This window comes from Collinsella sp. AF08-23, assembly GCF_003479805.1.
GTDB lineage: Bacteria > Actinomycetota > Coriobacteriia > Coriobacteriales > Coriobacteriaceae > Collinsella.
Window position 1 is genome coordinate 91,184 of sequence record NZ_QUHV01000003.1, and the last position, 56,672, is coordinate 147,855.

A 56,672-nucleotide genomic window follows, 5' to 3' on the forward strand; every position below is an offset into this window, starting at 1 on the left:
CGGCGATCTTTTGACAAAGCGGGCAGAATGTCGAAATTGACGCGTTTCAATCGCGTTTTTTTCGACATTCTGCCCGCAGTGCGTTGGGAGCGGGGTCGTGTCGCCGTACCGTCTCCTGGCACCCCCCGATTTTTCGGAGGGGGTGCATGCGCGTCTCTGCGTTGCTTGGCCTACTTGACGACGAATAGCTCCCACTGCAAGCCAGGGCCCGAGCGTTTTTTGAGCGTGACCTCGATGGGTTCGATGCTGTTCGCATGTTGAACGCGCAAGGGGAAGACGACTCGGGCTCGCGTGCCCGTTATGAGTTCGAGCGTGCGGGCGCGGGCATAGTCCTCTGCGAGAAGTGTGAAGACATCGGTGCCGTAGGGGAGCAACTCGCAAAGGTCCGCGATGCGTTCGCTGGGAAAATACACCTCGCTGGAGAGGTTGGTGGGGTAGCTTGCGAGGACCTCAGGCGAGGGCGCGGGATTTCTCGTCTCCGGAGTCGCCTCAAGCACTATCTCGGGCTCTGCTGGGGCGGCGACGCTTGATTGTGCGGAAGAGGAGGACGGCAGCTGCGTCGGAGCTTCGACGACATCGGGCAACGCCTCGAATTGCGCAGGGTCCTCGGCAGGTGCGGGAACGGTGCTTTCGGGCGTCTCAGTGCGCACCGGGGAAGGTGCGGGCGCGATGGGGTGTGACTGGATGGTCGTCTCGCGGTCAATCCCGTTGTAGGGGTCGTAGACCACGGTGAGCGATATCGCGGGCCTTGGGCCATCGGGGGACGTATCGTCGACACCCGGCGCTGCCGCCTCCCGGGCTGCTGGCTGTTCAGGCTCTGTGTCCGCATCGGGTGCGCTGGACGGCTCGATAGCGTCGGATGGCGCACCGGAGTCGGATGGCGCGCTCGAGCCGCTTGACGTGTCATGGAAAGACGGCGCGGTGCGTCCGGGAGCGGCAACGCTCTCCGGTGCTGAAGCGGGTTCAGGCTGAAGACCGGATGGCAGCTCGCCATCCGCCTGCGCCGATTCGCACTCGAGCTCCGGCTCCTGTGCGGGCACGGGCTTCGGTTCGGGCTCCGGGCGCTTTGCGCGTTTGGGGCGCACCGGCTTGAGCGTCTTGTCGGCCTTCTTGCGTTTCCACGGTTTGCCGGAAGATTCTCCCGCAGTCTTTTTGCCATCCGTCGCCTCAAATGCGGCGAGCGCCTCGTCCCATGTGGGCTGGGCAATGATGGTCGCGTAGATTCTGCCACCCTTGAAAATGGTCAACTTGACGAACACCTCAAGCGCTTCGAGTAAGTCGCGCGTCGAATCAAATCCCAAGTCATCAGCGGTCATCTGATCGGATGCGAGGGCCTCCTCCACGGCGGGGAGAAACGTCTGCCTCCCACACCCGAGTTCTTGGGACAGAAGGCGATACAGGTATATAAGGTTGTTCGCAGTTAGGTTTGCGGAGGATTTCGCTCGTGCCATGGTGGCCTCTTTCAATCGATTGCGCTCACCATGGTAGCATCATGCGCCGGCGTTCACCTCGGTGCCGTTATCGGTTGACTGCGTCCCTGCTCCATTTGAGCTATCAGATGAGGACCCGTCTGTGTTGCCGTCACTGGAGTCCGAGCTCGTTGAGCCACCGGAGTTTGTATTGGAGTTCGACGAATCGCCAGTGCCTGTGCTTCCCGTGCCCGACGTGGAGCCCGATCCCGATGTGGCATCGGTGCTGGACGTGGCGCTGCCATTTGTCGTGTCGTTGCCGTCTTGCGTTGCTTGCGGGGCTGACGTCGAAGGCGTCGTCGGGGCAACTTCATCCGCGGGATTTGTCGGCGGCTGATCGGTGGACGTTGAGGCACCGAACACGGATGGCGTCTTCGTGCCCAGGCCCTCTCCCGCGGTGGCGAGCATGACGGCGCCTGCGCTGATCACGACGGCCAGAACGGCAATGAGAATTGATGCAAAGGTCACCTTTCGCTTGGACGCGCTTCGCTCTGCGGCTGCCCTTGCCTGCAGCTTGGTAGGCGCGATGCGGATATGCGGGGTGCGGGTGTCTTCGTGCGCCGCTTCGGGGCTCATGTTCGTCGTTGACGAGGCGGCGCTGGTCCCGTAGGCGTCGAGCGTATCGAGGACGCGCTCTTGCGCTTGGTAGGCTCGCATCGCTTGTTTTGCCTTGAGCTTTCGCGCACTCGTGTCGAGTGCGTTGCGATAGAGCTGGGAGCACACGACGGTCACCACGGAACTCACGGCTGCGCCGATGACGGACCCCGCGATGCCGATTTTTGATGAGAGGAGCATGGAGGTCACGGCGGCCGCCGCCGCGGCGATGATTTGCGCGACAGAGATGCCGTCGAGGAGCCCCTTGCGCAGCGCGATGGGCTGCGTCGCCCCGATGTGCGTGTCGGGTGAGCCCAGGTACGCGCTATACGGACTGCGGGTGGTCTGTTCTGTATCGTTTGAAGTCATAGGGTACACCTCTCGTGATCGCTCACGAGATTCTCGTACCCATGCGCGCGCAATACCACCCCGTCGCGCAAAGCAACGCAAAGTCCTAACAGACGAGGAAACCCTGTGAAGGTTGTCGAATGTGACTAGCGGTTGGCCTTGAGCTTGGCAAACAGCGTGGGCGCCGTCCCGCGGACCCATTCGATGAACATGCCGGATAGCAGGCAGAGCGTCGCGCTGTTCATGCGATAGGGGATGAGCATGACACGCATCTTCGCACTACGGGGTCGAGCCGCCCTAAGGGAGGGGCGCACCGCCGGCGAGCTCAGCATCTCTTTGACCTTCGCGCGTTTTTGGGAGAACGACTTGGGGTTCTTTGGGGAGCATTCGTTGGCCACGCAGCCGACGAGACGCTCGATGTACCGACGGCTCACCATCTCGTCGGCGTTTGCGTCGTCCTCCATGTTCCAGTGGCGGTACAGCTCACGCATCCAGTCGTTTTCCGTCTCGCGCTTCTCGAACACGCCGTCGCGGTAACGGGCGGTTTCCGAGTCGGCGCGGCGACGGAAGAAGCGGTACAGGGGCTCGCTCGTCATGCTGACGCTCTGGACATCCCTGATGTAATCAAGCACAAAGGGGAAGTCGTCCCAAAAAACGTCGCGATAGCGGATGCCGAGCTCATTGAGGCGGCTGGCGAGGAACATCTTATTCCACGGTGGATAGAACATGTTGTTGTCGAACAGCGCGGGCGAGGCGCGATGGAAATCCTCCGCCGTTGCATAAGTCGCATCCGGAACCTGCTTGACCTCAACATAGGTATCGTCACCGGAGTCATCGCCATTGCCGTATCCCGTGGTAGTGACGATTTCGAAGCCGCAGACCGCGAGATCGCAGTGATCTCGCTCCATGATGGAGGCAAGGTGCTCGAGCATGGTGGGGGCGCACTCGTCGTCGGCGTCCACGAAAACGAGGTAGCGTCCGCGCGCCCGGTCGATCGCGAGGTTGCGCGCCGTAGGGGCCCCGCCGTTTGGGACATGGAGGGCGGTGAGGCGCGGGTCCTGCAGGGCCATGCGATCGAGAATCGCCCCCGTTTCGTCGTGCGATCCGTCGTCAACGACGATGACCTCAATGTCTGTGAGGGTCTGGTCCAGGACGGAGCGAACGGCCGCCTCGACGTACGCCTCGACGTTGTAGGCGGGAATGATGACAGATACCAGGGGATTCGCCTCGTTCGTGGCGATGGCGGGGGATGAATCGGCGGTCACGGATGCTCCTTAGGAGATGTGCTGGGTCTTGGCTGGATGACGATGGAGGCCGGCGCGCTCGCAGGCGAAGAACATGCCGTTCTCCCGCCAGGAATACAAGAGTTCGCGGATCATGGCCATGCGATACGTCATCGCTTTGCCAATGTCTCCGTTTTGATGTGTGGCATCGAGATAGCGTTGCTTTGCCGCTGGCGACACATCGTCGAGTGAGAGCGCGATGTCGAGGGGTATGGCGCCGAGCACGCACTCGAGGAGCTTGGTAACCTCGGGATCGCGCGCCTCGGGAGTATTCCACAGATGCGACGCGTAGCGAAAACCGATGCTCGCAAGTGAGGTGAGGACACCTTCGTCCGTCGCCCAGCGGCTCTGAGCGACCTCCTCCGCCATTTGCAGCCAGCGTGTGAGCGAGAGGGTGGGCGCCTTGGTGACGCTGCTCGACCCCGGCCGATCCTCGCGATAGCAATACCACGCATCGTCGGTGAACGCTATGCGGTCCGCCTGGCACATGGCTCGCATTACGAAGGGGTTGTCCACCCATCCCGCGCCCGGCGCCTCGATGAATCGCGTGCCCGTTGATGTGAGGAAGTCACGACGGTAGATCGCCGACCACACCGAAGGGTGCCAGCGGACAAGCAGGGGAGATTCTCCCAGGTTGGTGCAGCCCCGCCTCCAGGTGCGCACGCCGCGGTGACGCAGCAGGGAGCCCCATATGCGCTGCTGCGGGGTATCGGGCATCCAGACGCGCTTATAGGTTGATTTGACGATGTCGGGCATATCGCTCGCCTCGGCAATGGCGTAGAGCTCGCCGAAGAGGTCTCCGGCAAGGTAGTCGTCGGGCTCGACGATGCCGACGTACATGCCATCGGACTCATCGAAGCCCCTGTTGACTGCAGCGCCGTACCCGCCATTGGGCTTGGTCACGATGGAGACATCGGGCAGGTGCGGATCGCTTTCGGCGCGTTGCGCGAAGGCCTCGGCAATGGCGAGGCTCCCATCGGTGGAGCCATCGTTGACGATGACGACTTGCAGCTGCTTTCCGAGCGAAGAGCGTATGGAATCGAGGCACTGTGCGAGGTAGTGCTCCACGTTGTACACCGGCACCGCAACCGATACCAAGTGGCCTGTAGTGCCTTGTGCGCTGCTCACGAGGGTGTGCCGTCCTTTAACGCGTAGGGGCATGAACGCCTTATATCCTACCGCAAGGAGGCCGACTTCCCAAAGCGCGCGGTCGGCCTGCGCATGGACGCGGACGAAAAAGCCGCGGGTCGGAGAAAGCCCGGCCCGCGGCGAAGAGGGTGGAGGTTATGGGGTCTACGCGCGCGTGATGAACGCCTTGTAGCCCTTGTAGGCCTCGAAGATGTCGGCCTTGTTGGTGGCCTCCCACAGGGCGTGCATGGACAGGACGGCAACGCCGGAGTCGATGACGTCCATACCGTACTCGGCGAGGATGTAGGCGATCGTGCCGCCGCCGCCGGCACCGATGCGCCCGAGCTCGCAGGTCTGGTAGTCGACGCCCGCCTCGTCCATGATGTCGCGGATGAGGGCGAAGTACTCGGCGTCCGCATCGTTGGAGCCACCCTTGCCGCGGCTTCCGGTGTACTTGTTGAAGCACAGGCCGTGGCCCATGATGGCGGCGTTCTTCTTCTCGAAGCGGTCGGCGTAGAGGTGGTCGAAGCCCGCGGAGACGTCGGAGCTGAGCATGCGGGAGTTCGCGAGCGCGCGGCGCAGGGCCAACGGTCCGTCCTCGCCGGCGAGCGCCATGATCTCGGCGATGGCGTTCTCGAAGAAGCGGCTGGTCATACCGGAAGCGCCCACGCTCCCGATCTCCTCCTTGTCAACGAGCAGGGTGACGCTCGTGGTTTCGACCTGGGGCACGTCGAGCTGGGCAGCAAGGGACGTGTAGGCGCACACGCGGTCGTCCTGGCCGTGGCCGAGGATCATCGAACGGTCGAAGCCCATCTCGCGGGCGGGACCGGCGGGAACGACCTCGATCTCGGCGGAGAGGAAGTCCTCCTCGTCGATGTCGTACTTCTCCTTGATGATGTCGAGGAACATCTGCTTGACGGGCTCCTTGGCCTCCTCGTCGCCCTCGATCACCACGGGGCGGCCGCCCACGATGACATCGAGGTTCTCGTGGTCGACCGCCTTGCCCGCGGGCTTCTCCATCTGCTCGCTCGCGAGGTGGATGAGCAGGTCGGAGATACAGAACACGGGGTCGTCGGCGTCCTCGCCCACGGCGATCTCGACGGTCATGCCGTCCTTCTTGCAGATGACGCCGTGAAGCGCCAGCGGCGTGGCGACCCAGTGGTAGGCCTTGACGCCGCCGTAGTAGTGCGTGTCGAGGTAGGCCATGTCGCCGGCCTCGTACAGGGGGTTCTGCTTGAGGTCCAGGCGCGGGGAGTCGATGTGGGCACCGAGGATGTTCAAGCCCTGCTCCATGGGACGGGTGCCCAAGTTGACGAGCATGAGCGTTTTGTTGTGACTGACGGCGTAGACCTTGTCCCCAGCCTTGAGCTCGCGGCCCTCGGCGACGCAGGCGGCGAGGTCGACGTAACCTGCAGCCTCGGCGAGCTGGATGGAGGCGGTCACGCACTCGCGCTCGGTCTTGTTCTCGCTGATGAAGGCGCGGTACTTGCCGCAGAGGTCCTCGAGCTCGGCGAGGGCCGCATCATCATATTTCTTCCAAGCGTTCGGTCGCTCCATGAAGAGCTCCTTTCGATCGTCCAGATATATCCTCAGTTATGGTAGCACGGAGGGAACGGGCAAGCGGCGTTGCGCGCGTTCAGCGGTGCGCATTTGAAGCAGCGGTTGGCGGGTGCGTGATAAAGGCAAAAACACGGGCGGAACCGATTGGGTTCCGCCCGTGGGCTTACACGCTCTGCAGCGATGCATTGAAAGATGTGGGAACGTTGAAGTTCGTCGAGTCGTTCGCTAGATGCGGTTCATCTCGGAAAGCGTGTTGTTGTACCAGTTGAACCAATTGGGCGGGCAGTACTTCTTGGCACCCGCGACGCTGATCGTGTAGCCGTACCCACGGGCGAGGCCGGCGACATGCGCATCAATGGCCTCCTCCCAGCTGCCCCAGCTGGAGCTGCCCCAACCCCAAGCGTTGTAGGGAAGGAAGCAGTGACGCCCCTTGGAGCTTTCCGTGTTGGAGATGGCAGGGGAGAAGCGCGGGTCGACGCCATACTTCCACGCGGCGTTGGCAAACGTCGTTCCCTGGCCTTCGAGCGGCGATCCGGCAAGATACGCGTCGATGCGGGGGGCCCACTCTGCAATGAAGGACGCCTGATCGGTGTCCCAGCTCACGGCACCGTTGTCGGGGGTCGTGACATTTCCGGGAGTCGTGTTGGAACCGGCTTCGTTTTGAGCGGCCTCTGCGGCGGCCTGCTGGAGCGCGGCGAGCTCGGCGGCAGCCTCGGCGTCCGCCTTCGCCTGTGCAGCCTCGCGCAGGCTCTGCGCCTCGGAGAGGGCCTCTTCGGCGGACTGCTTCTCGGTCTCAGCTTGGGCCTTGGCAGTGCTCAGCTTGGTCTTCTCTGCCTCAAGCTCTGCCTGCATGTCGTTGAGCTCCTGCAGGGCCTCGATGTTGGCGTCCTTGACCTGATCCAGGTACTTCATGCCGGAGATGAATTCATCAAGGCTCTGCGTGTTGAGGACAAAACTCATCAGCGGATTGGAGCCCTTGCTGTGCTTGTACATCTCGCGCATGGCGCGACTCGCCTTCGCTTGGGCGTCGGGGAGTTTTTCCTCGAGCTCGGCGATACGCGCCTCGTTGTCGGTGATCTTCGCCTGCAGCTCTTCGAGGTTCTTGTTAGCCTCGTCGAAAGCTGCTGCGGTCTCTTCGACTTTCTTTTGGGTCTCGGTGAGCGTGGCTGCGGTTTCGGTGGTGATTGCTCTTGCCGGGACGGGGAGGAGCACGCTTGCGGCGAGCGCAGCCGTGATGCCGGCGCCGGTGATGAGGCGGCGGGTGCGGCTGGTGCGCCACGTGGCGTGCAGGCTAGGAGTTGCGTCCATGTGCTTCCTCGTCTTGTCTGCTTACCATTTGACAAAAAGCATAGTAGCACTAGGTTCGAGTTCAACTTGAACGTTAGAGAATGTTTAAGGTTCAAGTTGAAGGTTGAGGCTTCAGCTACCTGCGGCAATGATGAAATATGGAGCAACTTTGGAGTTTCAAGTTCACCTTTAAGGTGAGGGTTCACGCCAGGTTTTAGCCGCGTCCGCCGTCGAGGAACTTGCGGCGGCTGAAGTAGTTGTACCAGGTGACGAAGAAGGTCGAGATGAGCTTCATCGCCATGGTTCCCATGTTGAGCAGGCCGACGCCGATGAACATGTACAGGTCATTGAGGCCCAGGCCGATGGCTGAGAGGATCGCGAAGATCGTGAACTCACGCTTTCGGCTCATGTCCTCCTTGTGGGAGAACACGAATTTCATGGACAAGATGTAGTTCACCACGATCGAGATGGCGAACGAGAGGGTCGTCGCCAGGAGGTAGCCCATTTCCAAGATGTTGAGGAAGTAGCCGAGGAACAGGTACTCCACCGCTAGAGAGGCGAACCCCACGACGGCGAACTTCATGAATTGGCGGGTCTGCGGATGTGCGAAGGCTGCGCGCAAAACATCACTTCCTGAGAGCGACGGTTAAAGCACCATGAGTACGGTGAGCGCGGGAAACTATACGTCTTCGGTAAGCGGATTGTAAGGCTTTGCACAATAAGCATACGAATGCGCCCACCGATTGCATGGGTCGGTGGGCGATGTGGTTTGGTCGGTGGATGGCGTTATGGGGCGATTGGCCTTTCGGTACGGCTCAGGCAAACGGGACGGAGGGGGGACGTGATTTTAAGCTTGGGTACCGTCAAGGAAGATTTTGCGCGTGATGAAGTTGTACATCATGACAAGGGCTGTTGCGGCGATCTTTGCGAGGTTCGCCTCGAGCGCCAGGCCCTTGTTGAGAGCGACCACGATGCCGTCGTTGAGCAGCAGGCCCACGACGGACAAGACGACGAAGATGACGAACTCGCGGCGCCTGCTCATGCCCTCGCGATGCTCGAACACGAACTTCATGCTCGCGAGATAGTTGAAGATGAGCGAGATGACGAAGCCCGCGGTGTTGGCGATGAGGATGTCGAGTTGCAGGCCGTAATGCAGCAGGTTCATCACGCCGAAGTCGATCACGGTTGCGATAACGCCGACGACGCCGAATTTGGCGAGTTGCGTAAGAAGGGTTTTCATGCGGCTCCTGGCTTGGGGATGATGGGGTCCGCTCGGAGAGATGCGCCGGTGGGGTCGACGGTTACGCGCGGACCTTCACGACGATCTTGCGGACATGTGTGGGCTCGATGAGGGTGCAACCGGGTTTATGGGCGTCTTCGGGAGCAAAGATGGCCAGCTCTCCCGCGTGCAGCGCGATTGACGTGACGGGTTCCGGTGTTTTGAGCAGGCAGTAATCGTCCACCGCGTCATATGCCTGAACGGTCGCGAGACCGTCTGCGGTCGCGTACTGGAGCATCTCCTCGCCGCTTGCCATGTACTGGACATCATAGTAGTCGTGATGCGCCTCGAGCTCTTTCTCGGCTGCGGGGACCGTGTCGTATTCGAGCACGTTGGCGTACACCTCATCGCCGTCAATCCCGTTGCGGCCCAGGGGGAGGTCGCAGAGGTCGGGACGCGCGAGGAAGGCATATGCCTTGCGGAAACGTTCGGAAAGGTAATCGTTGTCGGTGATGGATGAGAGAGGCGTGACGAGCATGGTGGATCCTTTCGCAAGTTGACGATGGGACAATGGTGCATCGGGTAGGCTGCGGCACGGGGTAGACAAAGGGACCACTCCCGACGCGTGAGTCGAGCGACTTGGTTCACGGCCGCGGAGCGGTTCTACTGGGGGTCCGGGTACCTCCGGGTGTCCCTGGCGATTCCCTCTGGGCGGCTGTGGGGGGGGTATTACCGGCGCTTACCCTTAAAGAACAGCGGCAGCGGTCTCGGGCGCTTGCGTCCGCTCGTGGTTGCCTTGGCGATGAGCTCGTCGGGGATGGGGACGTCGGCTCGCGCGCTCTCGAGCGGGTTGACGTCGGCGGCAGCGACGGGGTCCATAACGGGGACTTCGGGCTTGACTTCCGCCTCGCGGTACCGGCGCATCATATCGGCCTGCAGCTGTTGTGCCGAGGGTGGCGTCCAGATGACGGCGTTGGCACCCGCCTGCACCGTCTCGCGAACCGACAGGGACGAGCGTCCGCCGGAGGCGATGAGGGGCAGGTTCGGGTACGCCTCGCGCAGCTCGCGCAAGACGGCGGGCGTGTCTTTGCCGGCGGCGACGTTCAGGATCTTCGCGCCCGCCTTGACCTTGGCGTGCGCGATGGCGTCACAGCGCACGACGGTGGCTATGACGGGGATGTCGATGATGGCGCAGATCTGCTCGATCATCTCGGGCGGTGCGGGGGAGTTGACCACCACGCCGGCCGCGCCCTGCATCTCGGAGACCGCGGCCAGCTGCACGGCGCGCTTGCCGGTGGTGGTGCCGCCGCCCACGCCCACGAACACGGGTGCCTCGGAGGCGGTGAGCAGCGCCTGCGTGATGGCCGGCTGCGCGGTGAAGGGGTACACCGCGAAGATGGCGTCGGCATTGGAGTTGCGGATGACCGCGACGTCCGTGGTATAGAGCAGTGATTTGATGCGACGCCCGAACAAGGTGAAGCCGCCGCACTCCTCGAGCTCGTCGGGCACGCGCAGCGGGGCCTTGCGCAGACGGCCCTCGATGGGGGAGGGCTCCATGGGCAGGAGGCCACCCGGTGTCACGGCAAGTTCGGGCTCGGAGAACTCGTCTGCCAACTCGACCTCGGAGAAGTCGATAGTCGCCTCGATGGTCTCGGGAACCTCGGCACTGACCGCGATGGGTCCATCGACGGCGTCCCCCGGCTCCAGATCCTCAGCGCGCTCTTCGCGTTCGATCGCGGGCACCGTGGGCATGACGGCATCGGGCCGGGGGTCCGGTGCGATACGGGGGGCGTCGGCGCCCGGTTTTGTTTCAGTCATGAGAGCTCCCTCAGGAGAGAAGGATATACGATGCACAATTGTACCCGCACGCGAGGGGCCAAAACGCCTCGACGTGCATACATCGCGTCTCCATTCCTTTGCGGATTCGGTTGTCTTGCGGGTGTTTCTCGCCAATCTGCTATGCTGAACCGAATGCGGTATCGTCAGCGTGACCGACGGCAAAATGGAAAGGAACGGTGCCCGACATGACTGTTCTCGATATCTTGGTGCCCGTTCTCATGGTCATCGGCGCCATCGCCGTCGTGGCGCTCGTCTACTTGGTTTTCACCATGCTCAAAGACCGTGGTGAACGCCGTCGCGACGACCAGCTCATGGACGAATTGCGCTCTAAGCGCTCCTGAGCGACACGGACGACTACGCCTCGCGGTTACCTGCGAGGCTTTTTTCGTATGACGGCGACGTAAAAGCCCTCGAACAGCCGGCTCGGCGCGATGGTCAGCGTTCCGGGCAGTGCGTTCGAGTGCGGAAGCACGGGCAAGGCGCAAGGCCCGTGCGTCGCCTGGTCGAGCACGATGGGGCGCGGCCCGTCCTGGGCATCCGAGGAGGGCTTCTCGAATAAGATGGGCACGACTTCGCAATCCCGATGACGTTTGAGGGCGCCGCGCACCTGTTCGTCGTTTTCCTCCGCGAGAATCGAGCATGTGGAGTAGACGAGCGTACCGTCGGGCTTGAGGATGGTGAGCGCACGGTCGAGGAGCGCCCGCTGGGATTTGACGACTTTGGCGAGCAGCTGGCGCGTCATGCGCTTCTCGGCGCGTTCATCGCCTGCCCGAAGCGTGCCCGTGCCCGTGCACGGGGCGTCGAGCAGGATTTGGTCGAAACTGAAGAACTCATCGAGGCGCCGCGCGTCCGTTCTCATGACGTTCACGTTCGCGGCTCCGAGTTTTTCGAGGTTGTGCACGAGCTTGTCGGCGCGTGGGCTGCTCATCTCACAGGCGGTGAGGTGCGCGGCGTTGCCCGTAAGTGCGGCGATCTGTGCGGTTTTACCGCCCGGCGCGGCGCACATGTCAAGGACGTCGGTGCCGGGACGAGGCCCCATCAGCAGCGGCGGCAGCATGGATGAGAGGCTCTGCAGGTACACATGCCCGTCTCGATAGATGTCGAGGTCCCAAATGTCGCGCTCGCGCACATCGTCCAAAACGAGCGCGTCGGCATACCAGGGCACTCGTCTGTATGTGAAGCCACTCGCCTCAAGCACGGTACAGACCTCGCCGATCGAGGACTTGAGCGTATTGGCGCGCAGTGTGACGGGGCGTTCGCGGGCCTCGTCGAAGCCCGTCAGAACGCGGGCGCGGGTCTGCTCATCGAGGAGGTCAATCAGTTCCATAGGGGTCTCCTGCCATACGGCGCGCATCGCGCGCGAACGGGGTGGTGGCAGACACCATCATACGTTGAGATGGACGGCTTTAGAAGATGAACCCGAGGGCGATAATCGCGGCGCAAAAGACAAAGGCCATGGCGTCGGCGGCTCGCAACGGGTACCGCTTGTAGGAGCTTTCGCGCGTGCGGAGGTAGAATCCGCGCTGCTCCGCCGCAAGGGCGGTCGCGTCGGTCTTGCCCACGGAGGTTACGAGCAGAGGAATGCAGACGGGAAGCATGAGCGACATTTTCTTGAAGGGGTTCCTGGTGTCGAATTCCACGCCGCGTGCCGTCTGCGCTTCCATGATGGCGTTCATCTCCTGCGTGAAGATGGGGACGAACCTAAGCGCGGTCGTGAAGGTGAACGCGTACTTGTAGGGGACGTGCAGCACCTCGACGCATGCGTTGGCGAGATCGGTGAGCTTGGTCACGGTGAGGACGAGCACGAGCGGCAGCGCGACGCCAACGAGGCGCAGGCATGCCCGCCCTCCGGTCGCGAGTCCCTCGGTCGTTGCGAAGAGTAGCACCTGATCGCCTCCGCGCACGAAGGCGAGTTGCAAGATGAGCATGAGCAGCGCGATGGGCGTAAGCACCTTGAGCAGGGACACCAGGCGGGTGATGACGCCGGCGTATGCGCCGAGGGCGAGGGTCAGCATGAGGAGGCCCACGAGCATCGCCCAGCTTTGGGAGAGGAACGTCGCGAGGATGATGGACGCGGCGAGGGCAAGTTTACTTACCGGGTTCATGCGATGCAGCAGGCTCGCGCCAGGGACGTAATCAATGACGTTAAGCACGGTGCTTCAACTCCTTTACGCGCGCGACGAGATCGGAGACCTCGGTGATGCCCGCGAACGATGGGTCGACGATGTCCGCGAGGCGTTCGGAGAGGTCGATTACCTGTGGCGGCGTGATGCTCGCCTGTTCGAGCAGGTCCGATTGGGTGAACAGGCGGTGTGTGGGCCCGCAGTCGAGGATGCGTCCCTGCGCCATGATGGCGATGCGCGTCGCGAAGTCGCTCACGACCTCCATGTCGTGGCAGATCATGATGACCGCTGCGCCCATATGGGCGCGCTTCCGAACCGTTTCCATGACCGTCATGCACTCGCGGTAATCGAGGCCGCTCGTGGGCTCATCGAGGATGATGAGTTCGGGATCGAGCACAACGACGCCGGCGAGGGCGACCATTTGTCGCTGCCCGCGCGATAGGGAGAAAGGCGCGGATTGGGCGGGGAGGCCGAACCGCTCGATCACGGCGTCCGCGCGCTCGCGCGCCGTGGTGGTGTCGACGCCGTGCAGCTCAAGGCCGAAGGAGACTTCTTCGAGCACGGTGTTGCGGCATAGCTGCCGATCGGGATTTTGGAAGAGCGTCGCCACATGGGTGGCAAGCGTGCTCACGGGGGTCGAACGTGTGTCGAGTCCGGCGATTCGGACGCTACCCGAGACGGGCTTGAGCAGGCCGTTCAGCAGCTTAGTGAGCGTCGTCTTGCCGGCCCCGTTTTGCCCCACGACCCCCAAGATCTCACCGGGGCGCACCGTGAGGTCGATGTCGTCGACGGAGGCGCAGCCCGCGCCATAGGAAAAGCTGACGCCCTCGAGCTCGACGATGGGGGCCGTTCCGCGTGATGCGCACGCACCCGTCTCCCGAGCGTCGTGAGGCGCGTACGATCGAGTGCGCATGTCGCTGGTGGGCGCGGTGCGTCCGTCCAGCGCCTGCATGACGAGTGCCTGCGCCTCGTCGACGGTAAGTGCGGGGCGCTCGACTTCGACGAGGCCGAGCGATGCGAGGCTGTTGGAGATGCGGGCGGTTCGCGGGCTGTCGACGCCGATCGCGCGCAGCTCGTCCGAGTGGCCGAACACGTCGTGCGGTGTGCCGTCGAGGGCGACGGAGCCGTTGTCGAGCACGATGATGCGATCGCAGTACTCCGCAAGCAGCGCGACCATCTGCTCGATGACGACCACGGTGACACCGGTGAGGCGCTGGGCCTCCCGCAGCACGTCGAAAACCGCTCGGGAGCTGATGGGGTCGAGGGCGGCGGTGGGCTCATCGAGGACGAGGACGCGCGGGGCGAGCGCCAGAATCGCGGCGATGGCGACCTTCTGTTTTTGCCCACCAGAAAGTGAGGCAATCTCTCGTTCACGCAGTTCGGCGATGCCAACCGCGCTCAGTGCGTCCGTGAGGCGCTGTTCGATCTGGTCGCGGGGCACGTCGAAGTTCTCGAGACCGAACAGGATCTCGTCCTCAACGACCGAGGCGACCATCTGGGCGTCGATGTCTTGGAGCACGGAGCCCACAATCGTCGCGATGTCGGTGAGGGACGCCTCGCAGGTATCGAGCCCGGCGACGCGAGTTTCCCCGTACAAACGCCCCGTATAGTGATGGGGGATTGCTCCGGACAGCACGCTCGCGAGCGTCGACTTGCCGGCGCCGGAGGGTCCGATGACGCCCACGAACCCGCCTTCTTCGATGGTAAGGTTCAGGTCTTTGAGCGCGAGTGATTCTGTTTGCCCGTAGGCGAACGACACCTCGCGTAACTCGATGATCGCGGCCATGAGATCCCTTCTGCGCGTGGGGAGGTGGGTGGATGGTCGATGCGGTGCGAAAACGACCGAAGGCCCGCCGCGAGGACGAGCCTTCGACATCATATCGCGAGTAGGACTAGTCGTTCAGGCCGAGTGCCTTCCTCACGGGGAGGCAGAGGGCTCCGACAAGGATGGCGTTGAACACCGCGGTGAGGGCGATGACGGGCATCATGACGGCGGCGAGCTCGGTGGCGAAGCCCATCATGGCCATCTTGATGACCATGAAGATGAAGCCGGAAAGGAAGGTGGTGACGAACGTGCCGACGGTGGGGATGATCGCCTTGGCACCGGTACTCATACCGGCGTTCACAATGAGGGCCATGACGACGGCGGCGACGCCCTCGGCGACGAAGTCAATGCCGGGGGAGGTGGTGGTGACCTGGATCACCGCGGCGGAGATGAGGCCGATGACGAGCGCCTGCAGGAGGTTCGGACGGACGATGAGGATTGTGAGGCAGAAGGCGGAGATGATGAATTCGGGGGCGATGGCGCCACCGGACACCGCGGATATGGCCTTGCCGACGGTGAAGTTGAGGATGAAGCCGGCGGCAAGCAAGACGGCGAGGAGCACAAGGCTCTTGATGTCGAGGCCGCCGCGGTCGACGGCGTTGACGGTGCGGGCGGAACCGGTGGGCTGAGTGTTCTGGGACATGATGTTCTCCTTGCTGAGTGAGATGGCGGTAATCGTCGATGAAGTGGATGTTCGAGTACTGAGGGTGCATGACACGAAGGGGCACGAAAAAGGCCCCCGGTCAAACCGGAGGCCCCGTATACCTTCTATGGCATAAGCGTGTGAGGACTCACCGTTGACCGGCCGAAGACGCGTCATGCCACCACCAGTTGTTGAGGGAGAGGGCGATGTTCTTCTTCATGGTGATGGCTCCTTTCGGTTCCTTGAGGTGCTGAGTATGGTTGGCACTATAGCACAGTGGAGTGCCAGCGCAACATGGAGAGCGGAACTGTTTCGTGTCCGTTACGGGCCGTTCGCCGGGGACCGCCGCGGGCCGATGACATCCGGCGCTCGGGCAGTCCTGCTCGCACGAAGGGCCCACTGGGCCCTTCGGCTTGTGCGGAACTCGCGGCGGACGTCATCGGCCCGCGGCGGTCCCCGGCGAACTCTTGCTACAACTTAGCGAAGTCGTCCACGATGAGATCGAGGCATTGGGGTAGCACGCGCGCGCCGAACACGCCCGTGTTGTTGTGGATGAGCTCGCCGTCGAACTCCATGCCGAGCGAGGGGGTGCAGGTGATGCGTGCCTCCTTTGCCTGGAAAAGCGTGAATTGCGGACGGCCGAGTCCCTTGCCGGTGGGGTCGAGCACGCCGGCGATCAGCGTGGGTAGCAGCTCGACGGTCTTGGCGGGCTGAATGACGGCGATGTCTATGAGGCCATCGTCCATGCGGCAGTCGGGGAATAGGTTGATCTCGTTTTGGATGAGGGCGGTGTTGCCGACCATACAGCCGATGCCGTCGAGCTCATCGACCTCACCGTCGTGCTCGATGGTGAAGTGGGCGACGGTGGGAGCGGGCGTGGCGAGGGCAGAGAGGAAGTAGGCGATCTCGCCCATCTCGGACTTGGTGGCGTCTGCCTTGTGCATGATATCGGCGTCGAATCCCGTGCCCGCGATGATGATGAAGCCGTGTCGCTGTACGCCGCCCTCGGCGTCCTCCCAGAACAGCTCGCCCATGTCCACGCGTTTGGTTCTGCCCGCACGGCAGGCCTGTGCGAGCGCCGCGGGCTCGGGTGCGTTGCCGATGTTGTTGAAGTAGAGGTTTGCGGTGCCCGAGGGGAAGATCAAGATGGGCACGTGCGTGTCGCGTAGATGGTCAAGCACGTTGGAGACGGTGCCATCGCCGCCCGATACGACCACGCGGTCGAACGAGCGGACATCCGCGGAAGCGTCTGCGGGCTCCATGCCGTCGCCGATGAAGCGCATCGTGACCTCGTCGCCGCCCTGCGCAAGCGCTCGTGCGAAGTCGAAGATCTCGTCCGATCGCGGGCCGGACGCGGGGTTGTGGATGATGAGGCAACGCATGGGAGTTCCCTGTTCTCACGAGTGCGGGTATAGTTAGAGAATGACGTAATCCTACCCGTGTCGCGTACGGGTAATCTCCAACTTGGGACGCAGATGTACATCTCCACATATGAGGAATTGGCCGCGTTTTGCGGACGCTCCCGCGGGTTCGCCGCGGTGGCGATCGATACCGAGTTCCTGCGTGAGCGCACGTACCACGCCAAGCTCTGCCTGGTGCAGGTCGCCACGCCCGAGGAATGCGCGGTCATCGACCCGCTCGCCATCGAGGACTTGGCCCCCCTCGCCGATCTCATGGTCGACGTCGATACGCTCAAGGTCTTCCATGCTTGCTCGCAAGACATGGAAGTGCTCAACCACGCGCTCGGCGTATGCCCGACGCCGATCTTCGACACACAGGTCGCCGCCGGGTTCCTCGGCGAGCGCGCGCAATGCTCGTACCACAATCTCGTGCATTCGTTTTGCGATGTCTCGCTTCCCAAAACCGAGTCGCTCACCGATTGGTCGCGCCGCCCGCTCACGCCCCAACAGGTCGAATACGCCATCGACGATGTGCGCTACCTCATCGACGCGTATCGCGTGATCGAGTCCAAGCTTCATTCGCTGGGCCGCACCGCATGGGTGCACGACGAGATCAGGCCCCTGGCGGATCCCGCGCATTACCGCAGCGACCCGCGTTCAGCCTTCAAGCGCGTCAAGCGCGTCAACTCCTGCACGCGCCGTCAACTGGCGGTTGCCCGCGAGCTCGCCGCGTGGCGCGAGCAGCGCGCCGAGACGCGGGACATTCCCCGCAAGTGGATTATGTCCGATGAGGTCCTTCTCGCCCTGTGCAAGCGCGCTCCCAAGACCGTCGAGGACTTCCGCGCCGTTCGCGGTACCGAGCAGCTCAGTGTACGCGATGTCGAGGTCGCCCTCGACGCGATTGGCCGGGGACGGCGCTGTCCTGTGGAGAACCTCCCGTCCATCGGTCGCACGCACCGCACGCCCGCGCCCGAGCTCGAGAGCGTCATCGACCTCATGTACGCGCTCATCCGCTTGGTTTCGGACCGCTCGGGCGTCGCGACCTCGCTCATCATCTCGCGTGACGGCCTGCTCGACTATATCGACCATCCGCAGCGCAGCCCCTTGCGCGAGGGGTGGCGCTTCGAGCTCGTGGGCACGCTCATCGATGACTTGCTGCGGGGCGATATCGGGCTCACCGTCAAGGACGGGGCGCTCGAGATTCTGTAAGACTCATGTGAAGGTGAGGGGAGCGGGCGTGATCAAGGCCGCGTTTTTCGATATCGATGGAACGCTCGTAGGGTTCAAGACGCATAGGGTCGCCGAGAGCACCTGGCGGGCGATTGAACGCATGCGCGAGCGGGGCATAAAGGTCATCATTGCGAGCGGACGTTCCATGTCCGAGATGCAAGATGAGCTCAAGGGCAGGTTCGATGCGTATGTGACCATGAACGGCCAGCTGTGCTTTGATGCCGAGGGAACGTATCGCGACGCGCACATCGATGATGGGGACGTGCGCGTGCTCGTCGAGCAGGCGCGCGAGGGCTTGTACGACCTGTATGTGATGCAGGGCGTCCGTTCATTCGTCAACCATCGCGGGCCGCTCGTTGAGGAGCTTGGGCGTCAGGTTGGCCTCGAGTACGAACTGGGGTCCCTTGACATGGCGTTCGAGTTGCCGGTGTATCAGTTCAACGTGTTCGGCGGTCCCGAGGTCGAGGATGTGTTCCTCTCGAAGACCGAGCACGTGGTGGCGACGCGTTGGAACAAGCTGTTCTGCGACGTCATCCCCGCCGAAGGCGGCAAGGACTACGGCGTGCGCGCCACGCTGGAACGTTACGATATTGCGCCGGAGGAGGCAGTGGCGTTCGGCGACGGCGAGAACGACCTGTCGATGTTCGACGTGGTGGGAACGAGCGTCGCGATGGGCAACGCCTGGGATATCGTGAAGGAGCGCGCGAGCCACATCACGACGGACGTCGATGACGATGGCATTTGGAACGCCTGCGCCGAGCTGAGGCTCGTCTAGGTCGATTGTGGGTGTAGATGCGCGGGTCGGAATATTGAACGTACTTCGATGTCTCGAGTCGCGCTCAGCTCGGCAAAAGGCCAGTTGATGGAAAAGAGCGGCAACTCAAGTCAGTTCAATTTTTCGCTTTACTCGGATACCGGGGCGGCGCAGTGCGGGCACAGGCCCTCGAACACCATGATGTGCGAGTCGATGGCGAACCCCGTTGCCTGCGACGCGGCCGCATCGAGGGAGGCGTCGTAGGCAAGAGGCGCGTCCGCGACGACACCGCAGGATCGACAGACGACATGACCGTGGCTGTCGCAGCGGCGGTCAAAGCGCATGGCGCCCGGAGCCTTCACGGTGGCGATGACGCCTGTCTCGGCAAGGAGATTGAGGTTGCGATAGACGGTGCCCCGACTCACGCGCTCATCGATGGTGCGAACATCGAGAAAGATGTCTTCGGCGGTGGGGTGATCGCACCGTGCGCGCACGGCGTCGAGAACCAATTGGCGCTGGCGCGTGTTGCGTCGCAGCGTCGGTCGTTGTGAGCGTGGCTGTGAGTCCATGGGGCCTCCCTTCCGTTACTAAACTCATAACATTTCAACAGAAGGAAGGTTGCAAGACAAGTGCTCGTGCCGGACGCTTTAAAATGATGGTGAAGTTGTGATACTTAATAGAGCACGTCAAAGGCATTGTTGTGGGGAATGGTAGGCAGCTCATTGGCGTCTTCGAGCCATATTCGATTGCCAAAACGCGCATAGTAGGCATGGATGCGCTCGAGATGGGCGACCAGGGCGCGCGGAGCTCCCTGGATTTCCATTTGCACGGTGCCGTCGGGCAGGTTCTTGACCCATCCCACTAGATGCCGCTCTTGCGCGAGGCTCTGGTTGGTCCAGCGAAACCCCACGCCCTGCACGTCGCCGCTGAACAGCAGCGCAAAGCGAAGTACGGTGGTGCATGCTTCGGCACGCCGCCCGAGTTCCTCGCGAAGGCCATCCTCGCATGGGCTCAAGCGTCCGGCGCTTTTCACGTCGGTGTCCGAAGGGCCCGTCGCCCGGGAAAACTCCCGTGCATGTCCCATCATCTTTTCAAAGAGCCCCATTGCCGCCTCCTTACTCGTCTGCGGGGAACGCCACACCCATCGTGCGCCGTGCCTCATCCATAAGCGCGAGGGATGCGAGCGTCACCTCATGGAAATGCGCGAGCATCCCAAAGGGACCACAGGGAGCCTCGGCCAAGGGAGTTCCCGCCTGCGTGGCACCGACTGCCTCGATGAAGTCGGCGAGTTCGTAGATCATGGTGTTGTCCGCATGCGGCAGCTCGATCTCGCGCGTGGAGGTCTGCGCACTCGAGTATCCGACGGTGTCTGCCGCGGCCTTTATCACGCGCATCTCCAGATATGCGCGTTCGGGCGCGGAGATACCCTCGATGACAAGGGTGCCGAGCTCGCCCTCAATTTGGCTGGGTGAGCAGTCGTTGGTGATCTTCGAGTGATGCAGCGTGGCGATCATGTTCGGATAGCTCGCCACGATGACGCCCGCACCGTCGATGGGGCCGCCGGTGCGGGCGCGGGTTTGCTCGTCAAGTAGGGATGCGGCGGCGCAGGCGGAGATTGGAGCGCCGAACAGCTCGATAAGCGGCTCGACGGTGTAGATGCCGATGTCCATGAGCGAACCGGACGCCATTGAGCAATCGAAGATATTTGTGCGTCGACCGGCAAGCACCTCGTCGTAGCGCGAGGAGTATTTGCCAAAGCGCAGGGTTGCGCGGCGGATGGTGCCGAGCTCGTCCAGGGCGTTCTTGAGGGCATGGAAGGCGGGATCGTGCAGGGGCCGCATGGCCTCAAGCGCCACGACTCCCGCGCGTCCGGCCGCCTCGAGGACCTCGCGGACTTGGCGTTCGTTGGCGCAGAAGGGCTTCTCGACCAGGACATGCTTGCCGCCCGCGATGCAGGCGAGTGCCTGGTGGTGGTGCAGCGCGTTGGGGCTGCCAATGTAGACCGCATCGACCTCGTCGCTTGCGGCCAACTCATCGAGTGAGGTAAAGGGGCAGGTTCCGCGGTGCTTTGCTGTGAAGGCGGCGGCGCGCTCGGCATCGCGTGAGAGCGTGCCCACGAACTCGACGCCATCGACCTGAGCGAGTGCCATAAGCAAGTTCTCGGTAATGGAGCTGGTCCCGATGGTGGCAAGGCGGATCATGACAGGTCCTTTCCGCGGCGGTTTTCGATGCGTTTATTGTAGACAAACTACAAGGGCTTCTCGCTCGTCGGTCGGGCTTACTCCGATTCGCCCTCGACGAAACCCGTGTCGACTGCGCGATTCGCGCCGTCGGCGGCCTTCGTGGCGAGCTCGTCGCAGCGCTCGTTGAACTCGTGGCCTGCATGTCCCTTTACCCAATGGAACGACACGCTGTGGGGTTCCTTGGCGGCGAGCAGGCGCTTCCAAAGGTCGACGTTCTTGACTGGCTTTTTCTGTGAGGTCTTCCATCCGCGGCGGATCCATCCCTCGACCCAATGCTGGTTGAAGGCGTTGCAGACATACTGCGAATCGGAGTGGACCTCGACTTCGCAGGGGCGATTGAGGGCCTCCAGCGCGCTGATGACGCCCAACAGCTCCATGCGGTTGTTGGTGGTGCGGTCGTAGCCGCGGGAGAGCTCGAGCGTGTGCAGTTTGCCTGAGGGTGCGGTGTAGCGCAGCACGGCGCCATAGCCGCCCGGTCCCGGATTGCCGCGCGACGAGCCGTCGGTGTAGACGATGACCTTCACATGGTTCCTTTCGATTTGTGAGCCTTCATTATAGGGGCGAGGCGGGACGGTTGCGACGATTCGTTTGGCGCCTGCGGGTCATGCGGATCCCTGCCGATTCCCGTGCTCGCGTTGACGCAGTGCGCGACCGGGCGGGAGGGTATGATTGCGGGGAATGATTCGCGTGAACGGAGGCGGACGTGGGACAGATTCGTTGGGGCATCATGGGCGCGGGCGGCATTGCCGGCAGGTTCGCGCGAGCGCTCGCGCATGTCGAGGGCGCGCGGCTGGTTGCGATCTCGGGGCGTCGCGCCGAGCGGCTCGACGCTTTTGCCGGGGAGTTTCACGTTGATGCGGCAAAGCGCTATGCGAGTGCCGAGGATAACGGGGCGTCCGCGCACCTTCGCCTCGTGGAGGATCCGGACGTGGATGCGGTCTACCTCGCGCTGCCCCACGGCATGCATGAGGAGTGGACGGTTCGGCTCCTGCGCGCCGGCAAGGCCGTGCTGTGCGAGAAGCCGGCCGTGCTCAGCGAGCGAGAGGCGGCGCACGTTGCGGAGGTGGCCCACGAGACGGGATCGCTGTTCATGGAGGCGATGAAGCCCCGTTTCATGCCCGCGCGCGAGCAGGTCGATGCGCTGCTCGCTCGTGGAGACCTCGGCGCCATCGCATCCATCGACATCGTCCATCGCGTGAACTACGGCGATCAGACTGGCCGCTATCTGCTCGATCCGGTGCAGGGTGGCACGTTATACGACTTGGGCTGCTATGGCGTGGGCTGGGCGGAGGACCTCCTTGCAGGAGAGGTCGAGGTCGACTCCTGCCGCACGCGGTGGATGCCCGCGGCGGAGGGAGGGTGCATCGACATCGCCGATGATGCGCGCCTGCGTATCGGCGGGGTGCCCGTGCACTTCGATTTCGCGGGCGATGCGGACGAGTTCGAGGTGGTCTGCCGGATTTGCTGCGAGCGCGGCGAGATCGAGGTCCCGGTGCTGCATCGCCCGGTGTCGTACGTCGTGAGGAAGTTCGTTGACGTTGACGGGGAGCGTATGGGCATCCGTGATGCGGACGCGGGTGAATCCGCCGCATGCGGCAATGTGTCGCCTGAGCTCGTCGAGGCTCCCGCTGTGGTGGACGACTTTTATGGCGAGATCGCCCATTTTTGTGGCTTGATGCGTGCGGGGGCACATGAGAGCTCGGTCATGCCGCTTGCGTCGACGGTGCGAATCGCGCGGACTATCGACGCGATCCGTGCGTCTTGGCCACCGGTCGGGCAGCGTGTTGTCGACGGCGCGCCCGAGCGGGACGTTGTCGACGGTGCGTTTGAGCAGGCTTCGGAGCGCTCCGTCGAGGGGAGCGGGCGATGAGCGCCCGCGCGGAGCAGGCCCCATCGGGATACGCCGCCGTGGGCACCATGTCCGAGCGCATGGGAAGCGATGAGCTCATCGCGGTGTTCTCTGAGGGTGACGGTTACGCCTCCCGTGCGCTCGTCGAGGATGTGGAGCTCGCCTACGAGTGCGCCGACGACGCGACGTTCGAGCACATGGTGTTTCGCGATTGCCTTTTCGAACAGGTCGATTTTCGCGACTGCACGTTTCGCGACGTCCGCTTCGAGGGCTGCCGCCTCATTGGCTGCACCATGGACAAGGCATGGCTCAACCGCGTTGACCTGCGAGATTGCTCCGCGCTGGGGTTGAGCCTCCTCCAGGCGCGGCTCGCGCAGGTGAGCGTGCGCGCCTCGGACCTCTCCTACGCTAATCTCTCCGAGGCGTCCATCGACCATCTGACGGTGCACGACTGCAAGCTTCGTGAGGCGGCGATACAGCGCGCGAAGCTCAAGCACGTGCGCTTGGATAAGACCGACCTCACGAGGCTCGACGTGTTTGGAACGCCGCTTTGCGGCATCGATGTGTCGACGTGCGCGTTTAGCGCCCCTGTGCTCTCGAGCGACTATCGCGAGCTGCGCGGGGCGCAAGTGAGTGCGGAGCAGGCGATGGACATCGCGTTACTCCTCGGCGTGCGGATCGCCGAGGAGTAGTCGGGCCGCTGCGTCGAGTGGCATGCGGACTGCTTGCCGTGCCGACCTGCGGACCACTGCGCTGAGGGGCTGGTTGCCTGCCGTTCCGACGTTCGGGCCGCTGCACTGAGGGGCTGGCTGCCTGCTGTGCCGACGCGCGGGCCGCTGCGCTAAGGGCTGGTTGCCTGCCGTGCCGACGCACTGGCTGCTGCGCCGTGGGGCAGGCCACCCGCCGTGCCGATGCGCCGCTGCGTCGATTGCGGAGATGCGACACGGCCCACCCCAATCAGGGATAATAGGGGACCCCTCGATATCGAAAGGACACCAATGCTAACCATAGGTTGCCATCTTTCAACCACTAAGGGCTATACCGCCATGGGCGAGGCCGCCCGTTCCATCGGCGCGAACACGTTCGCGTTCTTCACGCGCAACCCGCGTGGCGGCAGCGTGAAGGCGCTCGACCTCGATGACGTCGCGGGACTGCGGCGCATCTTAGAGAAGGATGGTTTCGGCCGCCTGGTGGCGCATGCACCTTACACGTACAACCCGTGCTCTGCCAAGGAGCGTGCGCGCGAGTTCGCGCTCGAGGCCATGGCCGAGGATCTGCAGCGCATGGAGGCACTCCCGGGCCAGCTCTACAACTTCCATCCTGGGGCGCACGTGGGGCAGGGGGTCGACGCGGGCATTGAGCTCATCGTCGACGCGCTGTGTCAGGTGATGTTCGGGGGGCAGCGCACGTGCGTGCTGCTCGAGACCATGGCGGGCAAGGGCACCGAGGTGGGGCGCACCTTCGAGGAGCTCGCGCGCATCATCGAGGGCGTGGGGGCCCGTCGCCCCGAGCTTGCGGGCGCCGGCATGATCGGCGTTTGCCTGGACACCTGCCACATCTCCGATGGCGGGTACGATATCGTGCACGACCTCGATGGCGTGCTGGAGGAGTTCGACCGCGTGGTGGGCGCCGAGCGCCTGCAGGCAGTGCATATCAACGACTCCAAAAATCCGTGCGGTGCGCACAAGGACCGGCACGAGGTCATCGGTGCGGGGTACCTGGGCAATCCCGAGCTCGGTGGCGGGGAGCACGTGCTACGCGCCATCGTGACCCACCCTGTCCTGCGTGACCTGCCGTTCATCCTGGAGACCCCGCACGACGATCTGGCGGGCTATGCCGGCGAGATCGCCTACCTGCGCGGGCTGACGGGGTAACGCCAGGCGCCCCTGCGCTGAGAAGTTGAGGTTTTTCGTATCGTTTTTAAAAAGGATGAAGTAGTGTGGGAACTTGGTCTAACAAAACTGCAGGTCGCAGTCAGTCTTCGATCGCGTATATTTGACTAATCCCAAAATGAGTACGAAAAAGCTCTCGCATCCTCGAGCGGGGGCTCGTCGCAGCTTGGTGAGTTGCATTCCGGCAGGATATGCCTCCTCGTAACCTCGCACGTCCGTCCTCGGCCCGGCTTGCCCCGCCACAACTTCGCCCGGTTTATTCCCCGTCCAAAAACGCGCCGGTCTGGCGGTTCCACAGGGCCGCGTACTCGCCGCCGGCCGCCGCGAGCTCGGCGTGCGTGCCGTCCTCGACGATCTCGCCGTCGGCGAGCACCACGATGCGGTCGAGTGCCGCCACGGTGGACAGGCGGTGCGCCACCACGATGGAGGTGCGCCCGCGCATGAGGTTCTCGAGCGCGTCCTGCACGAGCGCCTCGCTCTCGGAGTCAAGCGCGCTCGTGGCCTCGTCGAGCACGAGGATCGGCGCGTCGGTGAGGATGGCGCGCGCGATGGCGACGCGCTGGCGTTGGCCGCCGGAGAGCTTCACGCCGCGTTCGCCCACAAGGGTGTCGAGGCCCGCGGGCAGGCGGTCGATGAACTCCAGTGCGTTCGCCAGCTCGGCGGCGCGACGGATCTCTTCCTCGCTCGCGTCGGGGCGCCCGTACGCGATGTTCTCGCGGATGGAACGGTGGAACAGCAGCGCCTCCTGCGGCACGTAGGCAATCTGGCGGCGCAGGCTCTGCTGGGTGCAGGCTGAGATGTCCTGGCCGTCCACGTACACGTGGCCATCCTGCACGTCGGACAGGCGCAGCAACAGCTTGGTGAGGGTCGTCTTGCCCGAGCCGGAGCGGCCCACCAGGCCCACGCGCTGTCCCGCCGGGATATGCAGGTTGAGGTCGGTGAACACGCGGTCCCCCTCGGCGGCGTCCGTATAGGAGAAGCCGAGGTGCTCAAAGTCGATGGCACCCTCGCGCACCGCGAGGTCCGGGGCGCCCGGCGCGTCCTCCACCAGGCGCGGCTCGTCCAGGATGCGCGCCATCTCGCTCGCGTCGCCGATGGCGCGGTTCATGCGCTGCATCATCGAGTTGATGTAGTTGAAGCGCATGGACAGCTGGTAGGTGTAGGAGAACATCATGACGAGCATGCCGCCCGAGATGCCGAACCAGGCGTTGCCGCCCGCCACGAAGATGGACACGATGAGCATGATCACGGTGATGATGCCGCTTGTGGTGAACCCGCGCTGCATGGTGGCGCGCATGGAGCGGCTCTCGGCCTGCATGGCCGCGAGGTCCGCCTCGTCGAAAAGCTCCTTCTCGAAGTCCTCGCGGCCGCAGGTCTTGACGGCGAGGATGTTGGTCACCGCGTCTGAGAGCACGCCGGAGAGGCGGTTCTGCGCCTTGGCGGTGGCGGCGGATAGCGGCAGGATCCGCTGGTACATGCGCGTGGCCACGATCACGTAGATGACGAGCATCACGGCGAGCGCCGCGGCGTAGGCGGGCACGGCCGGGGCGAGCGCGATGAAGGTGCAGACGGTGCTGGCGATGGTGGGGATGAGCGAGTAGACCACCACGTCGACCATCTGGGTATAGCCGCTCATGAACTTGCTCGTCTGGCTCACGAGCGCGCCGCCGAATCGGCTGGTGTGGAAGGTCATGGACTGGTTGGAGAGCGTGTCGAAGCACAGGCGTGCCAGATGGTAATTGCCGTTGATCTGCAGCTTGTAGACGGCGTAGTCCTGCAGCTTGGAACAGACCTGGCCTACGAAGTTCACCAGCAGCAGCGCCAGGATATAGGGCCCGAAGACCTCCCAAACCTGGTCGGGCGCGACGGGTGAGGCCTGCACGCGGTCCACGATGAGGCCCATCACCCAGGTGTTCACGAAGATGAGGAGCGCCACGTAGGCGACGGAGGTGAACACGGCGAGCGCCGCGGCGCCCGGCTTCATGCGGGTGACCTCCCAAAAGCGCCGCAGTGTGCGTTTGACTGCGGGCTTTTCGAGCTTGGTGACGTTGCGTTGGGACATGGGGGACTCCTTGCGTGTGCGGACTGCCATACGGCGCGCGGGGTCCCGCATGCGCGGTTCCCGGCGTGATGTGTCTGCAAAAGGTTATCCCTTGAAGTCGGGTTCAGGTCAAGTTCTCCGCCGCCGGCCCTTGCCTGATTGCTGTTCCGCCCGCGAGGGGAGGCATTTTTTCATGGAAACATGGGTAGGTGGATGGAGCCCCGCCCCGGTTGGCGTGCCGCCCTTCGCGCAGCGGGCATCGCTCGCGGAGGCTTGGGTCGCGTTGGGGCCTCGGTGAACTGGGTATCATCCGTACCGTTGTCTGTATGCGGAAGGATTGATTTCCCGATGAACCACGATGAGATTCTGGACATGCTGAGGCGTGCCGGTGTGGAGGTGCCGAGCGGCGAGGACCCCATCGATGTTGAGGTCGAGGTGGAGGACGCCTCGCCCGACGGCGCGGACGCCTCGGGCAGGGGCGGGAAGAAGGGTGCCGGTCGTGGGCATGTCGAGCCCAAGTCCGCCCGCGAGCGCAAGAAGGCCGCCCGCAAGAAAAGGGCCAAGGGGTCGCACATCGATATCCCCGTGCCGCCGTTCATGGAACGCCTTGCCACGTGGAGTCGCACGGCGCTCATCGTCATGCTCGTCGTCCTTGGCATTGCGGCGCTGATCGCATATTGGTGGTTCCATCCCGCACTCAATATCCACAGTCCTCGTGTGTGGAACTGGATCATCCTCATTTCGATCGTCTGCTTCGTGGGGCTCAAAGTGTTCGGTTTGCGCTCTGAGCACCGCTCCTCGTTGTTCAACCGTCTCGCCCTGATTCCAGTTGCGGTGGTCGCGGCGTTCTTCATCGGCCTGATTATGGGCGAGCCGTTCATCCCGGGTAACGCCGAGCGCTTCGCCTCGGTCCTCAAGACCACCGAGGGTAATTTCGCCGAGGATATCGAGGAAGTCGACTATGCGGATGTTCCCGTTATCGACCGCGCGTCCGCTCAGCTGCTCGGCTCGCGCGCTATGGGATCGATCCCTGAGTTCGTGAGCCAGTTCGAGATCAGTCCCGCGTACAGTCAGATCAATTACCAGGGGCGTCCGGTACGCGTGAGTCCGCTCACCTATGCCGACCTCTTCAAGTGGTTGAGCCACCGTGGCGACGGCATCCCGGCGTATGTCTTGGTCGATATGGTCACGCAGGAAGCCGAGGTCGTTCGTCTGGAGGAACCCATTCGTTACTCCGAGAGCGAGCCGCTCGCGCGCAATATCGACCGCTACGTGCAACTCAAGTATCCAACGTACATGTTCGACCAGAAGTCCTTTGAGCTTGATGAGGATGGCACACCTTGGTGGGTGTTTCCCGTTCAGAGGCGTACCATCGGCCTGTTCGAAGGCACGACGATACAACGGGTGGTGCTGGTGAACGCCTGCACGGGCGAGACCGAGGACCATGCCATCGAGGATTGCCCCACGTGGGTGGACCGCGCTTACCCGAGCGATCTCATCATCGAGCAGTACAATTGGAGCGGTGCCTACAGAGGTGGATGGCTCAATTCCTGGCTCGGGCAGCAGGGCGTGGTGCGCACTACGCAGGGCAGCGATGGCGAGCTTGGGTACAACTACTTGGCGCAGGGTGATGACATCTACCTGTACACGGGTGTGAGCTCGGTGACCGCCGATAGCTCCAACGTGGGCTTCATCCTCGTCAATCAGCGCACGGGTGAGTCGCATTACTACCCCGTCGCCGGTGCCACCGAGGACTCCGCCCAGGCGAGCGCCGAGGGGCAGGTCCAGAACCTCAAATATGAGGCGACCTATCCGTTGCTGCTGAATGTGGCGGGGCAGCCCACGTACTTCATGGCGCTCAAGGACAATGCGGGCTTGGTGAAGATGTACGCCATGATCAACGTCGAGCATTACCAGAGCGTGGCGACGGGATCCACGGTTGCAACCACGCAGGAGAGCTACCTGCAGATGCTCGCCTCTTCCGGTGCGCTTTCCGAGGATGAGGCGGCGGCGTCTGGCGCGGAGGTCGAGGTCACTGGCAGAGTCGCGTCCATGGCCCAAGCAGTCATCGATGGTAATTCGCACTTCTATCTCACCCTTGAGGGCGATGATTCCATCTACGACGTTGCTCTTCCCGGCCTGGTCGATATCGTGCGCTACCACGTGGGAGATGAGGTTGCATTGAGCTACGTCAAGGACTCCGAGGGTGAGGGGGATGCCTGCTCGGTGCGTCGTGTGACGGCCCTGGGCGGAAAACGCGCCGAGGTCGAGGCGCTCGCAGACGACGATGCCGCCCCCGTGGAGGAACCGCCCGCCGAGTAGCCATTTGGTGCACTTGGGGTACGTCCCCAATTACATCATGCATAAACTGAGCTTATTGTCTCATCGGATTACATAGAACGGTAACAATTGAGAAATATTCTGCATGTAATGGTTTCTCTCATACGGTAAAGCGTATACTCCTTCACCAAGCATCTGCTTGTATGCACAAAAGAGGGAAAGGGATGCAATCATGTTGAAGAAGAAGCTTGGCGCGTTGACCGTCGCGATTGCGATGACTGGCGCCTTGGCGCTCACCGGTTGTGGCGGATCTGGCGCCCCGGCAGCGGGTTCCGCCGCCGCCGACGCCGCGACCGATGAGGGCTACACCCTTGTTTCCGACGGCAAGCTGACCATCGGCACGTCCGCCGAGTACGAGCCGTTCGAGTACATGGAAGACGGCGAGTATAAGGGCTTCGACCTCGAGCTCGCCCAGGCCATCGCCGACGACCTCGGCCTCGACCTCCAGATCGAGAACGTCGACTTCGACACCATCGTGCCCGGTGTCGCCTCCGGCGCGAAGTACGACATCGGCATTGCCGCCATCACCGCCACGCCCGAGCGTGAGGACGAGGTCGACTTCACCGATTCCTACTACATGGACGATCAGGCCATCGTGACCATGGCGGACAACGCCGACATCACTGGCGACAACTACGCTGAGGCGCTGGACGCCGAGGGTGTCAAGATCGCCGTCCAGTCTGGCTCCACCGCCGAGGCCTTTGCCAAGGAGAACTTCCCCAACGCGACCCTCGTCCCGTTCAAGAACGCCACCGACTGCTTCGCCGCCGTCCAGTCCGATCAGGCCGACGCGCTGGTGACCAACCGCTCCGTTGCCGCTCAGCTGGTCGCAACCTCCTTCAGCAACGAGCAGGTCATCAAGCAGGTCTCCACGGGCGAGGAGTATGCTATCGCCGTCAACAAGGACAACACCGCGCTCAAGGATGCCATCAACGAGTCCATTGCCAAGCTCACCGAGGATGGAACCGTCGACGCCCTCATGGAGAAGTACAACATCAAGTAGCGCACCCGCGCCGCATCAACGCGAGCCCTTCCCGTATGTGCGGGGAGGGCTTGTCTGGTATCTGGAGCGCCCTTAGATCGGAAGCGCCATGAGCGCACCGTGACGTGGGCGGAGGAAGGGGAGAACCATGGAGAACACCGGACGGCATTGCGCGTCGACGGGGAATGCGGGGCTGACCCGCGTCATTCGCTGGGCCACGCACGCGATGTTGCCGTGCTGCGCCGTGCTCGTCGCGTTGGCGGCTGTATGCGCCGTGCCGCGACCCGCTCATGCCTTGGAGGTCCAGAAGCTCACCTGCCGCCCCAACGGGGATTCCGGCAGTGACGTGCTCGGTGGTACGGAAACGCGTATCACCTGGGAGGTGCAGGCAGACACCGATGAGGCCGTTGCCGGTCTTTCGCTCACCGTGCCCGATGGCTCGACGTTCACCACCGATGATCTGCGCGTGACGATGCTCTCGGGCGAGGACCTCATGGATCGCGAGTTCATCGAGCCTGATATCGAGACGAATGGGGAGACGCTCGTCCTGACGTTTCCCGAGGCGGCACCCGCGGGTCGGTTCTTCCGTGTCGAGCTGTACGACGTGGTGTTCCCTGCCGCTGGCGGCGAGATGCTCTGCGAGGGCACGTACACGCTCGCCGACGGCACCGAGCACGATGTGGAGGGAATCCCCGCGGTCGAGGTCAAGGGCGTGACCCCGTTCGACCAGTTCAAGGCCTTTCTCGAGGACCAGGCATGGGTCGAGGCGTGGAATTCGAACACGTTTTTGCGCCTGTTCTTCAATCCGGTGCTCATTGTGAGCAGCCTGCCCATCATCTTCTCCGGCTTTCTGATGTCCGTCGCCATCGTGCTGGTGGCGTTCCCGCTCGCCATTCCCTTCGGCTTCATGTTCGCGCTCATGCGTATCTCCAAGTCGCGCATCCTGCGCGCCATCGCGGGCGTCTACGTGAACATCATCCGTGGCACGCCGGCGTTCCTGCAGATTTACATCGCGTTCTTCGGCTTGCCGCTTGCAGGTGTCAATATCGACAACTACACGCTCGGCGTCATCGTCATGGCCATGAATTCCGCCGCTTACCTGTGTGAGATCTTCCGCGCCGGTATTCAGTCCATCCCCAAGGGACAGTCCGAGGCGGCCCGTTCGCTGGGCATGAGTGCCACCCAGACCATGGTGTCGATCATCATCCCGCAGACGTTCCGGAATGTGATCCCCACACTCACCAGCGAATTCATTTTGCTGTACAAAGACACGTCGCTACTTGCGGCCGTGGGCGTCATGGAGATCGTGATGTACGCCAAGACGATCGTGGCCACAACGGGCTCCATCACGCCTTATGTGGTTGCCGCCCTGTTCTATTTGGTGGTTACGCTGCCGCTTGCTCGTCTCGTGAGCATGCTTGAGGCTCGCCTCACCGGAGCCACCGCCGGCGCGAATGCCGGGCCACAGGGCAAGAAGCCTGCCAAGAGCGCGGGAACGATGGTCCCCACGCCCGCCGATCACATCGCGAACCTGTAGGGAGTGCTTGAGATGAGTGACAACGCAAAGACCGTGGACGTATCCGGTGCGTCTCACGCCTCTGCGGAGGGGCCTGTGGTCCAGATCCGCGGCCTGCATAAGGCATATGGCGACAACGTCGTACTGCGTGGAATCGACCTGGACGTGCACCGCGGTGAGGTCGTGGTGGTGCTGGGGCCGTCGGGTTCCGGTAAGTCGACGATGCTGCGCTGCGTGAACTTGCTTGAGACGCCCACGCAGGGCTCCATCGTGGTCGAGGGCGTGGATATCACCAAAAAGGGCGTGGATATCAACAAGGTGCGGTCGACGCTCGGCATGGTATTCCAGCAGTTCAACCTGTTCCCGCATCTTTCTGCCAAGAAGAACGTCATGATAGCCCAGCAGAAGGTTCTCAAGCGCAGTAAGGAGGAAGCGGAGCGCATCGCAGTCGAGGAGCTGACCAAAGTCGGGCTCAGCGACCGTGTGGACTTCATGCCTGCCCAGCTTTCCGGTGGTCAGCAGCAGCGCGTTGCCATCGCTCGAGCACTGGCGATGAACCCGCACGTCATGCTATTCGATGAGGCCACGAGTGCTCTCGACCCCGAGCTCGTACGTGATGTCCTGGGTGTCATGCGCGATTTGGCGCGCGAAGGCATGACCATGATCGTGGTGACCCACGAGATGCAGTTCGCCCGTGACGTTGCCGATCGCGTCATCTTCATGGACGGCGGCGTCATCGTGGAGCAGGGCACGCCGGAGGAGGTTTTCGACCATCCCACATCAGAGCGGACCAAGGACTTCCTGGGCCACATCGCCTAGCCGCTGCGCAATTGGAGACGAGTGCCAATTGACCCAAAACGCTCACGGGTGCGGATTTTGGGTATGAGGACCTGGTATGCAGCCGCACTGTCTCCTTGGAAGGTCCCCCATGATCCAGGTCATCATCTCCCCCGCGAAACAGATGCGCGTCGACTCCGACGCATTCGCCCCGCGGGGGATTCCTCCGTTCCCGCAGAAGACCGCGCGAATCGTCCGTGCGTTGCGCACGATCGAGGATGAGCGGGGGAGTGCAGGCCTCAAGGAGCTCTGGCGGGTCAACGACAAACTGCTCGTCGAGAACATCGAGCGCCTCGCGGAGTTCAGATGCGTGATGGATGGAGGCGAGCTGCGGGATGCCGCCGTGGCACGTCTGGTTTGCCCTGCGATCACATCGTACGTGGGCATCCAGTATCGCAGCATGGCACCCGACGTGCTCGATGCGAAAGCCCTCGAGTGGCTGCAGGCTCACCTGTGGGTGCTCTCCGCGCTCTACGGATGCGTGAGACCCTTCGACGCGGTCCAGCCGTATCGACTGGAGATGGCGGCGAAGCTGTCGATCGACGGAGCGAAGGACCTCTACGGTTATTGGGGCGCTGACATCGCCGCGAGTGTCTGCGGCGCGACCGCGCCCGAGGGGACATGCGACCCCGATATGGCGGGCGCAGACGTCACGGTGGTGAATCTCGCGAGCGTGGAGTACGCGAAAGCGGTGCTGCCCCATCTTCCCGAGGGCGCGTCGCACGTCACGATTGTCTTTGGCGAGGACGTGCGTGCGGGCAAGCCGGTTCAGCGTGCGACGGCGAGCAAAATCGCCCGTGGCAGCATGGTCCGCTGGATGGCCGAGAACTCCGTGGAGGACGCGAGCGCCCTCCAACGGTTTGACGTGGGCTATACGTTTGCCCCGGAACTCTCTCGTGAAGCGGAGCTCAGCCGCACGCTCGTGTTCATGAAACGATGACCCCTGCCTCAATTGGAGATCACAAGGCGCTCTTGTAGATGGCGCGTGCATCGTCGAGAGTGAGCGACTGGAACGTTCCGAACCTCTCGCCGCGGTTGATGCGCAGTCCGCGGATCAGTCGATCGATGTCGGTCTCCTCGATGCCGAGTTCGCCCAAGGTGGATGGCATACCCATGGAGACGAAGAACTCTTGGAGCTCGTCGATGGTCGCCTCAACGGCGTCGTGTACGGCGCGTTCGGGCGTGATTTCCTCGTCGATGTCCGATAGGTCGTCGACCTCGGGATCGACGGGCTCGATGCCGAAGACTTCGGCGCCGAACGTGAGGAACCGCTCGGGGTGGTTCTGCCACACGTAGCGCATCCAGGCCGGGAAGACGACCGCGAGACCCGCTCCGTGTGTGATACCCGGATCGACGGCGGACAGCTCGTGCTCGAGTCCGTGACAGCTCCAGTCGCCGTCGCGCTTGCCGGGGATGCCAAGGCCGCAGCCGGCGAGGCCGTTGTGGGCGAGTGTGCCGATCCACATGAGCTCCGCGCGGGCATCGTAGTTCTCGGGATCTTCCATCACGATGCACGCGGCATCGATCGCGGCGCGGATGAGACCGCAGGCGATGTTGTCCGTCACGCCGACCGCGGGCTCGCCCGAGAAGAAGCGCTCCATGATATGGGCGATCATGTCGGTGACGCCCGCCGCCGTCTGGTATGGAGGCAAGGTGAAGGTGAGCTCCGGGTCGAGAAAGGCGATGGCGGGGCGGATGAGCTCACTGGTGCATCCGCTCTTGAGGCCCTCGGCATCATTGCTGATGACGCAGGAGTTGGACGCCTCGGAGCCGGAAGCGGGGATGGTTACCACCGCTGCGAGTGGCAGGCAGTGCTCGACCGTCGCCTTTTTGGCCCAGAAGTCCCACGGGTCGCCGTCGTAGCAGGCACCGACGGCGATGGCCTTGGCGCAGTCCATGGCCGATCCGCCGCCCACGGGCAGCACGATATCGACGTCCTCGTGCTTGGCCAATTCAGATCCCTTGCGCACAAGCCCAATCTCCGGATTGGGGCGCACCCCACCCAGCTCGACATGCGCGACACCCGCCGCGTCGAGTGATGCCCTTACGCGGTCGAGTGTTCCCGTGCGCACCACGGAGCCCTGTCCGTAGACGATGAGCGCGCGCCGGTGACCCGCCGCCGCGAGCTCGGTGCCCACGTGGTCGGTGACGCCACGGCCGAATACGAACTTGGTGGGAGAGCAGAAGGTGAAGTTGTTCATGGGGTCCTTTCGAGGTTGGTGCATTTCGCCAGGGACCGGGTGGGTCGCGTGGCGGGGCGGGATGCGCTAGTAGCCGAGGTCTTCTCCCACGAGGATGACGTGGATGCGGCCTTCGTGGCGCGAGTGGCGCGTGATGACCTCCTGGCAGCACATGCATCCTTCCGCATGGCAGTTGGCGCAGACGCCGGTGAGCTCACAGGGGGTATTTGTGTGCAGACGTGCGGCGTTGAGGGGGCATGCGACGGTGTGGACGCGTTTGATGCCGCTCTCCACGTCGGCGACGACCTTGTTCATGCCCGCGATGACGCAGACATGCTTGGGGCCGTGCAGCAGCAGAGCGAGGCGGTTGGCGTTGCCATCGATGTTGACGAGCTCGCCATTGAGCGTGATGGCGTTCGTGCTCATGAAGAACCAGTCCGCGCTCACCTGCCGACGCCACATCTCATCCTGCTCCTCCGGCGTATGGGCCGCCATACGGTCGATCATGGGGTGGCCGTCGGCTGTGAGGGCGTCTTTCACACCGCTTTGGGAGAACGTGACGCTGCCTCCCCAGGTGACGCTCTCGCCGTTAGCGACGAGCGCGCGGACGAGCTCGACGGCGTCGGACGCGGTCTCGCAGTAGTGGCCGATCATGTTGCGCAGGGCGAGCTTCTTGATGATGCTTTCCGCCGTGGTGCGGTACGCTGCGCTTCTCACGTTGTCCATGGTTCCTCCTCTGTCGACGCGGGGTGGTTTCTCACAGGCGGTTCCCCTCCGCGGTTGCCTACACATGCACCCATTGTGGCACGCTCGATGCGGTTGATGCTCCCTCGCCGCCATGTGTTACCGCTTGATGGCGAGGATGTCGTCGAATCCTATGACGGTTTTCACGACCTGCAGCCTTCGATAGGCGAAATCGATATGGGCTACCACGCCCGAGACCGTGTGGTAGGCATCCCAGTCGTAATAGGTCACGCGTACTAGGTCGCCCTTCTTCACCTGCATGATGGTACGGGAGAGCTCCAGGGCCTCTTCGTCGGTGAGCTCATGGCGCGGCTCGGTGATGCGTTCCTGCTGCCGCGCGAGCTCATAGTATCCGGTGAGCGCCGCAAAGGGCATGAACTGCGAAGCGCGGCTGGCGCGCGGTCGGCCGTTCGCCGTCAAGCCTGCCGCGTCTGGGCGCATGTCGTCATGCATGATGTCCTCCAACTTGGTCGTTGCGCTCCCGCCCCGTAGCCTCCGGGCGCAAGCTCCTGCCCTTCACCAGGGCGTTCTTTCCATAGCGACCTTTGACGTCGATGATCGTCTTTTGCAGGTCGCGTTCGCGTGCCTCGGCCTCGACATCGGTGAATAGGTCGATGGTCGCGAGTTCCTCGGGCAGCAAGTCGCCAAAACCGATATTGACGCGTTTGATGGGCCGTCGAGGGTCGACGGATTCGGCGTAGAGGGATTCGAAATGGGCCATGAGCTTCTTGCGCGAGTTGGTGCGCTCACCGAGCTTTCGCTGCTTGCCTGCGTGCGCGTAGCCGCCCTTGCCACCCACGCGCCGCGTGCCATGTTCGCCGGTGATAAGGGTCCCGCGCGGCTCGTTCTCGGTTATGAGATCGCGAGTCCCCGCTGCCGCCATCCCCGTCGTTGCCGCGCTGTGCTGCGGCCGCGAGGTCCTTCGCGGGATGTCCTCGGCCGTGCTGCTGCGCCGGTTACCGCAGCCGTCGCGGTACGATGCGCTGCCGCTCGCGTCCAGTCGTCGGACTTCGCGCGCCTCGCTGCCGTAGCCCACGTACAGTGATATGGAGCTCGCCACGACGCCCCGGTCCACCAAATCGAGCACGGACGCGTCGACCATCTCGCGAAGGATGGTGAGCCCTTCGCTATAACTATAGTTTCGTGCCAGCACCTGGCCGTTCACCATCGAGGTCGCCTGCGGGCGGTACGCCTGTATCTCGGCGATAGTGCACGGCTCCACGCCGTGCGCATGGTCGATGAGATACTCTGCGTTCACGCCGAATTCGCGGTACAAGATCCGCTCGTCGAGCGCAGCGATGCCCATGAGGTCGTGCACGCGGTACTTGGAGAGGCGCTCCGCTATGCCCGGGCCTATGCCCCAAATGTCCGTGATGGGGCGGTGCCTCCAGACCTCCGCCCGGAATCGCTCCTCGTCGAGGATGCCGATGCCATCTGGGTCGTGCTTGGCGGTGATGTCGAGGGCGACCTTGGCGAGGAAGAGGTTGGGTCCGATGCCGGCGGTGGCGGTGACGCCCGTACGGGCAAGCACCGCGCTGCGCAGCTCATCGGCGAACTCGCGCGCGGTGAGCCCGTAGAGTGAAAGGTAGGGGGTGGCGTCGATGAAGCATTCGTCGATGGAATACACATGGATGTCGAGTGGGCTCACGTACTCGAGGTAGATGCCGTATATGCGTGCCGAGATCTCCATGTAGTGACGCATGCGGGGCTTGGCGGCCACGTAGTCAACGTGCTGAGGGATCTCGAAGAGTCGACAGCGATTGCGGATGCCGAGTTTCTTCATCGCGGGGCTGATGGCCAGGCAAATGGTCGAACGCCCTCGTGTGGTGTCGGCCACCACGAGATTCTGCGTGAACGGGTCGAGCCCGCGGGCGGCGCATTCGACGGAGGCGTAGAACGTCTTGAGGTCGATGCAGATATAGGTGCGCTCTCCCATGTGTCTCCCTTCGAACGTGTGTTCCAGAACCTTTGTTCGATAATAGAGATTCGTCCGGACATTCGTCAAATGCCCGTGGGAGCTGTGGGTTTGGCGAAAGGCCGCTGATTGTCGCCCTGCGCGGGTACAATGCCGCCATGGAAACGGCACAACATGTTCGGCGGGCGTGGCCCCCCTGGAGGCAGGATGGTTGAGGAAAAGCGGACGCGTCTCATCGACGAGCCCTCGCACGATGATGGCCCTTTGCACGAGGGGACCATGGGTGCCCGCCTGTGCTCGCTCGTGATGTCGAATCGTCGCACGGCGATCATGGTGCTCTGCCTGCTGGTGTTTCTCGTCTTGCTCAACCGCGTGTTGGCAGGGGAGATCATGGCCCTCGACCGAGCGGCTATCGCGCTCATGGTCGACCATGTGCGCGCCGCATGGTTGACGCCCATCATGGAGGTCGTTTCGTTCCTGGTCACCCCGGTCCCACTCATCGCCTGCATCTTCGTGATTTCCCTGGGCGCCCGGGCGCGCGGTCATAAGGGCGTGGGGGTGTTCTGCGCGGTCAATCTGGCGTGCTCGACCGTCCTGAACCAAGCGCTCAAGTTCGCCATACAGCGCCCGCGCCCCGACATCTCCCTCAGGCTGGTCGATATCGGTGGATTCAGCTTCCCCTCGGGGCATTCGATGGCGGCCATGGCGTTTTTCGGCCTCCTCATGTGGCTCACCTGGCGCTTTGTCGATGATCGTCGTCTGCGCGCCGCGCTGTGCGTCGTCCTTGCCCTCATGGTCGTTGCCGTGGGGTTTTCCCGCGTCTACCTGGGAGTGCACTACGCTTCGGACGTGATAGGCGGTTTTTGCGCTTCTATGGCCTGGCTGGTCGTGTACACCAGGGTCGCGGGCCCGCTATTTGCGCCGCGGCGCCCCAACCGCGTCTAGCGGCCGACGGCGCACGCCGGCGCGCGGGTTTGGCACGGGCGATCGGCGAGGACAGCGGGTACAATGAAACGCATATGAACCGAGGACAGTTCAGGAGGCTCGCATGGACGAGTTGAAGCTTGCAGGCGCCGAGATGGCCACCACGGACGCCGGCGACGGGTTCCTTCGCATCGCGGCGGCGACACCCGAGGTGCGCGTGGGCGACGTGAGGGCCAACGCCGAGGCGATCCTCTCGTGCGTGTGGCGCGCGGCCGATGAGGGCGTGCGCGTCCTCGTATTGCCCGAGCTGTGCCTCACGGGGTATACCTGCGCTGACCTCTTCCATGATCGCGCTTTACTGCGCGCATGCGAGAACGCCCTCGCTTGGCTGCTCGAGCGGACGTGCGAGCTGCCCGTGTTCTACACGGTGGGCATGCCGTATGCGAGTGGGGAGAGCATCTACAACTGCGCCGCCTGCTGCTGCGCGGGCCAGCTGCTCGGCATGACCGCCAAGACCCACCTGCCCAACTACCGAGAGTTCTACGAGGGTCGCTGGTTCACACCGGCACCTTCGGGACCGTATTTCATGATGCGTCCCATCGCCCATCGGATGGTTCCCCTCGGCGCGGGGCTCGTGTATCGCTGCGTGGACGAGGGGTGTTCGGACGTGGCGATCGGGGTCGAGATCTGCGAGGACCTCTGGGTTCCCAATCCGCCTTCCACGTCGATGGCGCTCGATGGCGGGGCGACCGTGATCTTGAACCTCAGTGCGAGTGACGAGGTGATCGGCAAATCCGCGTACCGTCACGACCTCGTGCGCGGCCAGTCCGCCCGTCTGTACAGCGCCTACGCCTACGCCAACGCGGGGGAGGGCGAGTCCACCACCGACCTCGTCTTCGCGGGTGAGAACCTCATCGCCGAGAACGGATCCCTGCTCGCCCGCACTGAGCTGTTCACGCGCGACATGGCCGTGGCTGATGTAGACCTCGACATGCTGGTCGCCGAGCGCCGCCGTTCGAACACGTGGGCGCGCCCGGCGGGTGAGGAAGCCCCTTGTCGCGAGGTGAGCTTCTCCTTTGGCGGCATGGGCGGCATGCTCGACCCGGCGACCAAGATGGGGCAGGCCGTCTTGTCCTGCACCTTCGCCGTCGGCGACGATGGAACCCGCCCGACCCCGGAGCAGGCCGCCGAGATGGACGGCTTGTCACCGGTGCGCGCCTACCCCATCACGCGTTCTGCGCTCGAGACCTCGCGCATCGCGCCGCGCACTCCGTTCGTGCCCGCGGGCGAGGCCGAGCGAGCCGAGCGCTGCGAGACGATCTTCAACCTGCAGGCGGCCGGCCTCAAGACGCGCCTGGCGCACACGTTCACCAAGCATGCGGTGATCGGCCTGTCCGGTGGTCTCGACTCGACGCTCGCCCTGCTGGTCACGGTGCGCGCCTTCGACGCGCTGGGGCTGCCGCGCTCCGGCGTCCACGCCGTGTCCATGCCGGGCTTTGGCACCACGAGCCGCACCAAGTCCAACGCCGAGTGCCTTGCCGAGCACCTCGGCGTCGACTTCCGCACCATTACCATCGGTGAGGCGGTGAGCCGCCACTTCGCCGACATCGGCCACGACCCGAGCGTGACCGACGTCACCTACGAGAACGCCCAGGCGCGTGAGCGCACGCAAATCCTCATGGACCTCTCCAATGAGGTCGGCGGCTTCGTCATCGGCACGGGCGACCTCTCGGAGCTCGCGCTCGGATGGGCCACGTACAACGCTGACCACATGAGTATGTACGGCGTCAACGCGGGCGTGCCCAAGACGCTTGTGCGCCATCTCGTGGCATACGCGGCCGATGTCTTTGGCGGCGAGACCGCGGTGACCCTGCGCGACGTGCTCGACACGCCGGTGTCGCCGGAGCTTTTGCCGCCCACGGGCGACGGCGAGATCGCACAGCGCACCGAGGATCTGGTGGGTCCCTACGAGCTGCACGACTTCTTCCTCTACCACATGCTGCGCCATGGGTTCGCACCGGGCAAGATCTACCGCATGGCGTGCCGCACGTTCGCCACACCCGCGGATGGCGGCCCGGTGGCGGGCGCCGCGCCCGCCTACGAGCCGGCGACGATCCTGTATTGGCTGCGGACGTTCTACCGCCGCTTCTTCGCTCAGCAGTTCAAGCGCAGCTGCCTGCCCGACGGCCCCAAGGTCGGCTCGGTGAGCGTGAGCCCGCGCGGCGACTGGCGCATGCCCAGCGACGCCTCCGCAGCCCTTTGGCTCGAGGAGATCGATAGTCTGACATAGGGACCGCGCTCGACTTACTCCATCTCCTTGTCGGGCTGGATAAGCTCCTCGTAGCCGCTGATGGCATCGCGCGCGCCGGGCAGCACCGAGAGCAGGAAGCTGTAGATGACCTCGATGATGAGGGTGGCGGAGATCTTGGAGAAGGTGAAGTCCACGGTGGTGAGGAGCGCCTCGTAGTTGACGGTGCGCAGCACGATGTCCGCGAGGCGCGCGAGCGGGGCGTGACTGTTGCCGCAGATGAGGATTACTGTGGCACCGCCGCGCTTTGCCGCGTGGGCGATGCGTTCGAGTCTCTGCGACTTTCCCGAGTTGGAGATCAGGACGAGCACGTCGTTCTCGCGCATGGTGAGGGCGAGCGAGGTCGAGCTCTCCGTGATCGTGTTCGCCACGCTCCTGATGCCGAGCTGGCCGAATTTGATCGCGGCGTCGATCGCCACGGCGTTGGTGTTGCCCACCGCGGCGAACATGATGAGGCCCGCATGCGAGAACAGGTCGACCACGCGGCGCATGGTCGCCTCATCGAGCGCGTCGAGCGTCGAGGCGATCTCGAGCTGCTTGGCGTTTTTGATGTTCGCGAGCGATTGGGCGAAGTCGCCGAGCGAGACCTCGCGCGTGACCTGCTCATCGTCCTGGACAGCGAGGTCGCGGGCAAGGGAAAACTGGAACGAGCGGAAATTCTTAAAGCCGAGCTTCCTGCAGAAGCGGGACACGGACGCCTCGGACGTGCTGCTGGCACGGGCGAGCTGCGCCGAGGTCATCTGGGGCGCGCGATCGGGGTTGGCCAAGATGAAGTCGACGATGCGCTGCTCGCTGTCGAGGAAGCGACGGCTTGAGGTGATGAGCGGGAGTGCGCTCGGAAGATCTTGGGCGGTCATGACTCTCCTTAGGGGGTTGCCTTTCCTTTATGATACCCAATGACTGATTTCTTTCATTAACAATGCCGTAAATGGAAGATTCTTGCCGTTCACGGCTGTTGAAATACCTTTCACAGAAGATTTAATATATGAAAGAAACCAATCAAACCGCTGCATGGTAGATTGAAGCTGTCAGAAAGCACCGAAGGGGTGCACGAGAAGTAGGGAGGGAACATGGCAGAGAAGTACGACATCATCGCTGCCACAGGCTGCCCCACGGGCATTGCCCACACCTTCATGGCGAAGGAGGCGCTCGAGAAGGCTGCGGCCGAGCGCGGCCTTACCATCAAGGTCGAGACCCACGGTCAGGTGGGCGTCGAGAACGAGTTGACCCAGGCGGAGATCGCGGCCGCACGCGCCGTCGTGGTCGCCGCCGACAAGGACGTCCAGGCCGAGCGTTTCGCCGGTAAGCCCATGGTTTCCGTTGGCGTCTCTAAGGCGATTGCCGTCGAGCCCGCCGGAGCCCTGATCGACGCAGCCCTCGCCGCCAAAGCCGATCCCGCCGCTGCGGCTGCGGTCGCCGTCGCCGAGACCGCTGAGGCCGAGAAGGAATCGATTGGCCATCAGCTCTACAAGCACCTCATGAACGGCGTGTCCCACATGTTGGTGTTCGTCGTCGCCGGCGGTGTCCTCACGGCCATCTCGTTCCTGTGGGGCATCACCTCGTTCGACTCCACCGCGGCCGACTACAACACGTTCGCCGCGATGCTCAAGACCATCGGCGGCACCGCCATGAACCTCATGGTTCCTGTGCTCGCCGCCTACATCGCCGAGTCCATCGGCAAGCGCCCGGCGCTCGTCCCCGGCTTCGTGGCCGGCATGATCGCCATCCAGGGTCTTCCCGTGAACCCCGCGACCGGCCTCATCGACGCCGGCGGCTCCGGCGTGGGCTTCGGCTTCCTCGGCGGTATCGTGGGCGGCTTCCTCGCCGGCTATGTCATCCTGCTGCTCGAGAAGGTCTTCGCCAAGCTGCCCGCCAACCTCAACGGCTTGAAGGCGATTTTCCTGTACCCGTTGTTCTCGACGCTCATCGTCGGTCTCGTGATGCTCGGCATCTCCGGTCCGATGGTTACCATCAACAACGCCATGATGGACTTTCTGCGTAGTCTGCAGCACGCCGGCGCCATTCCGCTGGGTATCGCCATCGGCTGCATGTGCGCCGTCGACATGGGTGGCCCGGTCAACAAGGCGGCCTACGTGACCGGCACCATGCTGCTGGGCGCCGGCCTCGAGGCTGGCGTGGGCACCGCGGAGTACGCCGACGGCACCGCGTTCATGGCTGCCGTTTCCGCTGCCTGCATCGTTCCGCCGCTGGTCACGAGTTTCGCCGTCATTGCCGGCAAGAAGTACTTCTCCCAGGAGGACCACGATGCCGGCATCGTCAATATCATCTTGGGCTGCACGCACATCACTGAGGGCGCCATTCCGTTCATGACCAAGAACATCTGGCCGGTCATGCCCATCACGATGCTCTCCGCGGCGATTGCTTCCGTGCTTACCCTGCTCTTGGGCGTTCACGTGCCCGCTCCGCATGGCGGCTTCTTGGTCCTGCCCGTGGTCGATGGCGGCCTGCAGTGGGTCCTCGCCATCCTCGCCGGCACGGTCGTGGGCGGCATCCTGTTCACCGCGTTCAAGAAGGCCGAGTGGACGAAGGCCCAGCGTGAAGCCACGGCCGAGGTGGCGGTCAACGATGCCCCCGCTCCTGTCGACGCTACCGCTGAGGCGGCTGAAGCCCCTGCTGAGGTTCCCGTTGACGCCGACGACTCCGAGGGCTTTGTGAAGGACTCCGATGTCCTGTCCGCCACCGATCTTGACCGCGACGGTGCCCTTAAGGCGATCACCGCCCACGCTGTCGAGGCTGGTATCGCCAGCGACTCCGATGCCCTGCTCGCCGCGTTCCTCAAGCGCGAGTCCGAGGGAACCACGGGCATGGTCGATGGTTACGCCATCCCGCATGCCAAGACCGATGCGGTGGTGCGTCCCGCGGTGGTCGTGCTCAAGGCCGCAGATGGTGTCGCCGCGTGGGATACCATGGACGGCGCTCCTGTGACCTGCGCCATCGCCCTGCTCGTGCCGGAGTCCCAGGCGGGCACCGCTCACCTACAGATCCTTTCCAAGGTCGCCACGGCCCTGACCGACGATGTCTTCCGCGCCGCCTGCAAGGCCGAGGACGATCCCGCGAAGGTCGCCGGTCTTATCAACGAGCGACTGGCGTAGGACTTCCTCGCAACGCTTGCCTGTCGGTCGGCGGCGCACCTCACCGCGCCGCCGACCTTCTCATTCATTGCCCTCTGTGCCCGAGGTCGTAAGAAAGGGGCGGCACATGATCTACACTCTCACTCCCAATCCGGCCATCGACTACAACATCTGCTGCGATGGCCTGCAGCCAAATACGGTCACCCGCACGCGCGATGCCGTGTACACGCCCAACGGCAAGGGCCTCAACGTCTCATTCACCCTCGACCACTATGGCGTCGATACGGCGATTCTGGGTTTCTTCGCTGGATTCTCCGGCCGCTACATCGTCGAGGGCGCGCGTGAGCTCGGCGTCGGCGTCAAGCCTGTTTGGACCGAGGGCATCACGCGCGTGAACGTCTTTTTAAATGCCGGCCCCGATACCGAGTACAACATGGTGAACGCCGGTGCCGCGATCACCGCGGCGGACGAGCAGGCCATGTTCGACCTTATCAGCGGGCTTGAGGACCTCGACTGCCTGGTGATCTCGGGTTCGCTGCCGCCGAATGCTTCCGAGGGCTTCCTGCGCGGCGCCATCGAGCGCGTTCGCGCGAAGGGCGCCCAATTCGTACTCGACATCTCGAGCCCTCAGCTCGCTGAACTTCTCGAGCTCGAGCCGCTGCTCATCAAGCCGAACGATGACGAGCTTCGCGACATCTTCGGTATCGACGTCACCGCCGGTGATGATGCCTCCGTGGCGGACGCTATGGCGGAGCTGCATGCTCGTGGCGCGCAAAACGTTCTGCTCACGCTTGGTGGTGCCGGAGCGTATTTCTCAAATGGGGAGCACTTGTGGTTCTCCAACCGCACCTTCGATGTGGAAGTCCGCTCCACGGTGTGCGCCGGCGACTCCTCGCTCGCTGCCTTCCTTTCCATTTGGTTTGCCGAGCGCGACCGCGTGGAGGACGCGCTGCGCCGTTCGATGGCGACGGGCGCCAATGTGGTCGAGTGTGCCGGACTGGGCGACTTCGCCCATGTTGAGGAGTACGAGAAGAATATCGAGGTCCGTCAGGTCAAGTAGCGGGACGCTAGTTTCGACCCTTGGTGGCTATCGGGCCCGGCCATGCTCATTGTCCAGTGGAACCGCGTTTTGGCCTCGTCGAATCGTTCGGCGGGGCCTTATTTTCCCCGTTCGTTCCCCTCTGGGGGCAACAGGCGCATAATGGATGAAGCGCCCAACGTGGTGGGGTTGCCGATCCCGTCACGGGGCCTCGCGTCCGTGCGTCGGCCGTCGCCCTTGAGTAGGCGCGCGGCACCGCATGAGATCGAACGCCCCGAAGGCGCACGACATGCAACCGCTGCGCACGAGAAAGGACCAGTTCATGCAGTTCTCAAGCCGTCTCGACCGCTTTGGCGCCGAGGTGTTTTCCTCCCTCAACGCCCGCCGCGTCGCCCTCGAGGAACGGGGCCGTACGATCTACAACCTTTCTGTGGGTACGCCTGATTTCGCCCCGTACCCGCATGTCGTGGAGGCGTTGACCGAGGCCGCTCAAGATCCGCAGATGTGGAAGTACTCCCTGCGCGACGTGCCTGAGCTCAAGCAGGCGGTGTGCGACTACTATGCCCGTCGTTTTGGCGTCGAGGGCATCACGCCCGACATGGTAGCCTCGTGCAATGGCACGCAGGAGGGCGTGGGGCATTTGGGCCTCGCCTTGCTCGACCCGGGCGATACCATTCTCGTACCCGATCCGTGCTATCCCGTCTTCGAGGCGGGCGCTAAGATCGCCGACGCCGAGCTCGCCTATTACCCGCTCGATGCCGAGCATGATTTCCTGCCGTACGTGGCGGGCATCGACCCCGCGGTGGCGGACCGCGCCAAGTACATGATCGTCTCCCTTCCGGCAAACCCCGTGGGGTCTGTGGGCAACGATGCCCTCTACGACGAGATCATCGCGTTCGCGCGCGAGCACGACCTGCTCATCGTCCACGACAACGCCTACTCCGACATCGTCTTCGACGGCCCGCGCGGCGGCACGTTCCTCGCGCATCCCGGCGCGCTCGAGGTTGGCGTGGAGTTCTTCTCGCTTTCCAAATCGTTCAACGTCACGGGCGCGCGCATCGGCTTTTTGGTGGGTCGCCCCGATGTGGTCGCCGCCTTTGCCAAATTGCGTAGCCAGATCGACTTCGGCATGTTCCTGCCCATCCAGAAAGCCGCCATCGCCGCGCTCACCGGACCACTTGAGGAAGTTGAGGAACAGCGCCTCACGTATCAGGAACGTCGCGACGCCCTGTGCGATGGCCTCGAGCGCCTGGGTTGGGAGCGCCCCAACGCGCATGGCTCCATGTTCGTATGGGTCAAGTTGCCCGGTGGCCGTACCGATTCGATGGCATTTTGCGAGGAGCTCATGGAGAAGGCCGGGGTTATCGTGACGCCCGGTGCAAGCTTTGGGCCCCACGGCGAGGGGTATGTCCGTATGGCGCTCGTTCTGCCGCCTGAGGGCCTCGAGCGCGCCGTCTCCGCCATCGAGGAGGCGGGTATTTTAGGGTAGGTCCCAGCGGGGGCATGTCTTATAATCGGTTTTGCAAGTTTTCACAAGTGCAAATTCGGCGAACGTGTCGAGTGGTACCGTGAAGTGTCGCAAATAACGTAATTGGTAATTGCTCGCATGGGTCGAGCATTGGAAAGGAAGTATTCACATGGTTAACGATCGTAAAGTCGCCGTGATTGGCTGCGGGTTCGTCGGCTCGTCCTCGGCATTCGCCCTTATGCAAAGCGGCCTCTTCACCGAGATGGTCCTCATCGACGTCGACCGCAACCGCGCTGAGGGCGAGGCTCTCGACATCGCCCACGGCGTCTCCTTCGGCAGCCCCATGAAGATCTACGCCGGCGACTACTCCGACGTCTCAGACGCCGCCGTCATCGTCGTTACCGCCGGTGCCGCCCAGAAGCCCGGCGAGACCCGCCTCGACCTCGTTAACAAGAACGTCGCCATCTTCGGCAGCATCATCCCCCAGATCCGCGAGAGCGGCTTCAACGGCATCCTGCTGATCGTCTCCAACCCGGTCGACGTTCTCACGTACGCCGCCATCAAGATGAGCGGCCTGCCCGAGCGCCAGGTCATCGGCTCGGGCACCGTACTCGACACCGCCCGCCTCAAGTACATGTTGGGGGAGCACTTGAGCGTCGATCCGCGCGACGTTCATGCCTACATCGTGGGTGAGCACGGCGATTCCGAGGTCGCCGCTTGGTCCAGCGCCACGGTCGCCGGCGTGCCGCTGAATGATTACTGTGAGCTGCACGGTCATTTTGACCATAAGGCCGCGGAGGCTCGTATCGCCGATGATGTGAAGAACAGCGCCTACGAGATCATCGAGAAGAAGCGCGCCACCTATTACGGCATCGCCATGAGCGTGCGTCGCATTTGCACCGCCATCATGCGCGATGAGGACACGGTCCTGCCGGTATCCAGCCTCATGGTGGGAGAGTACGGACTCAACGACCTGTGCATCTCCGTGCCGACCGTCATCGGCCGCAACGGCGTGGTGACGCGCGTTCCCGTCGCCCTGTCCGATGATGAGAACGCCGAGTTCCAGAAGTCCGCCGCCGCCCTCAAGGCCATCATCGACGACGCCGGTCTCAACGACTAACGTACTTGTGGGGACGGGTGCATAGTGTGTGCGTCCCTCGTCGAGAGCATGTCCAGGCCCCCGGTTCCCTAGCGGGAGCCGGGGGTTTCTTTCGCCCGCGCCTCGTCGCCGTGGGCTTTTGGGTGCACGCACGGGCTAGAATGGTCCAAACGGATGGTCGATGGGAGGCGGACGCTCCATGGAAGAAAAGGGAAAGCTGTCGCTCAAGGCAAAACCCGCCGGGAATTTCCTGGATTACGTGCGTACGGCCATGGATACGTTCGAAGAGCGTCCCCTGTGTACGGTCGACAGCCTGGTGTTCTCCTGGCTCTCCTACACGCACGTGGGGCCTGAGCTCACGCGCGCGTGCACGGTGCGCGGGGTCGCCCTGCATGAGCTCCTCCGAGCTGAGGATTTCGACGATATGTTCGGAACGAGCTGGGATGTACAGGGCAGCCGGGACCTCCTATTCGCCGTATGCGCGAGCCCGCGGTTTCGGTCGTGCCGCCTGTCCATCTTGCGGTTCAGGACGGACAACGTGAGCGAGGAGCAATTCGCCGCCATGACGTTTCGGCTTCCCGACGGTTCGTCCTATATCGCGTTTCGCGGGACTGATTCCACCGTTGTGGGCTGGAAGGAAGACTTCAACATGACCTTCCTGAGTCCCGTTCCCGCCCAGGAGGAGGCTGCCGCATATGTAGACGATGTTGCCGAGCTGACGTCCGGCACGTTGTACGTGGGTGGTCATTCCAAAGGCGGAAACCTCGCGGTGTACGCCGCCGCCATGTGCGTGCCCGTGCACCGGGAGCGCATCCGGCGCGTATTCTCTCACGATGGTCCGGGATTCCATCGCGAGTTCTGCGTCGCGGAGCCCTATCGTCGCATTATGCCCATCATGGAGAAGACGGTGCCCAAGTCGACCATGATTGGCGCCGTGCTTTCCGAGGCGCCGGATTTCACACCGACTATCGTCGAGAGTGACGGCATGTCGATGCTCCAGCACAATCCCTTCCTCTGGGCCGTGGACGTCGATGCCGCCGAATTCGTGCGGGCAGATGGCTATACCGCATCATCACGGCTCTTCGATGCAACCCTCGACGCATGGATGGACAAGTACACGCTCGCCGAGCGCGGTAGGTTCGTCGATGCGCTCTTCGACGTCATCGGCGTGACGGGTGCCACGCATTTTTCGGATATCATGGCGGATCGCAAGACGAATGTGCCGCTCATGCTCAATGCCGTCGAAACGCTCGATGAGGACCTGCAGCAGTTCGTTAAAGACGTGGTCATATCGTTCGTGAAAACGGCGACGGTCGAGCGTGCCGCGGGGGCGGCGAGCGGCATCATCGACTCCCTCAAGAGCGCGCATCCAGCCTTTGGGGCAATTGCGCAGCGTGTTGGCGATGGGGAGATGAACGTCCGGTCGTGACGGGGCGGTCGCTCCTTCGGCAACGCCTCCGATGATAATGACTTTCATGCTCGGTTTCTTTCGTTGGGGCCCCGGGTGTCCTATCGGTATCTACCATACGCAAACGCCGTCTCCTTGTCTGTGACTTCGTCACCAAGGCGCTGCAAACAGCCGCGGGTATAATGGCGAAGTTCGGATGATACAGAAGGGACCGCTTCGTGAAGATCAACCACGCCATCCTGCATATCCTCGACTTCGACTCCGCCGTCAATGTGCTGAGCGAGCGTGAGCTCGATTTCGATACCCGTGCCGTGCGCTCATTCGTGAGCTCCCATTTGCGTCGAGCCCGCACGAGCGTCGACAACCGCCGCGCCGCCTTCGCGCAGGACAGCGCGTTTGCCGGCGAACTCAAGGGGTATTTCTTCGGCGATCGTGAGTTCGTCGATCTCTCGCAGCAGATCGCGGAGTTCTTCGCCTCCGAGCTCTCGAAGGCTGACAAGCTCGAGTCCACCGACGTGCTCGTGGCCGATTTCGAGGACGACGACGATGTGCGCTGGTTCGCGGTTCTACTCATGGCGAGCCGCACCGCGTTCATGCACGAGGTGGCGCGTGAGGGAGGCGAGGTTCGCAACGACATCGCCAAGCGCTATGCCATCCTGCCCGGGCCCTCGCAGAAGGTATCCTCTTACGCGCTCGTCCGTGCGAGCTCCATGGAGGCGTTCTACGTGGATAAAAAGCGCAAGATCATGGGCGAGGACACGTTCGTGATTCCCGATGGCCTGCTCCAATGCGAGGGTGGCGTCTCGGGCAAGGAGGTCATCGAGGCGGTGACCCGCATCGTCGAGGAGGTCGCCGAGGAGCATGGGGCGAACACCGCGGTGGCACTCGCGAAGGCGAAGGCCGCCGTCGCCGAGAAGGTCGAGGTGGATGAGGAGATCGCCCCCTGGGATATCGCCGAGGACATTTTCGAGGACGAGCCCGTACTCAAGGAGCGTGTGGAGGAGCGCGTGCGTGAGGAACGCCTACCCGAGCGCGTTGCCGTCGAGCGCGCCGTGGTGGAGCGCGCACCGGTGCGTAATCATAAGATCCGCACCGATACGGGTATCGAGATCAGCTTCCCTGCGGAGATGCTCAAGGACACCGAGTACGTTCAGTTCGTGAACGAGCCCAACGGCCTCATCTCCATCGAGCTGAAGAACATCGGCAGCATCGAGAACCAGAGCTGATCGTCTAAGGCGAAAGGTTGCCAAACGGCCCGGAAGGCGTAACGAACGTACTGCCTTCCGGGCCGTATGCGTGCCCGGTTCTTGCTGAAACGGGACGTTAGATGCGGAGCGGATTACTTTACGAGCATGAGTGCATCACCGACCTTGACGAGCGGGCGTCCGCCAAGCAGTGTGTTGGAGGAGCCCACGAGGTCGATGGACTCGAGCTCATCGGGGTTGCTCACCACGCAGGTGACCACGTCATCGCAGCCCGCGGCCTTGATTGCCTCTTGATCGAAGGACAAGATCGGCTGCCCGGCAACGACGATATCGCCCGCCTCGACATAGCGGATGAAGCCCTTGCCGTCCATGTTGACGGTGTCCAGTCCAATGTGGACGAGGATCTTGGCACCTCCCTCGGTGAGCATGCCGATGGCGTGGTTGGTGACGGTGACCGCGTCAATGCGGCCGTTTGCAGGTGCGTACACGACGTTGCCAACGGGCAGGATGCCGTAGCCCTTACCGAGTAGCCCCTGGGCGATGGCTTCGTCGTCGATCTCCTTTTGGCTCACGAGCATACCCGAGATGGGCGCATACACGGTGTCGCCGCGCGTGGCGAACATCGCCGGCACCGGCGTTTGGGCATCGTCGGTGCTGTGGAACACGCTGGTGATTTTGGAGATAAAGCTCATTGATTGCCTCCTGTGGCGAGCGATGCGCGCCGAGTCCTTCGGCGCTTAAGACGTGTTAATCCTAGCCGATTTCGGGCTCTCGAGCGGGGACGCGGCAAGCGGAGCGGCCAACGGTCGCGTCATCGCCATATCATGGCGCAGGCCGGCGATTATGAAGCGGCGAGATCGCGGTGGGCCGGCAGGCCATGCAGCCCCGTAGCCTCGGTACATCCGGCGACGATAGCCGCCTCGAGCGTCCTGGTCGCCATGAGTCCGAGAAGGTCGATGGGGATTGCGGCGCTCGTCTCCTCATCGAGCTCGCCGCTCGCGAGGATGTAGATCGTGTCGCCGTCATTGCTGGTGTGGGTGGGGCGGATGGTATGCGCATAGGCGTCCGCCGCCATTTGGGCAACCTTGGTGGCATGTGCCTTGGTGAGGTGTGCGTTCGTCACGATGCAGGAGATGGTGGTGTTCGTGCGGTCGAGCGGCATGGTCAGCTGCTCCGCCATGTCGAGCATCGCTTCCTCCATGTCGACGATCTCGGCTCCGTCGGTGCTGGTGCGCATACCCGCGATGGGGGAGAGCGTCGCGGGATCAATCACGTTGCCCACGGCGTTTACCGCAGAGATGGCTCCCATCTGAAGAGCGCCCAGCTGGAAGGCGCGTGCGCCAAGACCCGATTTCATGCAGCGGTCGGGTCCGCCGAGTTTGCCTACGGTGGCTCCGGTGCCCGCTCCGACGCATCCTTCGGCAAGGGGGAGCGATGAGGGTGTGACGAGCGCCTCGCGCACCGCCATGGCGCCGTCGAAGCTCGTGGGGCGCGCATGAGGGTTGGCGAAGGCGAGGTCGAACAGGCAGCTGGAGCACACGATGGGAACACGGCCTACGCCCACATCGAGCCCGATCCCGTGCTTCTCGAGCTCGGTGGCGGCTCCGGAAGCGGCCTCGAGTCCAAATGCCGATCCGCCGCTCAGTATAACGGCGTGCACCTTGTCGACGGTGTTTTCCGGCCTAAGTAGGTCTGTTTCGCGTGACGCCGGTGCCGCGCCGCGCACGTCCACACCACCCGTCGCCCCTTCGGGCGCGATGATCGCGGTGCACCCGGTGCCTCCAGCTCGGTCCGTGTAATGCCCGAACTTGAACCCCGGGATGGACGTGATGGGAATGGGGGTGAGGCTCATATCAAATCCGTTCTTCTGGAAATATGATGTAAGCGAGGCGGGGGTGGGGGCGGCGGAGGGGCATATAAGGCCCGAGACGAGTTCCGCATGAGCCGAAGAGCCCAGTGGGCTCTTCGCGCGAGCCAGAACTGTCCGAGTATCGGGCCTTATATGCCCATCCGCAGCCCGCAATTATCCTCGCAGCCTACGAATGACCTTCGCGATGGGGAGACCGAGCACGTTGTAGAAGTCACCGTCGATCTTCTCGACGAGCATGCGGCCATGTTGGCCTTGGATGCCATAGGCGCCCGCCTTGTCCATCGGCTCACCGGTTTCGACGTAAGCGTCGATTTCGGCGTCGGTCAGCTCGTAGAAAGTGACGTCCGTGATGTCGACGAAGGAATTGACGGAATCTCCCCGCGCGATGCAGACGCCCGTGGCGACCTGGTGGGTCTTGCCTGACAGGCTATGCAGCATACGGCGCGCATCGGCCTTGCCAGCGGGCTTTCCAAGGAGCTCGCCGTCCAAAGCGACGATGGTGTCGGCGGCGATCACAGGCTCGTCGAGTTCGGCGTGCTGCCGCGCAACGGCCTGCGCTTTGGCGCGAGCAAGGCGCTCAACGAGCTCAAACGGCCCCTCACCGGGGAGGACGGACTCGTCGATGTCGGCGGGGATCACGCGGATCTCGAAGCCCGCCTCGCCCATGAGCTCGATGCGTCGAGGAGATTGGGATGCGAGGATCACAGCTGGATGCCGTCCTTAACCTTGTCGACGGCGACCTTGCCGGCGATGTCGTTCAAAATGGCGAGTGCGAAGGGAAGCGCCTGCCCCATGCCGGAGGCGGTGATGATGTTGCCATCGACGATCACGGTACGCTCTCCAGCATGGCAGCCCTCGGGGAAGTTGCTGTCAAAACCTGGGAAGCACGTGGCGCGATGCCCCTCCAAAACGCCCAGTTCGGCCAAGATGAATGGGGCGGCGCAAATGGCGGCGACGTGTTTGGTGGCGGCGAACTCGCGCACGAGCTCGCAGACGCGCTCATTGGCGCGCAGGTTCGTGGCTCCGGGGAGTCCTCCGGGGAGCACGATGTAGTCGTAGTCCGAGAAGTCGATCTCGTCGAGCATGGCGTCGCAGGTCACGGGAATCTGCTGGGAGGTGACCACATCGCGCGAGTCCATGATTGAGACGAGCGCGGTGCGAACGCCACCCCTTCTCAACACGTCGACGACGGTTAGGCATTCGATGGTCTCGAAACCATCTGCGGCGAGTACGGCAACTCCGGCCATGGCAGGTCCTCTCGATTGGGTGCAGCGATGCCGGACTTATACCCGATTCGCCCGCGCCCATATCAATGACGCACATGGTGCAATTGGGGACGTGTCTATGCGCGGGTGAGCCTTACGACGGTCTCGCAATGGAAGGTCTGCGGGAACAGGTCGACAGGTGTTGCCCAGACCGGGCGGAAGGTGCCCTCCTCGACAAAGCGGCGCAAGTCCCTGGCGAGGGTGGCGGGGTCGCATGACACGTAAGCGACGTCGCGGGCGCTCGTGGATGCGATGAGGTCGATCGCCTCGGGCGCAAGGCCGGCTCGCGGCGGGTCGACAACGAGTACGTCGGCGTCCTCGTCGGGGAACTCGCGCACGGCGTCGCCGCCGATCACATCGACGTTGGTGAGGTTGGCGATGTCGAGGTTGCGGCGCAGGTCGCGCACGGCGGGTCCATAAGACTCGACGGCGCTCACGAAATCGCAGCGGCGGGCGAGCGGCAGGGTGAAGGTGCCGGCGCCGCAGTACAGGTCGATACCGAGCTCGTTGGGCTGTGGGTCCAGCGCCTCCATGACCAGGTCGATGAGGATCTCGGCCGCCTTGGTGTTTACCTGGAAGAACGAGGGCGCGGACAGGCGCATGTTCTCCTCGCCGATCTTCTCGGTCCAGGAACCTTCGCCGGCGAGAGCCTCGACGCCGGCCACGCGGCGGGCGCGCTTTTCTCCCTTGGACATGACGCGTACCACACTTGTGGCGCGCACGGCATCACCCAACACGCGTGAGACCTGGGCGCGCGGGAACGCTCCGGTGGGGGTCCACAGGGCGACTTCTAGCGCGCCGGTGCGACGGCTTGAGCGGATGCCGACGCGTTCAAGTTCGAGGTCACGAGAATTGCCGAGGAAGCCGAGGGCTCCCGTGACGGCTTTGATCGCCTTGGCGTGTTTCTTGCTGAAGAGGGGGCAGGTGTCAACTTTGATGATCTGGTTCGGATCACGTCCATGAAGGCCAAGGCGGAACTTACCGTTTTCGCGGATGGGGGCGAGCTCGATCTTATTGCGGTATCCCCAGGGCTCTTTGGCATGGCGAATGGGGCGCATGAGAGCGGAGACCTCATCTGCAGAGAATTTACCGATGCGCATGAGGGCACTGCGGAGGTTTTCCTCCTTGGCTTCGAGTTGTGCGTCATATGCCAGGCCGCCCCACGGGCACCCCCCGCAGATGCCGGCAAAGGGACAGGGAGAGTGCTCGCGCATAGGGGAGGGCTCGATGACTTCTTCGACGGTGGCGCGGGAGAACGAAGAACCGTTCTCCGTGATGCGGGCTTCAACCGTATCCCCGATGAGGCCACCAGACACGAAGACCGCCTTCCCCTCATCCGTGTGGGCGAGTCCGTTCGGTCCGTAGGTCATGGTTTCGATGCTGAGCCTCATAGCGCCTCCTGTGGAGCGTTTTCGAATGAGCCAAGTATTGCAGTTCGGGGGGCATATCCGCGCCATGGCGCACAAAATTGGCCGCATATACGCGGCCTGTACACAATCCTCCACCAACAACTTTTCTAAGTCAAGACTGGTATCGCAATCGACATGCCGTATGATGAAGGTGTTCCGCCCCCCGCGGAGCAACTGGGTGAACCGTCGCGTTTATTTAGGGAGCCCACACAGTCGGCATAGTACAGGTATCCTTCGTTGTTAAGGAAGCTGGAACCGCACGATGAGGGCACCCACCTTGCAGAGGTGGGTTCATTTTCGTGAAGTGGGGGGCGGTCTTTTTGTGTCGCTACGTGAGAGAGCCTATGTGAGGGAACGTGGGTTTGAAACAACAGAGGTTCTTTCAAACCCACGTTCCCTCACATTTTTAGGCCTGGTAATGTGATTTATCATGGGTTTGAAACGATCACCCTGATTTCAAATCGACGTCTCCTCACAATATCCCGGCCATCTTATCGACCTCTTCGGCCACCGCGCTTGCGGCACCACGTTCGGGTTGCCGATGCTGTAGAAAATAAACTCAGTTTTTGCGTTGACATCGCGCGTGCGGTTGCTAGAATGTTCACTTGTCCTGGGGACGTAGCTCAGCTGGGAGAGCGCCTCGGTCGCATCGAGGAGGTCGAGGGTTCGATCCCCTTCGTCTCCACCACAGGATTTGATTAGGCTCCGGCAACGGAGCCTTTTTCATATGTAGAGGACCTGCTTGCGGCGGGTGTTCGGGGCGCCCGATCCGCTTTGGGTGCCCAGGTTCGCCCGTTCCGCCTCAAGCGCTCGCTGGCGCCTGTGTCTGCGGTCCGCATTTTCGGCGTCGATGCCCGACTTCCGCGGCGCGAGCCGCTTGTCTTGAAGGACGTACGCTATGATCGCCTTGCTCGATCCGTCATCTCTTATCCATTGCGAGCTGTGCCCCCGCCGGTGCCGCGCCAACCGTGCCGCGGGTGAGCGCGGCGTGTGTGGGGCCGGAGGTGCGCTCAAGATTGCCCGTGCTGCCCTGCATTTTTGGGAGGAGCCTCCCATTTCGGGAGAGGCGGGGTCCGGTACGATCTTCTTCTCCGCATGCCCACTCAAGTGCGTCTATTGCCAGAACCACGAGATCTCGACGGGGGGATTCGGCATCGAAGTCGAACCGGAGCGTCTTGTCGAGATCATGCTCGAGCTCCAGGCCCAGGGTGCGCATAACATCAACCTGGTGACGGCGACCCATTTCGCGCATCTGCTGCCCGATGCAATCGCCGAGGCCCGCTCCCAAGGCCTCTCCATTCCCATCGTGTACAACACAAGTGGATATGAGCGCGAGGAAGCGGTTGCGGAGTTGGGCGATCTCGTTGACATCTGGCTCGTTGACTACAAGTATGCTGATGCCTCTTTAGGGCGTGCGCTCTCGCATGTGCCCGATTACCCAGAGGTCGCATCGAGAGCCCTCAAGCGCATGTGCGCCGAGGTCGCACGGCGCGGGGGAAAGCTCATTCGTGAGGATGGCATCATGGAGCGCGGCGTCATCGTCCGCCATCTCGTGCTTCCCGGCAGCGCGGCCGACTCGTGCGCGGTCCTCGATCGGGTCTGGGAAATCGCCGGGGATGTACCCATCTCGGTGATGAACCAGTACACCCCGAATGAGCGGATGCGCGCCTCCGAGGGGGATCTGGCTCGCGCGGTGAGCGCGTCGGAGTACGAGCTCGTGCTCGATCACGCCGACGAACTTGGCTTTAGCACCATGTTCTGGCAAGAGGGCGGTGCCGTGGACGAGAGTTTTACCCCGGTGTTCGATACCACCGGCGTGCTTCGCGCCGCCGACGCCGTCGATGCCGCCGATTCAGCTTGCCGCGGATAACGCGGCGCTGGGGTTTCGCGCTCGTTTCGCGGGCATCGCCACGCCCGCTCCTCGAAATAATCTCCCACGCTGAACGGGTATACTGCTTGCCATCTGCTTGCATGTGCGTTTTGGAAGGGGCCCTCATATGGCCGATTCACATATGACGACGCTAACCGATGGTGAGCGCGAGGAGCTTGAGGCCCTGCGTGCCGAGAAGGCCCGTCGCGAGGAGGAAGAGCGCGCCCGAGCCGAGCGCGAGGAGCTCGATGCTCTGCGTGCCGAGCAGGCGAAGGTGGACGCCCAAATCCTTGCCGAGCGCGCCGCCACGCGGGAACATCGCGTCGCGCAGGATCCTCTTGAATCCGCGTCTTCGCGCCGCGCCTCTTCAGGCGCATCTCCCGCCCCCGCGGACCACAACCCCCCGCAGGACAAGACGTTCGGTCAGCGCATGGTCACCTCGAGCGCCGTCGACGGCGACGGTATCCCCACCAT

Annotated in this window: 51 protein-coding genes and 1 tRNA gene (1 of these 52 cut by a window edge); 22 read left to right on the forward strand and 30 right to left on the reverse strand. The window is 63.3% G+C overall.

Annotation, left to right across the window (positions count from 1 at the left end; translation table 11 throughout):
* Positions 1-170: 170 nt before the first annotated feature.
* From DWV48_RS02685 to DWV48_RS02730, 10 genes are all read right to left on the reverse strand, one after another.
* Positions 171-1,451, reverse strand: coding sequence for a hypothetical protein (locus tag DWV48_RS02685; protein ID WP_118653205.1), 1,281 nt, complete (start codon positions 1,449-1,451; stop codon positions 171-173).
* A 39-nt stretch (positions 1,452-1,490) separates the two neighbouring features.
* A complete protein-coding gene (locus tag DWV48_RS02690) occupies positions 1,491-2,432 on the reverse strand; it encodes a hypothetical protein (protein WP_118653207.1) in 942 nt (313 codons plus the stop codon).
* A 125-nt stretch (positions 2,433-2,557) separates the two neighbouring features.
* The gene (locus DWV48_RS02695; RefSeq protein WP_118653209.1) at positions 2,558-3,676 is read right to left on the reverse strand and encodes a glycosyltransferase; all 1,119 of its coding nucleotides are present in this window, start codon (positions 3,674-3,676) and stop codon (positions 2,558-2,560) included.
* 9 nt (positions 3,677-3,685) lie between these two features.
* Positions 3,686-4,822, reverse strand: coding sequence for a glycosyltransferase (locus DWV48_RS02700; protein WP_158574801.1), 1,137 nt, complete (start codon positions 4,820-4,822; stop codon positions 3,686-3,688).
* Between the two features lie 165 nt (positions 4,823-4,987).
* Positions 4,988-6,379 (reverse strand): aminopeptidase, encoded by a 1,392-nt coding sequence (locus DWV48_RS02705; RefSeq protein WP_118653213.1) that lies wholly within the window; start codon positions 6,377-6,379, stop codon positions 4,988-4,990.
* A 228-nt stretch (positions 6,380-6,607) separates the two neighbouring features.
* Positions 6,608-7,690, reverse strand: a complete 1,083-nt coding sequence (locus tag DWV48_RS02710; RefSeq protein ID WP_118653215.1) for a hypothetical protein — start codon at positions 7,688-7,690, stop codon at positions 6,608-6,610.
* A 193-nt stretch (positions 7,691-7,883) separates the two neighbouring features.
* Positions 7,884-8,252, reverse strand: coding sequence for a GtrA family protein (locus DWV48_RS02715; RefSeq protein WP_199588870.1), 369 nt, complete (start codon positions 8,250-8,252; stop codon positions 7,884-7,886).
* A 264-nt stretch (positions 8,253-8,516) separates the two neighbouring features.
* Positions 8,517-8,909, reverse strand: coding sequence for a GtrA family protein (locus DWV48_RS02720; protein WP_118653219.1), 393 nt, complete (start codon positions 8,907-8,909; stop codon positions 8,517-8,519).
* 61 nt (positions 8,910-8,970) lie between these two features.
* Positions 8,971-9,426 carry a YhcH/YjgK/YiaL family protein gene (locus DWV48_RS02725; protein WP_118653221.1) on the reverse strand — a complete coding sequence of 152 codons (456 nt, stop codon included), beginning with the start codon at positions 9,424-9,426 and terminating at the stop codon, positions 8,971-8,973.
* Between the two features lie 191 nt (positions 9,427-9,617).
* On the reverse strand, positions 9,618-10,706 hold the full coding sequence (locus tag DWV48_RS02730; protein ID WP_118653223.1) for a hypothetical protein: 1,089 nt from the start codon (positions 10,704-10,706) through the stop codon (positions 9,618-9,620).
* A gap of 206 nt (positions 10,707-10,912) precedes the next feature.
* Between DWV48_RS02730 and DWV48_RS09140 the strand changes: the two genes are divergently transcribed.
* Positions 10,913-11,068 (forward strand): hypothetical protein, encoded by a 156-nt coding sequence (locus DWV48_RS09140; protein ID WP_158574802.1) that lies wholly within the window; start codon positions 10,913-10,915, stop codon positions 11,066-11,068.
* 26 nt (positions 11,069-11,094) lie between these two features.
* Here DWV48_RS09140 and DWV48_RS02735 read toward each other — a convergent pair whose 3' ends face one another.
* The 5 genes from DWV48_RS02735 to DWV48_RS02755 form a co-directional block, all read right to left on the reverse strand.
* Positions 11,095-12,054: an RsmB/NOP family class I SAM-dependent RNA methyltransferase gene (locus tag DWV48_RS02735; RefSeq protein ID WP_118653225.1), complete on the reverse strand. Its 960-nt coding sequence runs from the start codon at positions 12,052-12,054 to the stop codon at positions 11,095-11,097.
* A 79-nt stretch (positions 12,055-12,133) separates the two neighbouring features.
* Entirely contained in the window at positions 12,134-12,880 is a 747-nt protein-coding gene (locus DWV48_RS02740) for an energy-coupling factor transporter transmembrane protein EcfT (RefSeq protein ID WP_118653227.1), read from the reverse strand.
* Positions 12,873-14,636 (reverse strand): ABC transporter ATP-binding protein, encoded by a 1,764-nt coding sequence (locus DWV48_RS02745; protein WP_118653229.1) that lies wholly within the window; start codon positions 14,634-14,636, stop codon positions 12,873-12,875. The genes DWV48_RS02740 and DWV48_RS02745 overlap by 8 nt, the downstream gene beginning before the upstream one ends.
* A gap of 106 nt (positions 14,637-14,742) precedes the next feature.
* The gene (locus DWV48_RS02750) at positions 14,743-15,318 is read right to left on the reverse strand and encodes a hypothetical protein (protein WP_118653231.1); all 576 of its coding nucleotides are present in this window, start codon (positions 15,316-15,318) and stop codon (positions 14,743-14,745) included.
* 470 nt (positions 15,319-15,788) lie between these two features.
* Complete coding sequence (locus DWV48_RS02755) at positions 15,789-16,700, reverse strand: diacylglycerol kinase family protein (protein ID WP_118653233.1); 912 nt, start codon at positions 16,698-16,700, stop codon at positions 15,789-15,791.
* 93 nt (positions 16,701-16,793) lie between these two features.
* Between DWV48_RS02755 and rnd the strand changes: the two genes are divergently transcribed.
* Entirely contained in the window at positions 16,794-17,927 is a 1,134-nt protein-coding gene (gene rnd, locus DWV48_RS02760) for a ribonuclease D (protein WP_118653235.1), read from the forward strand.
* Between the two features lie 28 nt (positions 17,928-17,955).
* Complete coding sequence (locus DWV48_RS02765; protein ID WP_199588872.1) at positions 17,956-18,723, forward strand: Cof-type HAD-IIB family hydrolase; 768 nt, start codon at positions 17,956-17,958, stop codon at positions 18,721-18,723.
* 128 nt (positions 18,724-18,851) lie between these two features.
* Here DWV48_RS02765 and DWV48_RS02770 read toward each other — a convergent pair whose 3' ends face one another.
* From DWV48_RS02770 to rnhA, 4 genes are all read right to left on the reverse strand, one after another.
* The gene (locus DWV48_RS02770) at positions 18,852-19,271 is read right to left on the reverse strand and encodes a transcriptional repressor (RefSeq protein ID WP_118653239.1); all 420 of its coding nucleotides are present in this window, start codon (positions 19,269-19,271) and stop codon (positions 18,852-18,854) included.
* A gap of 104 nt (positions 19,272-19,375) precedes the next feature.
* Positions 19,376-19,807: an acylphosphatase gene (locus tag DWV48_RS02775; protein ID WP_118653241.1), complete on the reverse strand. Its 432-nt coding sequence runs from the start codon at positions 19,805-19,807 to the stop codon at positions 19,376-19,378.
* Positions 19,808-19,817: 10 nt separating this feature from the next.
* A complete protein-coding gene (locus tag DWV48_RS02780; protein ID WP_118653243.1) occupies positions 19,818-20,903 on the reverse strand; it encodes a Gfo/Idh/MocA family protein in 1,086 nt (361 codons plus the stop codon).
* Positions 20,904-20,980: 77 nt separating this feature from the next.
* Positions 20,981-21,469, reverse strand: a complete 489-nt coding sequence (gene rnhA / locus DWV48_RS02785; protein WP_199588880.1) for a ribonuclease HI — start codon at positions 21,467-21,469, stop codon at positions 20,981-20,983.
* A 179-nt stretch (positions 21,470-21,648) separates the two neighbouring features.
* Here rnhA and DWV48_RS02790 point away from each other — a divergent pair, with 179 nt between their 5' ends.
* From DWV48_RS02790 to DWV48_RS02800, 3 genes are all read left to right on the forward strand, one after another.
* A complete protein-coding gene (locus DWV48_RS02790; RefSeq protein ID WP_118653247.1) occupies positions 21,649-22,815 on the forward strand; it encodes a Gfo/Idh/MocA family protein in 1,167 nt (388 codons plus the stop codon).
* A complete protein-coding gene (locus DWV48_RS02795; RefSeq protein WP_233546081.1) occupies positions 22,812-23,486 on the forward strand; it encodes a pentapeptide repeat-containing protein in 675 nt (224 codons plus the stop codon). Before DWV48_RS02790 ends, DWV48_RS02795 begins: the two co-directional genes overlap by 4 nt.
* Positions 23,487-23,792: 306 nt before the next feature.
* Positions 23,793-24,668 carry a deoxyribonuclease IV gene (locus DWV48_RS02800; protein WP_118653249.1) on the forward strand — a complete coding sequence of 292 codons (876 nt, stop codon included), beginning with the start codon at positions 23,793-23,795 and terminating at the stop codon, positions 24,666-24,668.
* Between the two features lie 274 nt (positions 24,669-24,942).
* On the opposite strand, the gene DWV48_RS02805 is transcribed toward DWV48_RS02800, so the two are convergent.
* Entirely contained in the window at positions 24,943-26,748 is a 1,806-nt protein-coding gene (locus DWV48_RS02805; RefSeq protein ID WP_118653251.1) for an ABC transporter ATP-binding protein, read from the reverse strand.
* 327 nt (positions 26,749-27,075) lie between these two features.
* On the opposite strand from DWV48_RS02805, the gene DWV48_RS02810 reads away from it, so the two are divergent.
* The 5 genes from DWV48_RS02810 to DWV48_RS02830 all read left to right on the forward strand — a co-directional run bounded on the left by DWV48_RS02810 (position 27,076) and on the right by DWV48_RS02830 (position 33,342).
* Positions 27,076-29,049, forward strand: coding sequence for a Tat pathway signal sequence (locus tag DWV48_RS02810; protein ID WP_118653253.1), 1,974 nt, complete (start codon positions 27,076-27,078; stop codon positions 29,047-29,049).
* A gap of 190 nt (positions 29,050-29,239) precedes the next feature.
* Entirely contained in the window at positions 29,240-30,070 is an 831-nt protein-coding gene (locus DWV48_RS02815) for an ABC transporter substrate-binding protein (protein ID WP_118653255.1), read from the forward strand.
* Positions 30,071-30,197: 127 nt separating this feature from the next.
* A complete protein-coding gene (locus DWV48_RS02820) occupies positions 30,198-31,586 on the forward strand; it encodes an amino acid ABC transporter permease (RefSeq protein WP_233546082.1) in 1,389 nt (462 codons plus the stop codon).
* 12 nt (positions 31,587-31,598) lie between these two features.
* Positions 31,599-32,384 (forward strand): amino acid ABC transporter ATP-binding protein, encoded by a 786-nt coding sequence (locus DWV48_RS02825; protein WP_118653257.1) that lies wholly within the window; start codon positions 31,599-31,601, stop codon positions 32,382-32,384.
* A 109-nt stretch (positions 32,385-32,493) separates the two neighbouring features.
* Complete coding sequence (locus tag DWV48_RS02830; RefSeq protein WP_118653259.1) at positions 32,494-33,342, forward strand: YaaA family protein; 849 nt, start codon at positions 32,494-32,496, stop codon at positions 33,340-33,342.
* Between the two features lie 19 nt (positions 33,343-33,361).
* On the opposite strand, the gene DWV48_RS02835 is transcribed toward DWV48_RS02830, so the two are convergent.
* From DWV48_RS02835 to DWV48_RS02850, 4 genes are all read right to left on the reverse strand, one after another.
* Entirely contained in the window at positions 33,362-34,603 is a 1,242-nt protein-coding gene (locus DWV48_RS02835; protein WP_118653261.1) for an iron-containing alcohol dehydrogenase, read from the reverse strand.
* A 66-nt stretch (positions 34,604-34,669) separates the two neighbouring features.
* A complete protein-coding gene (locus DWV48_RS02840) occupies positions 34,670-35,308 on the reverse strand; it encodes a lactate utilization protein (protein ID WP_118653263.1) in 639 nt (212 codons plus the stop codon).
* A 117-nt stretch (positions 35,309-35,425) separates the two neighbouring features.
* Positions 35,426-35,779 (reverse strand): YolD-like family protein, encoded by a 354-nt coding sequence (locus DWV48_RS02845; protein ID WP_118653265.1) that lies wholly within the window; start codon positions 35,777-35,779, stop codon positions 35,426-35,428.
* Positions 35,772-37,262 (reverse strand): DNA repair protein, encoded by a 1,491-nt coding sequence (locus DWV48_RS02850; protein ID WP_118653267.1) that lies wholly within the window; start codon positions 37,260-37,262, stop codon positions 35,772-35,774. Before DWV48_RS02850 ends, DWV48_RS02845 begins: the two co-directional genes overlap by 8 nt.
* A gap of 186 nt (positions 37,263-37,448) precedes the next feature.
* Between DWV48_RS02850 and DWV48_RS02855 the strand changes: the two genes are divergently transcribed.
* Positions 37,449-38,186, forward strand: coding sequence for a phosphatase PAP2 family protein (locus tag DWV48_RS02855; protein WP_118653269.1), 738 nt, complete (start codon positions 37,449-37,451; stop codon positions 38,184-38,186).
* A gap of 103 nt (positions 38,187-38,289) precedes the next feature.
* Complete coding sequence (locus tag DWV48_RS02860) at positions 38,290-40,455, forward strand: NAD(+) synthase (RefSeq protein WP_118653271.1); 2,166 nt, start codon at positions 38,290-38,292, stop codon at positions 40,453-40,455.
* 14 nt (positions 40,456-40,469) lie between these two features.
* Here DWV48_RS02860 and DWV48_RS02865 read toward each other — a convergent pair whose 3' ends face one another.
* Positions 40,470-41,330 carry a MurR/RpiR family transcriptional regulator gene (locus DWV48_RS02865; protein WP_118653273.1) on the reverse strand — a complete coding sequence of 287 codons (861 nt, stop codon included), beginning with the start codon at positions 41,328-41,330 and terminating at the stop codon, positions 40,470-40,472.
* Between the two features lie 213 nt (positions 41,331-41,543).
* On the opposite strand from DWV48_RS02865, the gene DWV48_RS02870 reads away from it, so the two are divergent.
* The 6 genes from DWV48_RS02870 (at position 41,544) to DWV48_RS02895 (ending at position 49,805) form a co-directional block, all read left to right on the forward strand.
* Entirely contained in the window at positions 41,544-43,586 is a 2,043-nt protein-coding gene (locus DWV48_RS02870) for a fructose-specific PTS transporter subunit EIIC (protein ID WP_118653275.1), read from the forward strand.
* 106 nt (positions 43,587-43,692) lie between these two features.
* Positions 43,693-44,625, forward strand: a complete 933-nt coding sequence (locus DWV48_RS02875; protein WP_118653277.1) for a 1-phosphofructokinase family hexose kinase — start codon at positions 43,693-43,695, stop codon at positions 44,623-44,625.
* A 301-nt stretch (positions 44,626-44,926) separates the two neighbouring features.
* On the forward strand, positions 44,927-46,093 hold the full coding sequence (locus tag DWV48_RS02880; protein WP_118653375.1) for a pyridoxal phosphate-dependent aminotransferase: 1,167 nt from the start codon (positions 44,927-44,929) through the stop codon (positions 46,091-46,093).
* Positions 46,094-46,241: 148 nt separating this feature from the next.
* Complete coding sequence (locus DWV48_RS02885; RefSeq protein ID WP_118653279.1) at positions 46,242-47,192, forward strand: L-lactate dehydrogenase; 951 nt, start codon at positions 46,242-46,244, stop codon at positions 47,190-47,192.
* Positions 47,193-47,370: 178 nt separating this feature from the next.
* Complete coding sequence (locus tag DWV48_RS02890) at positions 47,371-48,600, forward strand: DUF2974 domain-containing protein (protein ID WP_118653377.1); 1,230 nt, start codon at positions 47,371-47,373, stop codon at positions 48,598-48,600.
* A 197-nt stretch (positions 48,601-48,797) separates the two neighbouring features.
* Positions 48,798-49,805, forward strand: coding sequence for a nucleoid-associated protein (locus tag DWV48_RS02895; protein WP_118653281.1), 1,008 nt, complete (start codon positions 48,798-48,800; stop codon positions 49,803-49,805).
* 113 nt (positions 49,806-49,918) lie between these two features.
* On the opposite strand, the gene DWV48_RS02900 is transcribed toward DWV48_RS02895, so the two are convergent.
* The 5 genes from DWV48_RS02900 to rlmD all read right to left on the reverse strand — a co-directional run bounded on the left by DWV48_RS02900 (position 49,919) and on the right by rlmD (position 54,310).
* The gene (locus tag DWV48_RS02900; protein WP_118653283.1) at positions 49,919-50,476 is read right to left on the reverse strand and encodes a PTS glucose transporter subunit IIA; all 558 of its coding nucleotides are present in this window, start codon (positions 50,474-50,476) and stop codon (positions 49,919-49,921) included.
* A 149-nt stretch (positions 50,477-50,625) separates the two neighbouring features.
* Positions 50,626-51,636 (reverse strand): P1 family peptidase, encoded by a 1,011-nt coding sequence (locus DWV48_RS02905; protein ID WP_118653285.1) that lies wholly within the window; start codon positions 51,634-51,636, stop codon positions 50,626-50,628.
* Positions 51,637-51,807: 171 nt separating this feature from the next.
* Positions 51,808-52,359 carry a nucleoside triphosphate pyrophosphatase gene (locus DWV48_RS02910; RefSeq protein WP_118653287.1) on the reverse strand — a complete coding sequence of 184 codons (552 nt, stop codon included), beginning with the start codon at positions 52,357-52,359 and terminating at the stop codon, positions 51,808-51,810.
* Positions 52,356-52,901, reverse strand: a complete 546-nt coding sequence (locus DWV48_RS02915; RefSeq protein ID WP_118653289.1) for a DJ-1 family glyoxalase III — start codon at positions 52,899-52,901, stop codon at positions 52,356-52,358. The genes DWV48_RS02910 and DWV48_RS02915 overlap by 4 nt, the downstream gene beginning before the upstream one ends.
* Before the next feature lie 95 nt (positions 52,902-52,996).
* Entirely contained in the window at positions 52,997-54,310 is a 1,314-nt protein-coding gene (gene rlmD, locus DWV48_RS02920; RefSeq protein WP_118653291.1) for a 23S rRNA (uracil(1939)-C(5))-methyltransferase RlmD, read from the reverse strand.
* Between the two features lie 630 nt (positions 54,311-54,940).
* Between rlmD and DWV48_RS02925 the strand changes: the two genes are divergently transcribed.
* The 3 genes from DWV48_RS02925 to DWV48_RS02935 form a co-directional block, all read left to right on the forward strand.
* Positions 54,941-55,016, forward strand: a tRNA-Ala gene (locus DWV48_RS02925).
* A 210-nt stretch (positions 55,017-55,226) separates the two neighbouring features.
* Entirely contained in the window at positions 55,227-56,198 is a 972-nt protein-coding gene (locus DWV48_RS02930; protein ID WP_118653293.1) for a radical SAM protein, read from the forward strand.
* 127 nt (positions 56,199-56,325) lie between these two features.
* Positions 56,326-56,672, forward strand: partial view of a hypothetical protein gene (locus tag DWV48_RS02935; protein ID WP_118653295.1) — the 5' portion only. It continues 79 nt past the right edge of the window; the window shows 347 of its 426 coding nt (coding positions 1-347); it begins with the start codon at positions 56,326-56,328; the stop codon falls past the right edge of the window.

What these genes read in the sequence shown, in the direction of transcription:
- DWV48_RS02685 (WP_118653205.1), bottom strand. Translation starts at nt 1,451, where the DNA reads ATGGCACGAGCGAAATCCTCCGCAAACCTAACTGCGAACAACCTTATA.
- DWV48_RS02690 (WP_118653207.1), bottom strand. Translation starts at nt 2,432, where the DNA reads ATGACTTCAAACGATACAGAACAGACCACCCGCAGTCCGTATAGCGCG.
- DWV48_RS02705 (WP_118653213.1), bottom strand. Translation starts at nt 6,379, where the DNA reads ATGGAGCGACCGAACGCTTGGAAGAAATATGATGATGCGGCCCTCGCC.
- DWV48_RS02710 (WP_118653215.1), bottom strand. Translation starts at nt 7,690, where the DNA reads ATGGACGCAACTCCTAGCCTGCACGCCACGTGGCGCACCAGCCGCACC.
- DWV48_RS02715 (WP_199588870.1), bottom strand. Translation starts at nt 8,252, where the DNA reads ATGAAGTTCGCCGTCGTGGGGTTCGCCTCTCTAGCGGTGGAGTACCTG.
- DWV48_RS02720 (WP_118653219.1), bottom strand. Translation starts at nt 8,909, where the DNA reads ATGAAAACCCTTCTTACGCAACTCGCCAAATTCGGCGTCGTCGGCGTT.
- DWV48_RS02725 (WP_118653221.1), bottom strand. Translation starts at nt 9,426, where the DNA reads ATGCTCGTCACGCCTCTCTCATCCATCACCGACAACGATTACCTTTCC.
- DWV48_RS02730 (WP_118653223.1), bottom strand. Translation starts at nt 10,706, where the DNA reads ATGACTGAAACAAAACCGGGCGCCGACGCCCCCCGTATCGCACCGGAC.
- DWV48_RS09140 (WP_158574802.1), top strand. Translation starts at nt 10,913, where the DNA reads ATGACTGTTCTCGATATCTTGGTGCCCGTTCTCATGGTCATCGGCGCC.
- DWV48_RS02735 (WP_118653225.1), bottom strand. Translation starts at nt 12,054, where the DNA reads ATGGAACTGATTGACCTCCTCGATGAGCAGACCCGCGCCCGCGTTCTG.
- DWV48_RS02745 (WP_118653229.1), bottom strand. Translation starts at nt 14,636, where the DNA reads ATGGCCGCGATCATCGAGTTACGCGAGGTGTCGTTCGCCTACGGGCAA.
- DWV48_RS02750 (WP_118653231.1), bottom strand. Translation starts at nt 15,318, where the DNA reads ATGTCCCAGAACACTCAGCCCACCGGTTCCGCCCGCACCGTCAACGCC.
- DWV48_RS02755 (WP_118653233.1), bottom strand. Translation starts at nt 16,700, where the DNA reads ATGCGTTGCCTCATCATCCACAACCCCGCGTCCGGCCCGCGATCGGAC.
- rnd (WP_118653235.1), top strand. Translation starts at nt 16,794, where the DNA reads ATGTACATCTCCACATATGAGGAATTGGCCGCGTTTTGCGGACGCTCC.
- DWV48_RS02770 (WP_118653239.1), bottom strand. Translation starts at nt 19,271, where the DNA reads ATGGACTCACAGCCACGCTCACAACGACCGACGCTGCGACGCAACACG.
- DWV48_RS02775 (WP_118653241.1), bottom strand. Translation starts at nt 19,807, where the DNA reads ATGGGGCTCTTTGAAAAGATGATGGGACATGCACGGGAGTTTTCCCGG.
- DWV48_RS02780 (WP_118653243.1), bottom strand. Translation starts at nt 20,903, where the DNA reads ATGATCCGCCTTGCCACCATCGGGACCAGCTCCATTACCGAGAACTTG.
- DWV48_RS02795 (WP_233546081.1), top strand. Translation starts at nt 22,812, where the DNA reads ATGAGCGCCCGCGCGGAGCAGGCCCCATCGGGATACGCCGCCGTGGGC.
- DWV48_RS02800 (WP_118653249.1), top strand. Translation starts at nt 23,793, where the DNA reads ATGCTAACCATAGGTTGCCATCTTTCAACCACTAAGGGCTATACCGCC.
- DWV48_RS02805 (WP_118653251.1), bottom strand. Translation starts at nt 26,748, where the DNA reads ATGTCCCAACGCAACGTCACCAAGCTCGAAAAGCCCGCAGTCAAACGC.
- DWV48_RS02810 (WP_118653253.1), top strand. Translation starts at nt 27,076, where the DNA reads ATGAACCACGATGAGATTCTGGACATGCTGAGGCGTGCCGGTGTGGAG.
- DWV48_RS02815 (WP_118653255.1), top strand. Translation starts at nt 29,240, where the DNA reads ATGTTGAAGAAGAAGCTTGGCGCGTTGACCGTCGCGATTGCGATGACT.
- DWV48_RS02820 (WP_233546082.1), top strand. Translation starts at nt 30,198, where the DNA reads ATGGAGAACACCGGACGGCATTGCGCGTCGACGGGGAATGCGGGGCTG.
- DWV48_RS02825 (WP_118653257.1), top strand. Translation starts at nt 31,599, where the DNA reads ATGAGTGACAACGCAAAGACCGTGGACGTATCCGGTGCGTCTCACGCC.
- DWV48_RS02830 (WP_118653259.1), top strand. Translation starts at nt 32,494, where the DNA reads ATGATCCAGGTCATCATCTCCCCCGCGAAACAGATGCGCGTCGACTCC.
- DWV48_RS02835 (WP_118653261.1), bottom strand. Translation starts at nt 34,603, where the DNA reads ATGAACAACTTCACCTTCTGCTCTCCCACCAAGTTCGTATTCGGCCGT.
- DWV48_RS02840 (WP_118653263.1), bottom strand. Translation starts at nt 35,308, where the DNA reads ATGGACAACGTGAGAAGCGCAGCGTACCGCACCACGGCGGAAAGCATC.
- DWV48_RS02845 (WP_118653265.1), bottom strand. Translation starts at nt 35,779, where the DNA reads ATGCATGACGACATGCGCCCAGACGCGGCAGGCTTGACGGCGAACGGC.
- DWV48_RS02850 (WP_118653267.1), bottom strand. Translation starts at nt 37,262, where the DNA reads ATGGGAGAGCGCACCTATATCTGCATCGACCTCAAGACGTTCTACGCC.
- DWV48_RS02855 (WP_118653269.1), top strand. Translation starts at nt 37,449, where the DNA reads ATGGTTGAGGAAAAGCGGACGCGTCTCATCGACGAGCCCTCGCACGAT.
- DWV48_RS02860 (WP_118653271.1), top strand. Translation starts at nt 38,290, where the DNA reads ATGGACGAGTTGAAGCTTGCAGGCGCCGAGATGGCCACCACGGACGCC.
- DWV48_RS02865 (WP_118653273.1), bottom strand. Translation starts at nt 41,330, where the DNA reads ATGACCGCCCAAGATCTTCCGAGCGCACTCCCGCTCATCACCTCAAGC.
- DWV48_RS02870 (WP_118653275.1), top strand. Translation starts at nt 41,544, where the DNA reads ATGGCAGAGAAGTACGACATCATCGCTGCCACAGGCTGCCCCACGGGC.
- DWV48_RS02875 (WP_118653277.1), top strand. Translation starts at nt 43,693, where the DNA reads ATGATCTACACTCTCACTCCCAATCCGGCCATCGACTACAACATCTGC.
- DWV48_RS02880 (WP_118653375.1), top strand. Translation starts at nt 44,927, where the DNA reads ATGCAGTTCTCAAGCCGTCTCGACCGCTTTGGCGCCGAGGTGTTTTCC.
- DWV48_RS02885 (WP_118653279.1), top strand. Translation starts at nt 46,242, where the DNA reads ATGGTTAACGATCGTAAAGTCGCCGTGATTGGCTGCGGGTTCGTCGGC.
- DWV48_RS02890 (WP_118653377.1), top strand. Translation starts at nt 47,371, where the DNA reads ATGGAAGAAAAGGGAAAGCTGTCGCTCAAGGCAAAACCCGCCGGGAAT.
- DWV48_RS02900 (WP_118653283.1), bottom strand. Translation starts at nt 50,476, where the DNA reads ATGAGCTTTATCTCCAAAATCACCAGCGTGTTCCACAGCACCGACGAT.
- DWV48_RS02905 (WP_118653285.1), bottom strand. Translation starts at nt 51,636, where the DNA reads ATGAGCCTCACCCCCATTCCCATCACGTCCATCCCGGGGTTCAAGTTC.
- DWV48_RS02915 (WP_118653289.1), bottom strand. Translation starts at nt 52,901, where the DNA reads ATGGCCGGAGTTGCCGTACTCGCCGCAGATGGTTTCGAGACCATCGAA.
- rlmD (WP_118653291.1), bottom strand. Translation starts at nt 54,310, where the DNA reads ATGAGGCTCAGCATCGAAACCATGACCTACGGACCGAACGGACTCGCC.
- DWV48_RS02930 (WP_118653293.1), top strand. Translation starts at nt 55,227, where the DNA reads ATGATCGCCTTGCTCGATCCGTCATCTCTTATCCATTGCGAGCTGTGC.